The organism is Streptomyces sp. NPDC001985, from assembly GCF_040296845.1.
In the GTDB taxonomy this organism is placed as follows: Bacteria; Actinomycetota; Actinomycetes; order Streptomycetales; family Streptomycetaceae; genus Streptomyces.
This window is the reverse complement of the sequence record NZ_JBEOYB010000065.1, coordinates 1-47807: the sequence shown is the minus strand read 5'-3', so window position 1 is coordinate 47807 and position 47807 is coordinate 1. Positions and strand designations below refer to the sequence as shown.

The 47807-nt window shown below is 71.0% G+C and carries 34 protein-coding genes and 1 tRNA gene; 28 read left to right on the top strand and 7 right to left on the bottom strand.

The features are described 5' to 3' along the window. The first annotated feature begins 254 nt into the window (after positions 1–254). The 7 genes from ABT122_RS25730 (at position 255) to ABT122_RS25700 (ending at position 13053) form a co-directional block, all read left to right on the top strand. Positions 255–827, top strand: a complete 573-nt coding sequence (locus ABT122_RS25730; protein WP_351556815.1) for a small secreted protein — start codon at positions 255–257, stop codon at positions 825–827. Between the two features lie 70 nt (positions 828–897). Continuing rightward, a complete protein-coding gene (locus ABT122_RS25725) occupies positions 898–2421 on the top strand; it encodes a DUF7059 domain-containing protein (protein ID WP_351556812.1) in 1524 nt (507 codons plus the stop codon). 207 nt (positions 2422–2628) lie between these two features. Then, on the top strand, positions 2629–2826 hold the full coding sequence (locus tag ABT122_RS25720) for a hypothetical protein (RefSeq protein ID WP_351556809.1): 198 nt from the start codon (positions 2629–2631) through the stop codon (positions 2824–2826). 258 nt (positions 2827–3084) lie between these two features. After that, positions 3085–5916, top strand: coding sequence for a type I DNA topoisomerase (gene topA / locus ABT122_RS25715; protein ID WP_351556806.1), 2832 nt, complete (start codon positions 3085–3087; stop codon positions 5914–5916). A 657-nt stretch (positions 5917–6573) separates the two neighbouring features. After that, the gene (gene tmk / locus ABT122_RS25710) at positions 6574–9972 is read left to right on the top strand and encodes a dTMP kinase (protein WP_351556803.1); all 3399 of its coding nucleotides are present in this window, start codon (positions 6574–6576) and stop codon (positions 9970–9972) included. A gap of 216 nt (positions 9973–10188) precedes the next feature. Then, entirely contained in the window at positions 10189–11394 is a 1206-nt protein-coding gene (locus ABT122_RS25705) for a DNA polymerase III subunit delta' (RefSeq protein ID WP_351556800.1), read from the top strand. A 96-nt stretch (positions 11395–11490) separates the two neighbouring features. Next, complete coding sequence (locus ABT122_RS25700; RefSeq protein WP_351556797.1) at positions 11491–13053, top strand: alpha/beta hydrolase; 1563 nt, start codon at positions 11491–11493, stop codon at positions 13051–13053. Positions 13054–13056: 3 nt separating this feature from the next. On the opposite strand, the gene ABT122_RS25695 is transcribed toward ABT122_RS25700, so the two are convergent. Then, positions 13057–14505, bottom strand: coding sequence for an MFS transporter (locus ABT122_RS25695; protein WP_351556794.1), 1449 nt, complete (start codon positions 14503–14505; stop codon positions 13057–13059). Between the two features lie 277 nt (positions 14506–14782). Between ABT122_RS25695 and ABT122_RS25690 the strand changes: the two genes are divergently transcribed. Continuing rightward, positions 14783–14856 (top strand) — tRNA-Thr (locus ABT122_RS25690). 184 nt (positions 14857–15040) lie between these two features. On the opposite strand, the gene ABT122_RS25685 is transcribed toward ABT122_RS25690, so the two are convergent. The 6 genes from ABT122_RS25685 to ABT122_RS25660 form a co-directional block, all read right to left on the bottom strand. Continuing rightward, positions 15041–16141, bottom strand: a complete 1101-nt coding sequence (locus ABT122_RS25685) for a hypothetical protein (RefSeq protein WP_351556791.1) — start codon at positions 16139–16141, stop codon at positions 15041–15043. Between the two features lie 76 nt (positions 16142–16217). Continuing rightward, the gene (gene fxlM / locus ABT122_RS25680) at positions 16218–18299 is read right to left on the bottom strand and encodes a methyltransferase, FxLD system (RefSeq protein WP_351556789.1); all 2082 of its coding nucleotides are present in this window, start codon (positions 18297–18299) and stop codon (positions 16218–16220) included. 22 nt (positions 18300–18321) lie between these two features. Then, positions 18322–19554, bottom strand: coding sequence for a lanthionine synthetase C family protein (locus tag ABT122_RS25675; protein ID WP_351556787.1), 1233 nt, complete (start codon positions 19552–19554; stop codon positions 18322–18324). Further along, positions 19551–22484, bottom strand: coding sequence for a lantibiotic dehydratase (locus ABT122_RS25670; RefSeq protein ID WP_351556785.1), 2934 nt, complete (start codon positions 22482–22484; stop codon positions 19551–19553). Before ABT122_RS25670 ends, ABT122_RS25675 begins: the two co-directional genes overlap by 4 nt. 216 nt (positions 22485–22700) lie before the next feature. After that, positions 22701–22880, bottom strand: a complete 180-nt coding sequence (locus ABT122_RS25665) for an FxLD family lanthipeptide (RefSeq protein WP_351556782.1) — start codon at positions 22878–22880, stop codon at positions 22701–22703. Between the two features lie 54 nt (positions 22881–22934). Beyond that, positions 22935–23381 carry an ATP-binding protein gene (locus tag ABT122_RS25660; protein ID WP_351556780.1) on the bottom strand — a complete coding sequence of 149 codons (447 nt, stop codon included), beginning with the start codon at positions 23379–23381 and terminating at the stop codon, positions 22935–22937. 231 nt (positions 23382–23612) lie between these two features. On the opposite strand from ABT122_RS25660, the gene ABT122_RS25655 reads away from it, so the two are divergent. The 20 genes from ABT122_RS25655 (at position 23613) to ABT122_RS25560 (ending at position 47695) form a co-directional block, all read left to right on the top strand. Continuing rightward, positions 23613–24896 (top strand): NsdA family TPR-like regulatory protein, encoded by a 1284-nt coding sequence (locus ABT122_RS25655; protein WP_351556777.1) that lies wholly within the window; start codon positions 23613–23615, stop codon positions 24894–24896. Beyond that, positions 24893–25435, top strand: a complete 543-nt coding sequence (locus tag ABT122_RS25650; protein WP_351556774.1) for a GNAT family N-acetyltransferase — start codon at positions 24893–24895, stop codon at positions 25433–25435. Before ABT122_RS25655 ends, ABT122_RS25650 begins: the two co-directional genes overlap by 4 nt. 245 nt (positions 25436–25680) lie before the next feature. Beyond that, positions 25681–27273, top strand: a complete 1593-nt coding sequence (locus ABT122_RS25645; RefSeq protein WP_351556771.1) for a site-specific DNA-methyltransferase — start codon at positions 25681–25683, stop codon at positions 27271–27273. After that, positions 27270–29693 carry a DEAD/DEAH box helicase family protein gene (locus tag ABT122_RS25640; protein WP_351556768.1) on the top strand — a complete coding sequence of 808 codons (2424 nt, stop codon included), beginning with the start codon at positions 27270–27272 and terminating at the stop codon, positions 29691–29693. Before ABT122_RS25645 ends, ABT122_RS25640 begins: the two co-directional genes overlap by 4 nt. Before the next feature lie 225 nt (positions 29694–29918). After that, positions 29919–30479 (top strand): hypothetical protein, encoded by a 561-nt coding sequence (locus ABT122_RS25635; RefSeq protein WP_351556765.1) that lies wholly within the window; start codon positions 29919–29921, stop codon positions 30477–30479. After that, entirely contained in the window at positions 30476–31156 is a 681-nt protein-coding gene (locus ABT122_RS25630) for a hypothetical protein (protein ID WP_351556762.1), read from the top strand. The genes ABT122_RS25635 and ABT122_RS25630 overlap by 4 nt, the downstream gene beginning before the upstream one ends. Positions 31157–32216: 1060 nt before the next feature. After that, a complete protein-coding gene (locus ABT122_RS25625; protein ID WP_351556759.1) occupies positions 32217–32711 on the top strand; it encodes a hypothetical protein in 495 nt (164 codons plus the stop codon). Between the two features lie 79 nt (positions 32712–32790). Next, on the top strand, positions 32791–34128 hold the full coding sequence (locus ABT122_RS25620) for a hypothetical protein (RefSeq protein ID WP_351556756.1): 1338 nt from the start codon (positions 32791–32793) through the stop codon (positions 34126–34128). Beyond that, positions 34125–34718: a hypothetical protein gene (locus tag ABT122_RS25615; protein WP_351556753.1), complete on the top strand. Its 594-nt coding sequence runs from the start codon at positions 34125–34127 to the stop codon at positions 34716–34718. Before ABT122_RS25620 ends, ABT122_RS25615 begins: the two co-directional genes overlap by 4 nt. A gap of 2 nt (positions 34719–34720) precedes the next feature. Continuing rightward, a complete protein-coding gene (locus ABT122_RS25610; RefSeq protein WP_351556750.1) occupies positions 34721–35455 on the top strand; it encodes an ABC transporter ATP-binding protein in 735 nt (244 codons plus the stop codon). Between the two features lie 492 nt (positions 35456–35947). Next, positions 35948–38221, top strand: coding sequence for a bifunctional glycosyltransferase/CDP-glycerol:glycerophosphate glycerophosphotransferase (locus ABT122_RS25605; RefSeq protein WP_351556747.1), 2274 nt, complete (start codon positions 35948–35950; stop codon positions 38219–38221). Positions 38222–38979: 758 nt separating this feature from the next. Beyond that, positions 38980–41892 carry a Na+/H+ antiporter subunit A gene (locus tag ABT122_RS25600; protein WP_351556745.1) on the top strand — a complete coding sequence of 971 codons (2913 nt, stop codon included), beginning with the start codon at positions 38980–38982 and terminating at the stop codon, positions 41890–41892. Further along, positions 41889–42692: a Na(+)/H(+) antiporter subunit C gene (locus ABT122_RS25595; protein WP_351556742.1), complete on the top strand. Its 804-nt coding sequence runs from the start codon at positions 41889–41891 to the stop codon at positions 42690–42692. Before ABT122_RS25600 ends, ABT122_RS25595 begins: the two co-directional genes overlap by 4 nt. Beyond that, a complete protein-coding gene (locus tag ABT122_RS25590; protein ID WP_351556739.1) occupies positions 42689–44461 on the top strand; it encodes a Na+/H+ antiporter subunit D in 1773 nt (590 codons plus the stop codon). Before ABT122_RS25595 ends, ABT122_RS25590 begins: the two co-directional genes overlap by 4 nt. A 7-nt stretch (positions 44462–44468) precedes the next feature. Continuing rightward, complete coding sequence (locus ABT122_RS25585) at positions 44469–45080, top strand: Na+/H+ antiporter subunit E (protein WP_351556736.1); 612 nt, start codon at positions 44469–44471, stop codon at positions 45078–45080. Continuing rightward, on the top strand, positions 45077–45412 hold the full coding sequence (locus ABT122_RS25580) for an MrpF/PhaF family protein (protein WP_351556733.1): 336 nt from the start codon (positions 45077–45079) through the stop codon (positions 45410–45412). The genes ABT122_RS25585 and ABT122_RS25580 overlap by 4 nt, the downstream gene beginning before the upstream one ends. Then, positions 45409–45780, top strand: coding sequence for a monovalent cation/H(+) antiporter subunit G (mnhG, locus tag ABT122_RS25575; protein WP_351556730.1), 372 nt, complete (start codon positions 45409–45411; stop codon positions 45778–45780). The genes ABT122_RS25580 and mnhG overlap by 4 nt, the downstream gene beginning before the upstream one ends. Positions 45781–45847: 67 nt before the next feature. Next, positions 45848–46363: a DNA-binding protein gene (locus tag ABT122_RS25570; RefSeq protein WP_351556727.1), complete on the top strand. Its 516-nt coding sequence runs from the start codon at positions 45848–45850 to the stop codon at positions 46361–46363. Between the two features lie 514 nt (positions 46364–46877). Continuing rightward, positions 46878–47237 carry an RNHCP domain-containing protein gene (locus ABT122_RS25565; RefSeq protein ID WP_351556817.1) on the top strand — a complete coding sequence of 120 codons (360 nt, stop codon included), beginning with the start codon at positions 46878–46880 and terminating at the stop codon, positions 47235–47237. A gap of 35 nt (positions 47238–47272) precedes the next feature. Then, positions 47273–47695: an RNHCP domain-containing protein gene (locus ABT122_RS25560; RefSeq protein WP_351556724.1), complete on the top strand. Its 423-nt coding sequence runs from the start codon at positions 47273–47275 to the stop codon at positions 47693–47695. Positions 47696–47807: the final 112 nt, after the last annotated feature.

Here is a 47807-nt window from a genome sequence, read left to right as displayed (position 1 = left end):
CGCCGCGGCGTGGCGCGCCCCCCGCCCCCCCCCCCCGGGGCCCGCGGGGGGGGGGGGGGGGGGGGGGGGGCCCCCCCCCCCCCCGCCCGTGGTGTTCGCCCGTGGTGTCCACCCGCCCGCCGGACCGTTCCCGTGAGCCTTCTCTCCCTTGGTGCAAATGGCTTCAAATCCGATGAACCGGGTGGACGGCATGGGGCCGGTGCCCGGCTGACGTGTATGTTCCGGGCCGAGGAGCCTTGGAAGGGACCCATCCGGTGAAGAAGAAGCTTGCGGTCGCACTCTCCGGCGGTGCGGTACTGGTGCTCGCGCTGTCGGGATGCAGCGGCGACGAGGACACATTCACGGTCGACGACTGGGCCAAGAAGTACTGCGACGCCGCCAAGCCGCAGATCAAGAAGGAGGCGGACGCGGAGCAGCTCATCCGCGCGACCGCCTCGGACGGCAAGCCCGGGGACATCCAGACCGCCGACTCCAAGGCATTCCAGGACCTCTCGGACGTCTACAAGGGCTACGCGGCCGCCTTCAGATCGGCCGGCACCACTCCGGCCGAGGGCGGCGAGCAGCTCGTGAAGAACGCCGCCGCCGAGTACGACGCCAACGCCGCCTCGTACCTCGACCTGAAGAAGCAGGTCGACGAGTTGGACGTGGACGACCAGCAGAAGTTCGCGGACGGGCTCCAGCCCGTCGCCGACGGACTCGCGAAGATCGAGCAGAACAAGAACGCGCGGGAGAAGCTCCTGGCGAGCGAGACCGGCAAGGCGATGCTCAAGCAGCCGGGCTGCAAGCCCGTCGCCCAGGGCGCCGCAGCCGCCGACGCGCCCTCCTGAGCCGCCACCCGGTGCCACGGCGCGGCGGACGCCCGTGGCGGCGGACGGATTGTCAGTGGCGGCGGGGAGAATGGTCCGTGTGAGTACGACCAGCACGGCCCCCGGCCTCCCCTCGCCCACCCACGCCCCCCGGCTGCGTGAGGCGCTGCTCGCCGGCGCCTTCACCGCCGACGGGCTGCTCGACCTGCTCGGCGCCTCCGCGTACGCGGCGCTCGCCCGCAGCGAGACCGTCCCCGCCCTGCGCGCCACCCGGGGCGACACCGTCCTCGACACCCTCGTCCGGCTCTTCCTGCTCCAGCGCCCCGTGGCGGCCGAGCGGGCCCGCGCCGCCCTGCCGCTCCAGGAGTGCCTGGACGACGGCTGGATCGTGCGGGACGGCGCCGGGGTCCGCGCCACCGTGGACATACGGCCGTACGGAGGACCCGGGGGCGAGGACTGGTTCATCGTCTCCGACCTCGGCTGCGCGGTCGGCGGCGCGGGCGGGGCCGACGGCCAGGACGAGCGGGTCGTGCTCGGTGTCGGCGGCGCGTCCACCACGCTCGCCGGCATCACCGTGCGCACGCCGGTGGCCTCCGCGCTCGACCTCGGCACCGGCTCCGGTCTCCAGGCGCTCCACGCCTCCCGGCACGCCACCCGGGTCACCGCGACCGACCTCAACCCGCGCGCGCTCCACTTCACCCGTCTCACCCTCGCGCTCTCCGGCGCCCCCGAGGCCGAGCTGAGCGAGGGCTCGCTCTTCGAGCCGGTCGGATCGCGCCGCTTCGACCTGATCGTCTCCAACCCGCCGTTCGTGATCTCCCCGGGCCCCCGGCTGACCTACCGGGACGGCGGGATGGCCGGCGACGACCTCTGCCGCACACTCGTCTCCCAGGCCGGCGCCCGGCTGAACGACGGGGGCCACGCCCACTTCCTCGCCAACTGGCAGCACGTCGAGGGCGAGGAGTGGCAGGAGCGGCTGCGCTCCTGGGTGCCGCCCGGCTGCGACGCCTGGATCGTCCAGCGCGAGGTCCAGGACATCACGCAGTACGCGGAGCTGTGGCTGCGCGACAGCGGCGACCACCACGGCGACCCCGAGCGGTACCGGCGGCGGTACGAGGAGTGGCTCGACGCCTTCGAGGCGAGCGGCACCAGGGCCGTCGGCTTCGGCTGGATCACCCTGCGCAGAACGGCGGCGGAGCGTCCCTCGATCGTCGTCGAGGAGTGGCCGCACCCCGTGGAGCAGCCGCTCGGCGCCGCGGTGCTCGCCCACTTCGCCCGCCAGGACTATCTCCGCACCCACGACGACGCGGCGCTCCTCGCCGACCACTTCACCCTCGCCCCCGAGGTGGTGCAGGAGCAGGTCGGCCTGCCGGGCGAGGAGCACCCCGAGCATGTGGTGCTCCGGCAGAACCGGGGCATGCGCCGGGCCACGGAGGTCGACACCGTGGGCGCCGGCTTCGCCGGGGCGTGCGACGGCACGCTGAGCGCCGGGCGCATTCTCGACGCCATCGCCCAGTTGATCGAGGAGGACCCGGTGCTGCTGCGGGACCGCACCCCGCGGGCGCTCCGGCTGCTGGTGGAGGAGGGGTTCCTGGAACCGGTCCGCACTCCCTAGCCCCCGGCCTCCGGGGCGGGATTCCCGCCGCTTCACGGGGGCAGATCGGCCAATGTTCGGTTTGCGGCCGGTGCGCCCCGCCCCCGCCCGGGTGAACCCACGCGTCGTTCACCCCGATGTCGCGCCCCCGACGCCCAGAGGTGCCAGCCTCGGCCCCGGGGTCGGTCCCCAACCATCCGGGCGTGGGAATCAGGACGGGGTACGGGCATGGAGAGTGGTCCAGCGATCTTCGCGGGAGCGGCGTTCACGCTGTTCGGGGCCGGGCTGCTGCTGTGGACGGCGGTACGGGTCGCCCAGCGCGCGCCCGTGGCCCACGGGGTGGCGGCGGGCCGCGCCGCCGCCTTCACCGGCGGCGCCGGCGTGGTGGCTCTCGCCCTCGGGGTGTGGTGCTTCGGACGGCTCTGAGAAGCGCCGGAGGAAGCGCCCCGCACACTGTCGTGCCGGTCCGGGCGGCAGGAATGCCCGGAGTCGGGTTACCGTTCGAGTGGCCGTTGCGGGCTTTTGCCGTTTGACACAGGGGCGGGTTGTACCGTCACACTCCGCAGCGGCAGGAGCACCACGCACCAGCACCACGCAGCAGCACCGCAGCGCCACAGCAGCGCGCCACCCAGCGCAGACCGCTGTGTCCGCCCACCGAGCGCCGACCCGGAGAGAAGAGCGAAGTTGTCCCCGACCAGCGAGACCGCACAGGGCGGCCGACGCCTCGTGATCGTCGAGTCGCCCGCCAAGGCGAAGACGATCAAGGGTTACCTCGGCCCCGGCTATGTCGTCGAGGCGAGCGTCGGGCACATCCGCGACCTCCCGAACGGCGCGGCCGAAGTTCCCGAGAAGTACACCGGTGAGGTCCGCCGCCTCGGTGTCGACGTCGACCACGACTTCCAGCCGGTCTATGTCGTCAACGCCGACAAGAAGGCTCAGGTCCGGAAGCTCAAGGAGCAGCTCGCCGAATCCGACGAGCTCTACCTCGCCACCGATGAGGACCGCGAGGGCGAGGCCATCGCCTGGCACCTCCTCGAAGTCCTCAAGCCCAAGGTCCCCGTCCACCGGATGGTCTTCCACGAGATCACCAAGGACGCGATCCGCGATGCCGTCGCCAACCCGCGCGAGCTGAACCAGCGCATGGTCGACGCCCAGGAGACCCGCCGCATCCTCGACCGCCTCTACGGCTACGAGGTCTCGCCGGTCCTGTGGAAGAAGGTCATGCCCCGGCTCTCGGCCGGCCGGGTCCAGTCCGTCGCCACCCGTCTGGTCGTCGAGCGGGAGCGGGAGCGCCGGGCGTTCTCCTCCGCCGAGTACTGGGATCTGACCGGCACCTTCTCCACCGGCCGCGCCGGGGACGCCTCCGACCCCTCCTCGCTGCTCGCCCGGCTGAACACCGTCGACGGACAGCGTGTCGCCCAGGGCCGCGACTTCGGCTCCGACGGCCTGCTCAAGCCCGGCCAGACCCGGGTGCTCCACCTGGACGAGGCCGCCGCCCGCGCCCTGGCCGCCGCGCTGGAGAACGTCTCGTTCGCGGTGCGCTCGGTCGAGTCGAAGCCGTACCGCCGCTCCCCGTACGCCCCGTTCCGTACGACGACGCTCCAGCAGGAGGCCTCCCGCAAGCTGGGCTTCGGGGCCAAGGCGACCATGCAGGTGGCGCAGAAGCTGTACGAGAACGGCTTCATCACCTATATGCGTACGGACTCCACCACGCTCTCGGAGACCGCCGTCGCGGCGGCCCGTGCGCAGGTCACCCAGTTGTACGGGGCGAACTACCTGCCCGAGAAGCCGCGGGTGTACGCCGGGAAGGTCAAGAACGCGCAGGAGGCGCACGAGGCGATCCGGCCCTCGGGCGACCGTTTCCGCACCCCCGCCGAGACCGGTCTCAGCGGTGACCAGTTCAAGCTCTACGAGCTGATCTGGAAGCGGACCGTCGCCTCCCAGATGAAGGACGCCACCGGGAACTCGGTCACCGTCCGCATCGGCGGCACGGCCGCCGACGGCCGGGACGTGGAGTTCACCGCCTCCGGCAAGACCATCACCTTCCACGGCTTCATGAAGGCGTACGTCGAGGGCGCCGACGACCCCAACGCCGAGCTGGACGACCGCGAGCGCAGGCTCCCGCAGGTCGCCGAGGGGGACGCGCTCGCCGCCGAGGAGATCTCGGTCGACGGCCACGCCACCAAGCCGCCCGCCCGCTACACCGAGGCGTCCCTGGTCAAGGAGCTGGAGGAGCGCGAGATCGGCCGCCCCTCCACGTACGCCTCGATCATCGGCACCATCCTCGACCGCGGGTACGTCTTCAAGAAGGGGACGGCGCTCGTGCCGTCGTTCCTGAGCTTCGCCGTGGTCAATCTGCTGGAGAAGCACTTCGGCCGGCTGGTGGACTACGACTTCACCGCCAAGATGGAGGACGACCTCGACTGCATCGCCCGGGGCGAGGCCCAGGCGGTGCCGTGGCTGCGGCGCTTCTACTTCGGCGAGGGCGAGGACCGGGGGGCCGCCTCCGGCGCGGGCAATGGCGACGGCGACCACCTCGGCGGTCTGAAGGCGCTGGTCACCGACCTCGGGGCCATCGACGCCCGGGAGATCTCCAGCTTCCCCGTCGGCGACGGGATCGTGCTGCGCGTCGGCCGGTACGGCCCGTACATCGAGCGCGGCGAGAAGGACACCGAGGGCCACCAGCGCGCCGATGTGCCGGAGGACCTGGCGCCCGACGAGCTGACCGTGGCGTACGCGGAGGAGCTGCTGGCCAAGCCGAGCGGCGACTTCGCGCTGGGCACCGACCCGGTCTCCGGGAACGAGATCGTGGCGAAGGACGGCCGGTACGGCCCCTATGTCACCGAGATCCTCCCCGAGGGCACCCCGAAGACGGGGAAGAACGCGGTCAAGCCGCGGACGGCCTCCCTCTTCAAGTCGATGACCCTGGACACGGTCACCCTGGACGACGCGCTGAAGCTGATGTCCCTGCCGAGGGTCGTCGGCGCCGACGCCGAGGGTGTGGAGATCACCGCGCAGAACGGCCGGTACGGCCCGTATCTGAAGAAGGGCACGGACTCGCGCTCGCTGGAGAGCGAGGACCAGCTCTTCACCATCACGCTGGAGCAGGCGCTCGCGATCTACGCCCAGCCCAAGCAGCGCGGCCGGGCCGCCGCCAAGCCGCCGCTGAAGGAGCTGGGCACCGATCCGGTGAGCGACCGTCCCGTGGTCGTCAAGGACGGCCGCTTCGGTCCGTATGTCACCGACGGCGAGACCAACGCGACCCTGCGGACCGGCGACAGCGTGGAGGAGATCACTCCGGAGCGCGGCTATGAGCTGCTCGCGGAGAAGCGGGCGAAGGGCCCCGCCAAGAAGACGGCGAAGAAGGCTCCCGCGAAGAAGGCCCCGGCGAAGAAGGCGACGGCGGCGAAGAAGACCGCCGCGAAGAAGACGACCGCCTCGGCGGCGAAGAAGACGGCCGCGAAGAAGGCTCCGGCGAAGAAGACGGCGTCCTCGGCGAAGGCGTCCGAGGCGTAGGGCCCCGGGCCCCGGGGGCCCGAGGCCCTCGGGGGCTCCGCACCCCCGGGCCCCCGGAGCGTGCGCCCGGACCGGGCGCGCGCCGGGTCAGGGCCTGGGCCTGGGCCTGGGCCTCAAGGGTGGGTGTCCGGTCCGGGGGCTGTGGCCTGCGGGCTCGGCCGCTCGCGCGGGTGCGACGCGGGGCGCTGGGGTTCGCGTGTCGGGTGTCCCGGAGGTCCGGGCCCGGTGGTCTGCGGGGCCGGGGTGGGTGTTCTGTTCGGTGTGGACGGTGGTGGTCTCCCGGGTCCGGACCCGGCGTGCTCTGTGGGTCCCGGTCGTGGTGGTCGGTCCGCCGGGTCCGGTCCGTTCGTCCGGGTGCGACGCCGGGCGCTGCGGTTCGCGCGTCGGACAGCCCGGTCCGGGGCTCGGGGCCGCCGGGGCGGTACCGGCGTCCCGCTGCCCGCCCAGGCACGTCCTTCCGGGCAGAATGCCGGGAATCCGCCGAAAACCCGAAACTCCGCGAACCTCCCGACCCGCAGACCCCCCTCACCCGCCGTCCGGCACCCCGCACACCGCGTCGCGACCCCCGCCGGCGCCCCGCCCCGCCCCCCGATCTCGAACGTCCGTATGTTCGGGCGGGCCCCGCAGGCAGCGGTGTGCTCCGGATAGGCTGGGCGGATGACGCGATCCGAGCAGCCAGCCGAGCCGCAGGCGGCCGTGAGCCCCGTCTCCGAGACCGCACACGGCCCCGACGCCCCCGATGTCCCCGACGCACTCGCCGCGGACTCCCGTGAGCGGGCGCTGCGCGCGCTGCTGCGCCTCCCCTCGCTCAGAAGGCTCTGGAACGCCCAGGCCGTCGGCGGTGTCGGCGACGCCGTCGCCGTCCTCGTCCTGCTGCTGCTGACCCTTCAGGCCGCCGTCTCGGAGGGCACCTTCGGCGCCGGCTACCGCGGCGCCGCCTTCTCGGTGGCCGCCGTCCTCGGCGCACGCGTCCTCGCCACGGTCCTCTTCGGAGCCGTACTCCTCGGTCCGCTCACCACCCTCACCTCAGCCAAGGGCCCGTTCGACCGCCGCTGGACCATGATCGGCGCGGACGGTCTGCGGCTGGCGCTGCTCGTCGTCGCCCCCCTGTGGCTGGAGTGGACCCCCGGCGCGGCCCCCCTGATCCTGCTGGCGACCGTCTTCGCCACCGGCGCCGCCGAGCGGTTCTGGACGGTCGCCCGCGAGGGCGCCGCCCCCGCGCTGCTGCCCGCCCCGCCGCTGGAGGGCGCGGCGGTGCGCCCGCTGCCGGACCATCTGGACGCCCTGCGCCGGCTCTGGCTGCGCACCGCGTTCGCCGCCGTCCCCGCCGGTGCCGCCGCCCTGCTCGTCGCCACGCTCATCGGCAATCTCCTCGGCGCCGGCATCGAGTGGTTCTCCCTGCACCAGGCGGCCCTCGGCTCCTATGTCGCGGCCGGCCTCTTCGCGGCCTCCGTCTCGGTGCTCGCCTTCATCCAGCTGCCCGGCTCGCCGACCCCCCGGCCCCGCTCGCCGCTGGAGGGGCTGCGCCGCCCGTCCGCCCCGAGCGGCTCCGCCGACAAGGGCCGCACCGGCGCCCTGCCGCTGTTCCTGCTGGCCTGCGCGGCCGTCGCGGGCGCCGTCGCGGCGGCCGTCGCCGTCTCCGTACTGCACGCCGGGGACCTCGGCGGCGGACCCGTCACCTTCGCGCTGCTGGTCCTCGCCCTGACCGGCGGTACGGCGCTCGGCATCCGCGCCGCCGAATCCGTCCTGCCCACCCTGTCGCGCCGCCGGCTGCTGGCCCTCGCGGTCGCCGTCACCGGTGTCGCGCTGCTGGCCATGGGACTGGTCCCGGACACCGCGACCGTCCTCTTCATCGCCCTGCTCGCCGGAGTGTCGGCGGGTGTCGCCGCCGGCATCGGGCACGCCCTCGTCGACCAGGAGTCCGAGGCCCCCCGGCGGGCCCGGATGACCGATCACCTCCAGGCGGTCGTCCGCGTCGCCATCGCGCTCGGCGCGCTCGCCGCCCCGCTGCTGGCCGCGGCGATCGGCCCGCACCGCCTCACCGCCGGGGACCTCGTCTTCACCCATGGCGGCGCTGCCTTCGCGCTGATGCTGGCGGGCGCGCTGCTGCTGCCGGTCGCCGCGATCGTCCTCGCCAGGACCGACGACCGCGCGGGCGTCCCCCTGCGCCGCGATCTGGGCGACGCGCTGCGCCGGGGCGCGGACCCGTCCCAGACCACCGCCCCCACCGGGTTCTTCATCGCCCTGGAGGGCGGCGACGGAGCGGGGAAGTCCACCCAGGTCGACGCGCTCGCCGAGTGGATTCGCAACAAGGGCCACGAGGTCGTCGTCACCCGCGAGCCGGGCGCCACCCCGGTCGGGAAGCGGCTGCGGTCGATCCTGCTCGATGTGTCGTCGGCCGGGCTCTCCAACCGCGCCGAGGCGCTGCTGTACGCGGCGGACCGCGCCGAGCACGTCGGCTCGGTGGTCCGGCCCGCGCTGGAGCGCGGCGCCGTGGTGATCACCGACCGGTACATCGACTCCTCGGTCGCCTACCAGGGCGCCGGACGGGATCTGTCGCCGACGGAGATCGCCCGGATCTCGCGCTGGGCCACGGACGGCCTCGTACCGCATCTGACCGTCCTGCTCGATGTCTCCCCGGAGACCGCGCGGGAGCGCTTCACGGAGGCGCCCGACCGGCTGGAGTCGGAGCCCGCTGAGTTCCACCAGCGGGTGCGCTCGGGCTTTCTGACGCTGGCGGCGAGCGACCCGGCGCGCTATCTGGTGGTGGACGCCGGGCAGGAGCCGGAGGCCGTCACCACGGTGGTGCGCCACCGTCTCGACCGGATACTGCCGCTCTCGGCGGCCGAGGTGGAGGCGCGGGCGGAGGCCCGCCGCAAGGCGGAGGAGGAGATCCGGCGCAAGGCCGAGGAGGAGGCCGCGCGCAAGGCGGAGGAGGAGCGCCTGGAGCGCGAGCGCCAGGAGCAGCTGGCCAAGCTCCGCGCCGAGGAGGAGGCCCGCCGCAAGGCCGAGGAGGAGGCCGCGCGGCAGCGCGAGGCCGAACGGCTGGCGGAGGAGGCCCGGCAGCGCGCCGAGGAGGCCCGCAGGCTCGCCGACGAGGAGCGCCGCAAGCGCGAGGCGGAGGAGAAGGCGCGCCGCGACGAGCAGGAGCGGCTGCGCAGGCTGGCCGAGGAACAGGCCAGGCTCCGGGCGGAGGCGGAGGAGCGCCGTCTGGAGAAGCAGCGCAAGGCGGAGGAGGCCCTGCTGCGGGCCGAGGAGGCGCGCCGCGCGGCGGCCGAGGAGGAGGCCAGGCGCGCCGCCGAGCGGGCGGCGGCCGAGGCGGCCGAGGTCTCGTCCCATGAGGTGACCGTGCCGACCCCGGTGGTCCGCCCGGGGGACCACTCGCCCAACGAGGTGACGGTCCCCACGCCGGTGGTCCGCCCGGACGACGACACCCAGCAGGTGCCGAGGGTGGTTCCGGAGCGGGACCACCGGACCTCCTCGCCGTCGGAGGAGACGGCGGTTCTGCCGCCGGTGCGCGATCCGCGTGAGACGAGTGAGCGGCGTGAGTCGCATGAGTCGCGTGCGCCGCGTGAGCCCCGCGCTCCGCGTGACGGGCGTGATACCCGGGGCGGCCGGGACAACCGCGACGACAACCGCGGCGACCGCGACAACCGCGGCGACCGCGACGCGCGGGCTTCGGACGAGACGGCCGTACTGCCGCAGTTCCGCGACCCGCGCGCGGCCGACGAGACGGCCGTACTGCCCCCCGTACGGGACGACCGTCCGGCGGACCGGGTGCCTCCGGGCTTCTTCCGCGACGAGCGGGACACCGGCCAGGACGACCGCGGCGGCCACGGCGCCGGTCACGGAGGCCGCGGCGACCGTGCCGGGCGCGGCGGACCCGACGGATCGGACGCCCGTACGCGGGAGCTTCCGCAGATCGACCCGGACACGGGCCGCCCGAAGCGGCGCTCGGACTGGGCGGAGGAGACCCCGCTCGACGACCTCCCGACCCTCGCCGACGAGCTGCTGGGCCGCCGCGACGACGAGAAGGGCGGCCGGGGCCGGCGCTGACCCCGTGGACCGGGTGGACCGGGTGGACCGGGTGGACCGGGTGGACCGGGTGGACGGGCCAGGGCGCCCCGCGCGGCGGTCCCGCCGGCGCCCCGCGCGGCGGCGGACGCCCGTCGCTGGGGCGCCGGTGCTCCACTGTCAGACCCCTGCCCCACAATGGGAGACCACGGACAGGGGCGGTATGAGCGGCAGCACGCAAGGCAGGGGTGACGGCGGATGACCGTGTGGGACGACCTCGTGGGTCAGGAGCGGGTGCAGACGCAGCTCAGCGCCGCCGCGCGGGATGCCGATGCCCTCGTCACCGCCGTGGCGGACGGCGAGCAGTCGCCCGACGCCTCCAAGATGACGCACGCCTGGCTGTTCACCGGCCCCCCCGGCTCCGGCCGGGCCACCGCCGCCCGCGCGTTCGCCGCCGCCCTCCAGTGCGTCAGCCCCGACCGGGCGCTCGGCGGCATCCCCGGCTGCGGATTCTGCGACGGCTGCCACACCGCCCTCATCGGCACCCACGCCGATGTCCAGATCATCCGCACCGACCTGCTCTCCATCGGTGTCAAGGAGACCCGCGACCTGGTCCGCCGCGCCCAGCTCTCCCCGGCGGTCGGCCGCTGGCAGGTGATCATCATGGAGGACGCCGACCGGCTCACCGAGGGCGCGGGCAATGTCCTGCTGAAGGCGGTCGAGGAGCCCGCGCCGCGCACGGTCTGGCTGCTCTGCGCGCCCTCGCTGGAGGATGTGCTGCCGACGATCCGCTCCCGCTGCCGCCATCTGACCCTGCGCACGCCCCCGGTCGCTGCGGTCGCCGATGTGCTGATCCGGCGGGACGGCATCGAGCCCGAGGCCGCCGCCGCCGCCGCGCGGGCGACCCAGGGGCACATCGACCGGGCGCGCCGGCTCGCCACCGACGAGCGGGCCCGGGCCCGCCGGGCCACCGTGCTCAAGCTGCCGCTGCGGATCGACGACATCGGCGGCTGCCTCAAGGCCGCCCAGGAGCTGATCGACGCCGCCGCCGAGGACTCCCGGCAGGCCGCCGAGGAGACCGACGTCAAGGAGACCGAGGAGCTGAAGGCGGCGCTCGGCGCGTCGCAGGGCGGCCGGATGCCGCGCGGCACAGCCGGGGCGATGAAGGAGCTGGAGGACCGGCAGAAGCGCCGCAAGACCCGTACCCAGCGCGACAGTCTCGATCTCGCGCTCAGCGATCTGACCGGTTTCTACCGCGATGTCCTGGCGATCCAGCTCGGCTCCGGGATCGCCATCGCCAACGAGGACGTACGGGACGCCCTCGACCGGATCGCCCGCTCCTCGACGCCGGAGCTCACCCTGCGCCGGATAGAGGCCGTGGTGGCCTGCCGGGAGGTGCTGGAGGCGAATGTGGCTCCGCTCCTCGCGGTGGAGGCGATGACGGTCGCCCTGCGGGCGGGCTGACCCTCCGTCCTCCCGGGGCCGTCAGGGTCAACACTCCGGTTCACCCATCCGTGCAAGGAGGGGCATTCTCCGCGCATCGTCCCCTACTCTCCGGGAATGGACCCAAGGCGTACGTTCCGCAGTTCCGTCCTCGCGGTGGCCGCAGCAGCCCTGCTGGCCTCCGGCTGTACGGGAGGGAGCTCATCGTCCAGAGCCTCGGCGTCCACCTCCGGCGGCGCCGGGTCCGGCACCGCGCCCGCCGCCGAACCGAGCGCGGCCCTGCGGCCGTACTACCGGCAGAAGCTGGAGTGGCGCGAGTGCGGCGCCTCCGACTTCCAGTGCGCCTCGCTGAAGGTCCCGCTCGACTACGGGGACCCCGGTGGCGAATCGATCAAGCTGGCCGTCGCCCGCAAGAGGGCGACCGGCCCCGGGAAGCGGCTCGGTTCGCTCCAGGTCAACCCGGGCGGCCCGGGCGGCTCGGCCGTCGGCTACCTCCAGATGTACGCGGGCATCGGCTACCCCGCCCCGGTCCGCGCCCGCTACGACATGGTCGCCGTCGACCCGCGCGGGGTGGCCCGCAGCGAGCCGGTGGAGTGTCTCAGCGGGAAGGAGATGGACGCGTACACCCAGACCGACCAGACCCCCGACGACGCCGCCGAGACCGGCCGTCTCACCGCCTCGTTCAAGGGCTTCGCCCAGGGCTGCGAGAAGCGCTCCGGCACCGTCCTGCCGCATGTCTCCACGGTGGAGGCGGCCCGGGACATGGATGTGCTGCGCGAGGTGCTGGGGGACCGGAAGCTGGCCTATGTGGGGGCCTCGTACGGCACCTTCCTCGGCGCGACCTACGCCGAGCTGTTCCCCGGCCGCACCGGCCGGCTGGTCCTCGACGGCGCGCTGGACCCCTCCCTCCCCGCCCGCCAGGTCAACCGCGACCAGACGGCCGGCTTCGAGACCGCCTTCCAGTCCTTCGCGGCCGACTGCGTGGAGCAGCCCGAGTGCCCGCTCGGCACCGTCTCGGCGCGGGACGCCTCCACCCGGCTCAAGGACTTCTTCGCCGAACTGGACGCCCGGCCCGTCCCCACGGGGGAGAGCAGGGAGCTGGGCGAGGCGCTGGCGACGACGGGCGTTCTGACCGCGATGTACGACGAGGGCGCGTGGCCGCAGCTCCGCGAGGCCCTGACCAGCGCGATGAAGGGCGACGGCGCGCCCCTGCTGTCGCTGGCGGACAGCTACTACGAGCGGGACGGCGACGGCTCCTACTCCAATCTGATGTACGCGAACGCGGCCGTGAACTGCCTGGACCTGCCGCCCGCCTTCACCGGTCCGAAGGATGTGGAGGCCGCGGTCCGCACGTTCGAGAGGGCCTCCCCGGTCTTCGGCCGCGGCTTCGCGTGGGCGGCGCTGAACTGCGCGTACTGGCCGGTGCCCGCCACCGGGAAGCCGCACCGCATCGAGGCGGAGGGCGCGGCCCCGATCCTGGTCGTGGGCACGACCCGCGACCCCGCGACCCCGTACACCTGGGCGCGCGGGCTGGCCGGACAGCTCTCCTCGGGGACGCTGCTGACCTACGACGGCGACGGCCACACGGCGTACGGCAGGGGGAGCGACTGCGTCGACACGGCGATCAACGCCTACCTCCTGGAGGGCACGGTCCCGGCCGACGGGAAGCGCTGCCGCTGAGCCTCAGTGCCCCGCGGTGGCGTGCAGACCGCGCGGTACGAGCCACACCACCAGCAGGGTGACGGCGCCGACGATCCCGACCGACACGAAGGCGGTGGTGGTCAGCGCGCTGTCGAACGCCGCCCGCCCGGCGGCCAGCACCGCCTCGCCCGCTCCGCCGCCCTCACGGGTCGCCAGCTCGTACGCGCCCCCGATCGACTCGCGCGCCTGGGTCGGCTGCCCGGCCATATGACGCGCGTACACCGCGCCGTGGATCGACCCCAGCAGCGCCACTCCGAGACCGACGCCCAGCTCGTAGTTGGTCTCGGAGACGGCCCCGGCCTGTCCGGCGCGCTCGGCGGGGACGGTGGAGACCAGCACCGACGAGGCGGTGGTGATCGCCATCCCGTCGCCGAGGCCGAGCAGCACGAGAACGGCGGCGACATAGCCGTACGTCGTCGGCTCGGGCGACAGCGCGAGCACCAGGAACCCGGCGACCACCCCGCTCAGCCCCAGCGCCATGATCGATCTGACCCCGATCCGCTCCATCACCCAGGGCGCGAGCAGCGCTCCGACGAGCATGGCGAGCGCGGCGGGCAGGGTGCGCAGGCCGGCCTGGGAGGGGGAGTACCCGTGGACGTACTGGAGCCAGAGCGAGACCAGGAAGAGCGCGGCGCCGATCGCGAGCATCGCCATCAGGATGACGAGCGCGGCGGCGGTGAAGGTGCGGTTCCTGAAGAGCCGCACATCGAGGAGCGGATCGCGCAGGGTGAGCTGCCGTCGTGCGAAGAGCGCGAGCACCAGCACCCCGGCGGCCAGTACCGCCAGGTCCAGGGGGGCCGGGCTGCCCTTGGCGACGTGTTTGATGCCCCAGGCCAGTGCCACGATCCCGACGACGGAGAGCACCGAGCCGAGATAGTCGAGCGGCCCGTGCCCGGCGTCCTTGAACTCCGGCAGCAGCCAGACCCCCGCGATGATGGTCACCACGACCACGGGCACATTGATCCAGAACGCGGCGGCCCACCCGTACTCCTCCACGAGCACCCCGCCGACCAGCGGCCCCACGGCCGCCCCGGCCCCGGCCACCGCCGCCCAGATCCCGATCGCGAGGGCCCGCTCCCGCGCGTCGGTGAAGACATTCCGGATCAGCGAGAGCGTCGACGGCATGACCATCGCCCCTCCGATCCCGAGCAGCACCCGCCCGCCGATCAGCTGCCCCGTGCTCCCCGCCGTCGCGGCGACGACCGAGGCGATCCCGAAGATCACGATCCCGGTGATGAAGAGCAGCTTGCGCCCGTAGCGGTCGCCCACGGCGCCCGTGGTGACGAGCAGCCCGCCGAGGACGAGCCCGTAGATGTCGATGATCCACAGCTGGGCGATGGCGCTCGGCCGCAGATCGTCGATGAGGGACGGCAGCGCGACATTGAGGATGGTCGCGTCCATCGCCACCAGCAGCAGACTGGAACACAGCACCGCGAGCACCCCCCACCGCCCGGGTCCGGGGCGCTCTTCCGCGGCGCGGCCTGGGGGGTTCACGGCTCCGGCCACGGCCTTGCCCTCCGGGATGAAAGTGGCGATATGGGTGTATATGTTCTCCGAGGTCAGTATTGAGGGATGCCCCCCGCGCCGCGCAACTCGACAGCCTCCCCCGCTCCCCGCCGGTGGTTCGGGGCACCCTGATCAACCCTGTAGACTTGGCGCCGCTGCTGATGCGAACGTGTCCTCGAAAGGGGCCGGTGCATCCCAGCTTGCCGCCTTAGCTCAGTTGGCCAGAGCAACGCACTCGTAATGCGTAGGTCTCGGGTTCGAATCCCGAAGGCGGCTCTGAAGGACCCCAGGACTCACTCGCCGTGACCTGGGGTTTTTCGTTTTTCCGGGGAGGGGGCGGGCGGCGGATCGCGCTGTCGGGTGACGCGGGGCGGGCGGCGGGCGCGGTGGGGGCTTCGGTCCCGCTCCTCGGGATTCCTTCGTCGGACTTCCGCCGACCGTCCTGAGCCTCCGACGCCGGTCACCGGAGCAGGAGGCTGTCCCGGATCACCTTGCCGCTGGCGCGCAGGGCCGCCGACAGTCCGCCGTGCGGATGATCCGGGATGGCTCCGGCTCCCAGAGCGCAGGCCCTGACCAGGGCATGGCAGTCCTGAGCTTCCCGGACCGTGGCCAAGGTGAGGAAGAGTGGGTGGGCCAGCAGCTCGCGGGCCGCGTAGCCGTCCTCAGCTTCCACCGTTGCGCGGTGGAGTTTTCCCACGACGAGCTGTGCGGCGGGTGCTTCGATGGAGGCGAGAGTGTCGAGAACAGTGAGCCCGAGCCGGATGTCGAAGACGGTCATCCCGGGCTCGGCCGGCCGTTGAAGGTAGACCGCGACCAGTTCTGTCAGGTGATCGTCGATCGGCTGCCGGTCATCGCTGCGGCACAGGACGGTCAGGCACGCCGTGACGAGTTGTTCCCAGGGGTCGCCGGGTGTCGTGTCGTGGAGGAGCGCTGCTGCCGAGGTCGTGTCGCCGGAGACGAGGGCGGCCAGTACGGCGACCTGGCGGCCGTCGAGCATCCGCTGGCCGACGCCCCGGTGCGACTCGATGTGCGTCAACGCCTCGGCCCAGCGGCCGGCGCCGGTCAGGGTGCGGGTGCCGTCGGCGAGGAGTACGCGCCAGAGCCAAGCACGGACCTCTTGGCGGTCGGCTTCGGTCGCCGTGAGGTTCGCCGGTATCTCGACATCGTCGAAGCGGGCATGCGCGCCTGCCTTGACGGCTTCGTACAGGTCGAGCAGTCGTTGCCGTCCCTCGTCGGCGCGGCCGGCGCGGATCTGGAGGCGGGCAAGGTTGATCACGGGTTCCAGTGCGCGGATCGCGCTCATCTCGGGCAGCGGACAGGCGGGGAGGTACGCGGCGGCGTGCTGGTGGCACAGCTCGCGCGCCAGGTCGGGAAGGCCGAGGTCGGAGGCGATGAGCGCGGCCTGATTGTAGACGGCTGACGCCAGGCCCTGATCGGCCTTCCGCACGGCGGTGCCGGCCAGGTCGACGAGCGCGCGAATGCGTTGGGGCAGGGGTAAGCAGGCGGGACGGAATCGGGCGACGAGCGGGAAGCGCTGAGCGGTGGGTCCGTGCGGGTCCATGAGTCCCCCGGGGGCGTGGTTTGGGCCGGTGCCCGCCGCCGTAGGCCAACGGGCACCGCCTTCTATCTGGCGGTTGTCACTGCCAGTCGACGATGATCCGGTTCAGCAGGGTGTCGAGGGCGAAGAGCCCAGGGCGCTGTTCGATGGGCGGGGCGTCGAGGGGCTGGATTTCGAAGGTGGCCTCCCGGCCGCGGTACTCCCGGTCCCAGGTGCGGACGGCGTCGGCGACCTTCGCTGCCAGCTCGTCGCTGCCGGGGCCGTGGCACATGACGCCGAACTCCCAGAGCTTGCCGCCCTCCGGGGTCTTCTTCTCCAGCAGCCGCCGGGCCAGATAGGCGACGGCGCCCTTCTCGACGGCCGCGGTGGACGAGGGGTAGGGGTCCTCCGTAAGCAGGCCGCCCTTCGCGCTCTGGGGGAAGAGCATCCGGATCAGGCCGGAGGGCAGCGAGCAGGTGAGGAACAGCTCCATCCATTCCGGCGACTCCATGGCGCGAACCGTCATCCCGGTCCACTCCTCGGTGCGCGGCTGCTCCAGCACACGGGCGAGGGCGTCGGCATCGATGTCCTGGCCGGCGGGGGCTTGGAGCCGGACGGTGCCGTCGGCGCTGAGCGGGATGACACGGCGGTCGTCGTCGGCGATGCCTCGCCGGAGCGGCATGAAGGTGTTCATTTCGCTGCCGAGCGATACCCATCGGCCGTCGCGCTGTTCGTACGCGATGGAGCGGGCGACGCTGCCCTTGAGGCGCTGGGGGACGAGGAGCCGTCCGCCGGGGGCGAGCTGTTCCAGCCAGGCGTGCGGCACGCCGTGCGCGCCGACGGTGGCGATGATCCGGTCGTACGGTGCGCCTTCCGCGTATCCGAGGGCCCCGTCCCTGGTCACAGCCTCGGCGTTGGTGATCTCGGCTGCGGTGAGGTGGGCGCGGGCGCCCTCCACGAGGTCGTCGTCGACGTCGAGGGTGGTGACGTGGCCGGTCTCGCCGACCAGGTGCGCGAGAAGTGCGGCGTTGTAGCCGCTTCCGGCGCCGAGTTCGAGGACGCGGTCGCCGGGCCGGACGTTGAGCTGGTCCAGCATGAGGGCGACGACCCCCGGCTGGGAAGCGCAGGAGATGGACGTGCCGTCGGTGTCGTACTTGATGTGCACCGGCGCGTTGGCGTAGGCGTCTTCGAGTGAGGCGTCGGGCACGAACGCATGGCGGGGGACGGCCCGCAGAGACTGCTCGACGGCGGGGGTACGGGCGTGGCCGTTCGCCAGGATCTGGTCCACCAGGGCGTTTCGGAGGCGCTCGGCCTCCGCCGAGTCGGCGGTGATCATGTCGGTGTTCACCGCGCCGACGCTGTCGACGTCCGTTGCTGCTCCGCTGGGCGGCGCGGTGTTGTCACTGGTTCCCATGACTACCTCTCGTGCGATGGTGAACAGAGCGCTCTGGTCGTCCCGAAGGAGACCGGCGCGGTTGGCGTGGAAGATCACGTGGTGGGCGAGCACGGCTCGAAGGCCGCGGGTGAGACCACCGTGGTCCGTGAGATCGGCGAGAGTCGCCCCCGTCCGCTCGAAGGTGGTGACCCATTCGTCGTGCCCGTGGAACGGGCCGCCCGGGTTGCAGAGACTGCGGGCGTCGACGGTCATCAGCCTGCGCACTGCGGGGGCCAACGAAGCGGTGCGTTCGGCCGGCAGAGGATTGGTGGCCGGTCGAAGGGCAGCGACCTTCGACCAGACATCCCCCTGCTCGAACCAGTCGAGCCCGGCACCGCGCAGCATGGCGCTCACCAGCAGGACGACGGTCTCCCGCCGCCCAAGGCGCTTCGGTCCCGGCTGGTACGTCAGCAGGTGGCGGGAGTCGCTGTGGAACAGTTCGTGGGCTGTGTCCATGGCCGCTTGGCCGCCGAATGCATCGATCTCGGGCTCGTACGTACCTGGCAGCCATGACACGACCGAGCCTTCACCGACTAGGTCGTCCAGCAGCGACTCCACGGCTGGGGCCGGTTCGTCGGCGCGGTACCGCAACGGCCAGGGCTGCTTGTTCATGAACCACCAGCCGGAGAGCTGTCCGGTCGCCTCGGCGCTGATCAGCGCGGGGGCGAGGCGTTCGGTGATGACCAGCTGGGCGCGCGAGCGGTCGACGAAGGTGATGTTGTGCTGGTGCCAGCGGTCGGAGGGCATTGGGGTCCTTCGGTCAGGCGGATCAGGCGATGAGAAGGCAGGAGTCCCAGGAGGATCGGGCCGGGGTGCTGGTGCTGGGCGCGATGAGCGCCAGGGCGACACCGGCGGCACCGTCGAGCAGGCCAGGATCTCCGCTCCCGAGTACTGCGCCCGGTGGGCGGATTTTGTCCAGGAGCGCTGGGATCGCGGCGCGTATCCGGTCTGCGGTCGTGGCATGGGCGTCCTCGGCGACACGGGCCGCCAGGTGGGCGAGCCCCGCAAAGCCGTGGCAGAGGCCGTTGTCTGTGGTGTCCTTGAGCTGATCGGAGTCGGTGAGGGCGGCCACAAGAGCGCTCTCCGCCCGGATACGGCGGTCGGTGTCGCTGAGGGCGAGCGCTGCGAGCTGCTGAGCACGGGCGAGGCCGGCGGTTCCGTAGCACCAGGACGGTCGCCGGGGCATGGACGGGGCGAGGCGTCCGGTCCGTAGTTCGTCGCGGGTGATCCAGTACGGCCACGCCGGACCGGGCCCGGTCTCCCAGCGGTCCAGCCACGCCAGGATGGTACGCATCGCTGCGTGGTGCCCGCTCACGACGATGCCGTGTCGAGCCGCCAGGGCCAAGAAGGCGAGTACGCCGCTGATGCCGTGCGCCATACCGTGGTTGGCGTGACCGCCGGGAAAGCGGTCGTCCGGGTTGCCCGAGGGGCCTGTCTCCGCCCACCAACCGGGCAGGGGCTCGTCCTGGTCGGTCAGCGGTTCGGTGAGGCGTACGCAGTAGTCGAGCACGGCACGCGTCGTGGTGCCGTCGGGACTGCGGCGCAGAAGGTAGGCCCCGTATCCGGTGAGCCCTCGGATGGCATCGAACTCGGCGAGCTGCGGTAGCCGTCCGGCGTCGATACGGCGGTGGGCGGCGTCCAGGCGACGGTCGACGTCGATCGCGATCTGCCGGTCCAGCGAGTTCAGGGCGCGCTGGTACGAGCCGGGAAGGTGGTCCGCCGCGCAGGCCATGGCATGGGCGAGGGCGGGAGCCCCGTAGAAGGGGTGGCTGTCGGGACCGCTGGTGAGGGGTTGGCGGGTGGCGGCGGTGAGCCAGTCGTGAGCGCGTTGCCATGGCCCGAGGCCGCACGCGGCCCGTTCGATGTGCAGGAGTGCGATGCCGGGAGGGCCATAGGCCAGATGTTGCCCGTACGCGGGCACGGCCCAGGACCGGGGCACATCGGGATCGGCGAGTTGGGACGAGATGGCGTCGACCAGGTCGAGGGTCGGGTGTGTGGTCATGACGGCCTCCCCTTTGTACGCGCGGTCCAGGCGAGAGCGGCGGCGCGCGCCAGGTAGAGGCACACCTCTTCCTCGGGGAAGTTCACCGCGACATGCCGCACGAAGTGGACGTGCAAGAGGGACGTCAGAACGTCGTCGACGGCGATTCCCTGGGTGTCCGGGCCCGGCAGGTGGGGTCGGTATGCGGCGAGGGCCGTGTCCCGGTCCGCCCACCCGGACACGATGGCTTCCCCGTCCGGGACTCCGCGCAGCGCCGCCCAGTCGCGGCGGGGGTCGGCCAGCCGTACGGCCTCCGTGAACTGCGGGCGCGGTACGGGCACGGGAGCCGTCGGTGGAATGCGATCGAGCAGCCACCGCATCCCGGCTTCCGCGCTGCCGAGAAAGGCAGAGGCGATGGCGACGGTGTGCGCCGCCACCAGGGCACGTCGGCCGGGACGCTGCCGCTGCGCGAGCTGCGCCACCACGGCACGTGAGTCGGCCCGGAAGACATCCTCGGCGGCCTCCCACGCCGCGCCGGAACCCCAGCGGCCCATCTCGCGGTACGAGGTGGGGTAGCGCAGATCGGCAAGCAGGCCGGCCCGGCGCAGCTCGTCGGCCCACTCGCTCACCGCACGGGCGGTCTCGCCGAAGGTGTCCGGATGGGAGAGGGCGATACGGAGGCGGAGGTGCTGGGCCGGGTCGCGGAAACGGATGAACCACCAGGGTGGGTTGCCGAGCCGTTTCAGTAGGCCGGGCAGGTGCTGGGCGAGCACGGTGTCCTGGCGGCGGACGTCTCCGTACAGAGTGGCCAGAAGTACGGAGGAGGCGGCCGGGGTCTGCATCTGTGCTGGTGAGAGGGCACGGACCGGGGTGGGAGCGGGCAGGGGCGGCCACGCCGTCGGCCGTACCGCCTTGAGGGGCACCACGACCTCGTGGGCACGCCCACCGCACCAGCCGAACCCCTCCGGGGCTTCGACGAGTACGGCGGTGTGCGCACGGTCGAGGTGCTCGCGGAGCAGCGTTCGGTGACCGGCCTCTTCGAGGTCGAGGAAGAGGTGTTGGTCCCCCTCTACGAGATAGACCTGCCGCGGCAGCCGCCGTCGGACCCGCCAGCCGGCCAGGGCCGTGTCCCACCCGGTGCTGCGGGGCAACTCCGACAACTCCAGCCGCCAGCGCGCCGGAGCCAGCACCGTACGTCCGTAGCGGAGGCGAGGAAGGAACGGCATCGCCGCGGCGACGCCCCAATCGAACACGGTGACCTGCGCGCACTGGGCCCGGGACAGCTCGGTGAGAAACCTTGCCAGCGGCGGGGTGTGCGTGCGCAGGTTCAGCGCGTTCATCCCCACCGCTTCGACGCGGTGGCCCCGCTCGGGGGCGGCCAGGTACATCCGGCGTCCGTCGCACGCGACCGCGAGGTCGTCGAGGGTGAGAACGCCCGGGTCCGGGGCGCGGTGCTCCTGGAGGCTGATCACGGTGGGCAGGACCTGAGGTGTACGAGTGACGTGGGTGCTTTCGGGGAGGAGCGGCGGGAAGGAGAGCTGCGCGGGCACGGTGTCGCCGTCCGCGCTCGGGAGATCGGCCAGCTCCGTGCTCAGTGCCTCGCGGTCGCCGGGCTCCAGCACGCTGAGGAAGCGGCCCGTGGAGACGCCGGCGCCGCGTGACACGCTCACGACCTCCAGCCGGAACCGCCCGCGCCGCACATCGTCCAAGCCGGCTGAGTGCACCCGTACGCCTACCTCCAGGTGTGGCGGTACTCGTGGCTCCTCGGGCCCCACATCGAGAGCGGCGATCAGCTCGTCGGTGAGGACGGCCTCCTCCCGGCCTTCGAGCGCGGCCGTCTGCGCCAGACGTACGAGTACGTCGTCCCGAGCGGAGGCCCGAGGCCGGCGCGCACCGGCCGGAGTGCCCGGGTAGCCGTCGGGATAGCCGACGCCGCTGTCCGCCACGACCTCCTTGAGGGGCACCATCGTGCCGATGCCGTACCGCTCGTAGAACCGCTGGTGGTACTCACCCCATGCGACGGTTCCGTACGGGCGAGTGCTCAGCCGGGTCAGGGCGAGCGCGGCACGTTCGACTTCCCGGGCCACCGTCTCCGGCAGCACGAGCTCGGCGTTCAGCCGTAGGTCGAAGGCGATGGGGTGGCCGTTCCCATCCGGCACGAGCTTCCGCATCCGCGCGGCGGCTCTGTTCCGACCACGGCGCGTGGTGCACCTCTCCAAGGCCGCCCGGATCGCGCGCAGCTCGGCCACCATCCTCGAGACCGTTGCAATGCTCTCGGCTTCGACGGTGTCGAGCTGGTCGACGAGGTACCCGAGAGCATCGGTCTCGGTGCTCTGCGCCCACAGGCTGGTGATCAGCACCCGCCGTCGGATCAGTTCTGCCAGCAGCCGGCGAGTCTTCTCCGGCCCGGCCTCGGGGAACTCCGCCCGGAGCTTGCCCAAGAGGGCGCCAACCCGGATAGGCGCCTCGGCCGCAGTGAGGGCCGCCTGCACTGGTGCGGTAAGGGCCAGCGATGCCTCGACAGCGCGGGTCTCGTCACCTCGGTCATCAGTCTGAAACGGCACGATGAGCCGATCCCCACGGACCGACGCGGTGCTGTTGGCAACAACGGGCAGCCGTTCGAGCAGCTCCGCGCACGACTCCAGCCGCTGTACGACCGTGGCCAGCCACTCTGCCCCGGCTCGGCCGACGAGCACGTGTTCCTCGCCCCAGTCCGCACTCGCCCGCGATCCGAATGATGCGGCGGCCACACCGGCGAACAGCCCAAAGGGAGTCGCCCGGTGTTGGGCCCGCAACGAATACCGGACCACGGAAAGCACCGTACGCCGGAGGGCCCGGGGATCGGGCCGTTGACCTGTGCACAGGCCCTGCACTTGCGCGGCCAGCGCCGGACTGGAGTGCTGCAAGGTCTCGACGAGGTCCTCGTTCGCCCAGACCGCACGCAGCCACATTGCTTGCGCTGCTGCGGCACCGGGCAACCCGCCGCCCAGGTCGGGACACGGAGGGACCGCCAGCGGCGGCCGGGCGACGGCGCGTACGAGGGCAGTTGTTCCGGCGCGGAACGCCGCGGTCACGGTAACCACCGACTACCTCCGTAGGGTGCGGGAACGGGCGGCTGGTGCCGCCGCACCAAGGCGGCGGCACCAGCCGAACTGGTCACAGACAGGTCAGGCGACGTTGGTCGTGCAGGCACCACAGGTGGTGCCGCAGTTGTCGTCGGTCAGGTTGACCAGCCCAGCCGGGTCGGCGATCTCGACGAGGGAGACGTCCAGGTCGAAGCCGTCCGACGCCTGGGGCGTCTGGGGGCGGACCTGGGTGAGACTGGGGACCACGATGTTGCGCGTCATGGTGACTACCTCCTTGTTTCGTGGGTTCACTGCTTGATGCAGCCGACGGGTCGTTCATCCGTCGCTGGTGAGCTGAAGCTCGGCCCAGACCTCCTTGCCCCATGGGCACCTGTCCGAGCCGTACAGGTCATAGCCCCAGCAGTCCGACACCGCGTCAATGAGGAGCAGGCCGCGGCCCGACTCATCACCGTGGTCCGCGTGGCCGGCGGCGGGCAGACGCTCCGGTTCCCAGTCCACGACGCCGACCCGGATTCGCGACGCGCTCGGGCGTCCCACGGTCAGACGGATGTCGTGGCACGAGGTGTGCTTCGACGCGTTCGCGATCAGCTCCGTGACGATCAGCACGGCACCGTCGGCGAGTTCATCGAGGCACCACGCACCGAGTACACGCTGGACGAGCTTGCGGCAGGTCTCAGCGGTGGACGGCTGGCACGGGATGGTCTGGCTGTAGGCGGGGCGCCCGACACGGGCGGCATGAACAGGTGTGTTGAGACTCGTCATGGGGATGGAGCCTTCGGGTTGTCTCGGCGCCCGGTCCGCCCCTTGCGAGATGTGAGCGTGCGGACCGGGCCGTCAACAGCCGCCCGGGATGGTGGGCGGCCGACACCCAGACAACCCCGGCTTCCGTTCGGCTGGTTAGGACCATCAGGCATGCGCTCAACGGGTCGACCTAGGGCGATTTGACCCAGCGTTTACCTGACGACTGGGCGACGCGAGCGCTACCGTGCCGGGATGGATGCCACGCGCAACACCGTTCTTGAGGCGTGGATGGCAGAGCACGGCTACAGCTCCAACAGCCTCGCCGATGCTGTGAACAGGTCCTTGGAGCAGTTGACCGGAAGGCCCGGCGGGCTCGACGGATCATCGGTCCGGGGCTGGAAGGCCGGCCGCGTGAGGTGGCCCAAGTCGGCCACCCGCAAGGCGCTTGAGGACATCGCCGGTCTGCCCGTCACCGCTTTAGGGTTCGTTCCACGGGGCAGGACTCCGTCGGCCCTGGTTCCACCGCAGCAGGAGGACCCTGAGATGAAGCGCCGCACACTCGTCGGCGGGCTCGCGACGGCCGCCCTCGCCGCGGCCTCACCCGGCACCGCGTTGCCACGCAGGATCGGCATGAGTGACGTCGACCGTCTCCAGAAGCGCTTCGCCGAGATCATCGCCAGCGACCACCGGCACGGCGGCCGGCTCGGTATCGAACAGCGAGCCGCCGCCCTCGCCGACGAGGCACTGAACCTCCAGAACGCGGGAAGCGCCACCCAACGCGTACGCAGCAGCCTCTACGCCTCCGCAGCAGCGTTCCGTTCCTCTGCGATGTGGGCCGCCATCGACGGCCGGCGCTACGACGACGCCAAGACCCACATGCGGGAGGCTCAGACCCTCGCCGAGATGTCCGGTGACCAAGCGATCAAGTTCCGCATCTGGAGCCACACCGGAACCATGTACCGGCACCTCGGCCGCCCCGCTGACGCCCTCGCCGCGAACGACGTGGCCCGCAACCTCTTCCTCACCCGGCGCGACCCCCTGTTCGCGTCCCTCGGCCTGGCCCGGCAGGGAGCCATCCTGGGCACGGCCCAGGACCGCAGCGGCATGCGCCGAACATTCGACCAGGCGCAGGAGGCCATGCTGCGCTCCGACCCGACGGACTACCGCCCCGTGTGGATGCTCGCCTTCTACGACCAGGCCGAGCTGGACTCCCTGGCCCTGTCCGCGCACCTGGCACTGGGCGACTACCCGACCGCCGAGTACCACGCCCACCGCTGCCTGGCCGCGCTCCGTCCCCACATGATCAGATCCCGCGCCATCGCGACGACCCGCCTCGCGCACGCCCAGCTCGCACAGGGCGCCGCGGACGCTGCCACGTCCACCGCGATGAAGGTCCCTGCCGACGTCGCCACCCACCACGCCCGGGTAGCACGCATGCTCCAGGAGTTCGGCGCCGCCCTGCGCGCCACCGCCCCCGGCAGCACCACCGCGCAGACCTGGACCGAGCACGCCGCCACCTGGAGGACCACCGCATGACCACGGCCCCCACCATCGAACTGCGCACTTTCACCACCCTCGCCCCCGTCCGCGGCGACCTGCTCGACGTCTACGCCGACGTGCGCGCCCCGCTCCTCCACCTCCCGAACTACGCGGTCACCACCTTCGGCGAACGCCTGGACCGCCACGGCACCGAACCGGGCTTCGTCGTGGTCCTGGCGTATGCCGACGGCGAGCCGGTCGGCTACGCCTACGGCAACACCATCGAACGCGGCGACCGCTACTGGCAGCGCACCACCCCGGAGCCGGCCGAGAAGTACACCGAGCGCCCAGCCCTGGCCCTGAAGGAGATCGGCGTCCGACCGGCCTGGCGCAAGACGGGCACGGCCCGCCGCATCCACGACGCCCTCCTCGCCACAACCTGCGATGAGATGTATGTCACACTCATGGTCAATCCGGCTGCTGGCGACGGCAAGGTCCACGCGCTCTACAGGTCGTGGGGGTACAAGAACATTGCCCGGAGCCAACCGTCGCCAGCCTCGCCACTTCTGATCGTGATGGTCCGAGCGATCCGCTGACCAATAGCGGTGATCGCCGCCTTGAGGAACACGCCTGAGTAGGACCCGCAGTCGATACAGGGTCGGCTGCGGCCTATGAGGTGCGGCACATGGTGCCCGGGTCGGGTGGTGCCCCTCTATGGAACTGCAGCGCCGACGGTATCCAACCGCCCGCCACTGTCGGCAGCGGCCGGTACGGTTGCAGCGAGTGTTGTGGTCCGCGCCGGGCGCCGGGGTCGATCGAGTGCAAAAGGGAGTGGTCGCGGGTGACGAGTGGGCGTCTGACCCTGTCGTGGGTCGGCAGGGATGAGGCCCTGCGAAACACAGCGGACGGTGGATACGAGTGGGTCTCACGACAAGACCCGCGGGCTACAGAAGTCCGCCTACTGCAGGAAACAGGCAAGGCCGGCGGTGTCACCGGCACGGCAGCCGACAACCTTCTCATTCATGGCGACAGCTACGACGCCCTGCTGGCCCTGGTCCGTAACCCGGAGTACGGCGATCACTACCGCGGCAAGGTGAAGCTCGTCTACATTGATCCGCCGTTCAACACGGGCCAGGCTTTCCAGCACTACGACGATGCGCTTGAGCACTCTGTCTGGCTCACGATGATGCGTGACCGACTCCTGCTTATCCGTGACCTGCTTGCCCCTGGCGGATCAGTCTGGGTTCATCTGGACGATGCCGAGATGGCCTACTGTCGCGTTCTCATGGATGAGGTCTTCGGGCGTGGCAACTTCGTCGGGACTGTCGTCTGGCAGAAGATCCACGCGCGCAATAACTCGGCCCAGCATCTCTCCTCGGTCCATGACTACCTTCTCGTCTACGCCCGCTCCAAGAGCGATCTTGTCCTCAACAAGATCGATCGCACGGAGCTGAGCGACCAGGAGTTCTGGAACCCGGACAATGACCCTCGCGGCCCCTGGCGCAGGTCGGATCTCACGGCTTCCCATGCGTACGAGGACGGACGCTATGAGGTGGTCGGTCCGCACGGGGACGTGTTTTCCCCGAGAGGAAACCGTTGGTGGTCGTGCTCAAGGGAGACCTTCGACTCACTACGTGAGGACAACCGGCTCTGGTGGGGGAAGACGGGGCGCACCTTCCCGTTCAGAAAGCGATTCCAGTCGGAACTGGGTGGCCTCGTGCCTACCACCTTCTGGACGCACGACGAGGTCGGCGACAACCGCCAGGCGAAGGCCGAGGTGACCAAGCTCTTTGACCGGTCGCGGATCTTCTCGACCCCGAAGCCTGAGGCTCTCTTGAAGCGCGTGATCGCGATCGCTACTGACCCGGGCGACGTAGTCGTCGACGTGTTCGCCGGCTCGGGCACCACCGCTGCTGTAGCGCACAAGATGGAACGCCGCTGGGTGACTGCAGAGATCCTCGAAGAGACGGCTGAGACCTTCACCCGTCCCCGTTTGGAGAAGGTCGTCGCCGGCGACGACCCGGGGGGCATTACGAAGACCGTTGGATGGGAAGGCGGAGGCGGCTTCAGGAGCCTCAAGGCATCGCCGTCCGCGTTCGAGATCGCCGATGGCCGAGTCTTCCTCGCGGATTGGGTCAATGGCGAAGACTTTACTGCCGTCGTCGCAGCCCAGCTGGGCTTCATGTATGACAGCGCGGACGGAGGGCCGTTCTGCGGCACGAAGGGACGTGCCCGGCTGGCCGTTGTCGACGGCGTCGTGGACGAGGTCGTGGCCCGAGGCGTTATTGGGCATTTGGACGAGGGAGAACGAGCAGTGATCGTCGGCAGGGGCATCACGCCCGAAGCTGAGAGTCTCGTTGCGGAGCTGAGCCGAGGGTCCAAGGTGCTTAAGGCGCCTCGCGATCTGGTGCGTCGCGGGAAGGCTGTGCGATGACCTGGATCGACTACGACGCCTCGCTCGTGGAAGACATCGCCGCGAGGTTGGACCTTCGGGCACCCAACGCAGCGGCCGTCCGCGCGGTTGCCGAAGCGATCGCGGACGGGAACGGCCGCGAAGTGGTGTGCGACCTGGCGACGGGCGTCGGCAAGACGTACATCCTTGCCGGCCTGGTGGACTACCTGGCAGCCCAGGGAGTTCGGAACATCCTGGTCGTCACGCCAGGGACGACGATCCAGGATAAGACGGTCGCCAACTTCACTCCCGGGCATGCGAAGTTCGTGAACGGCAGCGATGCCGAGCCGTTGGTGATCACCTCGGAAAACTTCTCCCGGGGACAGGTGGGCGATGCCCTGCACGACGGCACGATCACGAAGCTGTTCGTCTTCAACGTGCAGCAGCTGATCCGGCCCAGCGACAAGACGTCCAGAAAAATCCGGGCCCGAGACGAATTCATCGGCACGGGTCTTTACCAGCACCTTCAGCAGGTAGAGGGCCTCGTCGTCATCGCGGACGAGCACCACGTCTACAGCTCAAGAGCCAAGTCATTCAACCAGGCCATCGAGGAACTGGGCGCGCGGGCGGTCGTCGGACTCACCGCGACACCTGCACCAGGTGTCAAGCCGATCTTCCAATACTCCCTTGCCGAGGCCATTGCCGACGGCTTCGTGAAGATCCCTGTGATCGTCTACCGCCCGGATGGCCGGAAGGACGAGAGCACGGTCCTTGCCGATGCTTGTCATCTGCTGCGGATAAAGGACGCCGCATGGACTGCCTGGGCAGAAGCACAGGGCAGGACCCCCGTGCACCCCGTGTTGTTCGTGGTATGCCGTGACATCCCTGACGCCGAGCGCGTCGCAAACAGGCTGACAGCCGATGACATGTTTCCCGGTGAGGGACAAGTGCTCACCGTCACCTCGCAGTCGAGCGACACCGCACTGCGGGCCCTGGCTGCGGTGGAAGAGGCCGACTCGCCGGTACGCGTCGTGGTCTCGGTGAACAAGCTGAAGGAAGGCTGGGACGTCAAGAACATCGGGGTGATCGTCGGCCTGCGAGCTCTTGCTTCGGAGACTCTGACGGAGCAGGTCCTCGGTCGAGGGCTGCGGCTGCCCTATGGGCGGAGGGTCGGCACTCCCATGGTGGACACAGTTGACCTTGTTGCCCACGAGTCCTACCGGCAGCTGCTGGCCAACAAGGACGCGCTGCTGCAACAGGTTCTGCCCGCTGACGGCGGTGACCTGGACAAGGGCCGTCCGCAGCCGGCCCCTGTTGCGAACCAGCCGAGCAGCGGTGATGAGCAGCAGATCCTGACCTTTACGTCACGCCCGCGTGTCATCGGCGACGACTTGGTGGACGGCTCTCCGCTGCTGCATGTGGAGTCGTTTGACGCTGTCATGGCCCAAGGCAAGCGGGACGCGAAGGCCGTTGCAACGCTCCGCACCAAGGTCCCCGGTGCACCGACGATCCGCTTCCCCAGGCGTGAGCGGGAGATTCTTCCTGTTCGTTTCTCCTTCAGCTACATCGACAATGCGGCCGCGCGGTCTGAGGGTGCCGCATACAAGAACGAGTTCAAGGTCCCGCTGGTGCGGCAGGCGGTCGACGCCCAGCGTGGCCTGGACAGCAAGGTGGGCACGTTCGTGACGGCAGCCGAATCGGTTGACGCCACCCAGAAGTTCATCTCGATCTCTGAGCTCCGCAACGATCTCTTTGGGCGGATCTGGAACATCGGATACGTGGAGGAGACGCTTGCTGAATCCCGAGCGGCCGAACGTGTTGTCCGCGAGTTCTTGGCGGGAGCCGGCGTCACCGCGGAGGACCAGGAACACGAGTGGAGTGAACTGCGTGCCGCCCAGGCAGCAACTGCCCTCGGAAAGCTGGTCAAGACCGCCTACGACACCCGTAAGCTCCAGCCCACTTACGCCTTCCGGCCGGTCGATGTCCCGACTGTTCCCCCGCCGCCCATGCCCTCGAACGTCGTCAGTAAGTGGGCGGATTTCCGTAAGGACCTTTGGTACGAGGGCTGGGAGCACTCAGTCGAACCGGTTGCCTCCTTCGACGCCGGCAGTACCGAGTACGCCCTGGCGCACCTGTTCGACGCGAGCCCCAGCGTCCAGTGGTGGCTGCGCAACTACGACCCGGGCCCCATTTGGATCGAGCGGGACAACGGGAAGAAGTACTACCCGGACTTCATCGTCCTCGACAACGAGGGAACGTACTGGGTCGTGGAGGGCAAGGCCAACGACCGAGCGAATGATCCCGAGGTGCTGGAGAAGCGGCGAGCTGCAGAGGATTGGGCGCGCTTCGTCCGGGACTATGGCGAGTTCGGCACATGGCGATACATCTTCGCGACTGAGAAGATCATCAAGGACGCCAAGGGGTCGTGGGAGTCCCTGATCGCGCTTGCCAAGCCGGAATGAACATCCTTACTGCGTGAGGGGACTGGGCGGTACCACGGTGGACCCGGCGCCTGGGTTTTCAAGGCCGGGCGCCTCTGGTCTGGGGAATCGGTTATCTGCCATTCCAGGCGGCGACATCACCGTCCAGTCGTCAGATACTCGGCATGGCGCGCCTGTCACGAGTGACAGGCGCGCCATAAGGCGATGAGCATCAACGGCCGTAGGTCTTCTAGGCAAGGGGGAAGCGTGAACCCGTTCGAACTGCGCCGTACGGAGCAGGCGCTCCGCGAAGCGCTACAAGGAACCGCATTGGCCTGGGTTCTCGATGATGTCGATGCCGCGATCGCAGCAGGCGTGCCAGAGGAGAAAATCCTGCGTCGGCGCCCCCAACGCCGCGGTGATGATTCCCATGCCGCAACGCCGGCATCGGCAGCGCTCCGCTACGAGGTGGTGGATCGGAACCTGCTCGGCGCCAGCGAGTATGAGGCGTCGCGTAAGCGAGGGACGCTGGTTATCGCTACGCGAGCCATAACGGACCAGGAACGTGTCCAGCTTTTGCTTGATGCGGTGAGGCGGGTGCTTGTCGAATTGCCTGAGATCGAACGGGAGACGCTGAAGACGCTTCAGGCGGAGCCCGGCGGTGACGACGGCCGCCGCACCATGGTTGACGGAGTCGTGTTCGAACCAGACGAAAGAACTCGGTCGCGTCGCAGCCGAACGGAGATCCTGGTGAACCGGGTGCCCACGGAACGGCGTGAACGAGTCAGTCAACTGGTGACTGAGGTGTCGCGGGAGGTGCGGAGGTGACTGCGGTCGATCAACTGATCGGGGAGATCAAGAGCTTTCTGGCGGCTGGGACGATTTCGTATGATGCCGCGTCGAAGCCGTCCGATGTCTACGAAGGATTCATCTTCTCGCTGATCGTGGCTACCGCGAGTCGTCATGGCGCCACCGTCAGGTACGAAGACGTCTACGGGGCGAAGGTCAATAACCTCGTATTCCGGACAGGGCCGGGTCATGTCTACGGGGACAGTCAGCCCTTCACCCATGCTGTGATCGAGTTCGACGGCGCCCCCGCCCTCGAAGTCCACCTTGGCGTCTTCGTGACCGGCTCGTCAGGTGTTCGCCACGAATGCGACGTGTTGGTGCTGCCTGCCGAGGAAGCGGCCTTGAGCCGTGAACAGGGCGTTGAGCCGCGCGGAAGTCAGAGCATCCTCATCGTCGAGTGCAAGTACTACGTGTCCAACCTCGGCATCGGGCTGGCGCGGAACTTTGAGGGCTTGCGCGCCGACATCCGTACTCAGAGCGAGCTCTTCGTCTCCAACATCGGTTCACCGAGCATCGTCAGGTACCTCGATGCTCGGAAGCGAGGCTTCGAGCGTGACGTGGTGCCCAACTCGCCGCAGGCGGGTTATCTCCAGGCAGAGATCAGGAAGACCTTCAAGAGTTACCTGAACAAGCACTCGCCCTCAACGGTGATCTGAAGCCGCCAATCAAGCCCGCGGCGGTTGCGATCTGCGTGAGCGCTGCGTGAGCGGACTGAGTGACACGGGGGCGGACCAGGCATCACGCCGATCAAGGCTACGAGCTTCTGATCAGCGGAAACGGGATTCTGCGGCACCGTCCAGCACCACCAGGGATGATCTTGCAGGCCCTCGTAATGCGTAGGTCTCGGGTTCGAATCCCGAAGGCGGCTCTGAAGGACCCCAGGACTCGCTCGCCGTGACCTGGGGTTTTTCGCATTTCCGGGGAGGGGAGGGGGTGGCGGGTCTCCGCCGCTGCTTCGGGGATCTCCCTCGGTGTCGCGCCGGGAGGGGCGGAGGTGCCCCTGCGGTGCCGGATCGGCCGCGCGTCTCTCTTCAGGCCCGTTCGGCCGCGGTGACAGCGGCCGTGCGCAGAGCTGTCCCGGGCTCCCGGGCTCCGGGGCCCGGGGGTCGGACCCGCGTCGGGCCGGGGGGGGCTATCGCGAGGTGATCGCCGCTCGACCGGGATCGGGTGCCCGACGTCGCGCCGGCTCGGCCGCCGGGGTTCCATCACTGAGCGCAGTGGAATGCGCACGGGTGAGAATTGGACTTTTCGCCCGGCTCCGAGATGCAGCCGGGGGCGTTCGGTGGCGAGAACAGCGGGGTCGCCAAGCGGGAATCTCCGGTCATATCCGTACACCGGGCTGCTTGAAGTGTTGTATATGAATCGGGCCATGGCCCGTTAGTTCTTTGCCCGTTCTGACCGCCCGTGCGTACGTTGGCCGCCGCGACCGCAGGTCCATGCAAAAGCTCGTGTTTCGCATCATGCGGCTGTATGGCCTGTGGAAGCGGCTGAGTTGACCAATGAGGGGGCATGTCGGGGGGATACGTGTCGATACGGCCCGCAGGTGATATTCCGGGCGCCCTCCGGCATGGCGACGTGCTCGCGCGGCACGGCCCTCGCAACCGTTGGTACGAAGTGCCGGAACAGGGCTTCGGCTCGGCTATTCCAATGAGCACTAGGGGAGGACGAGAGCGTATGCACAAGCGCAGGATTCGTAGCGGCGTCATTGCCGTGGGCATGGCTGCTTCGCTGATCGGGGGCGTGAACGCGGCGGTGGCCGTCGACGACGTCCCCGGGCCCGACTGGGTGGAGCCCACCGGGCCCCAGTACGAGATCGACATCCCCTCGGCGCCGCCGATCACCGCTCTCAACTTCGAGAGCGAACTGAAGTCGGTCCAGGCCGGGTTCGAGTCTCGCCGCTGGTCGGACGAGCAGTACTCCGAGATTCAGTTCAAGACCTGCAATGCCCAGTCCGGGTCACAGGACTACAACTCCACGGACGTCAAGTTGTGGCACCACAAGGCCGCGGCGCCCGACGAGTCCCAGGGGAGTAAGGTCTTCACGAACTGCTTCAAGGGCGTCGGCAAGGTCAGCCGAGGTGAGTGGCGCAACGTCCCGAAGGGGAGCACCTACTTCGAGATTGACAAGATCGGCGGTTACACGGAATCCCAGAGCCCCTACGCGATTCTCACCGTCAAGAAGGTCAATGTGGACACCACGGCCGCTGACTGAGATCACAGCCATGTGACATGCGGGCGGATTGCCCCGGGTCTCCCGGGGCAATCCGCTCCCCAACTCCGGAGAATCAGGCTTGAAGCCGCTCACCCGCCTGCGCAGCAGTGCCGCCGTGTGGATCGCACCGGTGTGCTTAGGCATCGTCATCTTCTACTTCTTCAGCGCGGTTCGGGCCGACGCCGCGTATGCCGACATGGTGGCGGGCCCGAAATGGGCGCCGACGGTGGTGGAGGAGTCGATATCCTACTTCTACATGTTCGCCTATCCCGTGGCCGCGGGCCTGGGCGCATGGGAAGCGGGCCGGTTGAAGCGGGATGGTGTGTGGGCTCTGGCGCCCGCGCGTTCCCGCCACGTCATCGCCGTCCACACCCTGCTTCCCGGTGTCATCACCGGCTGGCTCATGCTGCTGCTGCCGACGCTCCTGGGTCTGGTGGACATAGGGGTCGTACCGTCCCTCGCCGCCCTGAATCCGCTGCTCATGGCGATGGCACTCGTGGTGGCCCATACGGTGATCGGGTTCGCCGCCGGCTCATGGGTCAATCGAGTGATCTCCGCGCCCGCCCTCACGCTCGGCCTCTTCTACCTGGTCGGCTGGTCCGCCACCAACGAGCCCGCGTGGCAGCGCCACCTCTCGGGGAAGGTGGCCGGTGGCGTGATGGCCGGCGAATCCCTCCCGTGGTCCACGCTGGCACCGCCCGTCCTCTTCGCCGGGTCGGTGGCCGCGGCTCTGGCTCTGGCCTGGATTCCGGTACGGGTCCCCTGGCGGCGTGCCGTCCTGTGGACAACGGCCGCCCTCGGAGCGGTGGCGGTCATGGCCGGGAGTCTGAGCACGGTGCGCGGCTGGAATCCCTACTTCGCTCCGCGCGCGGCCGGGCAGGTGCCGGTGAGCTGTGCCGGTGAGGCCCCGCGCGTCTGCATTCCCACCGGCACCGGAACCGACCCGGCGGAGGTGCGGAAGGAGATCCGGGACGCCTTTCGGCGGCTGGAGCGAGCGGGGGTGGAGACCCGGATGCCGCACACCATCCACGACGCGTCGGGGGGCGGCCGGGTCAAGCGGGAGACGACCCGGCTCACCTGGCGGATGGCGGTCGTCGAGCAGTGGCGGCGCGGGGGCGGTCCGCTGCTTCGCATGTCGGTCGCCCTGCAAGAGGTGCGATTCCCCTGCCGCTCCACCGACCAGGTGAACTCGCGCTCCGCCAGACTGTGGGCCACCACGGTCGCCGGAGCCGGCGAGCCGTATCTCGACTGGCAGCGGCAGGAGCTGCGGCAGTTCGAGAACCCGGACGAGATCATGCGGGTCATGAAGGGCCGGGTGGAGGAGGCGCGGAAGCTTCCGGCCGACCGGCAGGCCGCCTGGTACGAACGGGAGCTGGCCAGGGCCTGCACGAACGCGGGCAAGGACATCCGGTCATGACGTGGTGGTTCAAGGCCCGCCGCATCGGCCCGGTACTCGTCCCCGGTCTGGCCGTCTGCCTTCTGCTGCTGGCCCTCGCTCACAACTGGGTCATCGAGCTTCCCGGGCTGCTCTCCGGATCGCACAACCAGATCTTTCTGTTGTATCTGCTGCCGGTCCTTCCCCTTTCGGCCCTTCACCTCGCTCTGACGTCACGCCTCACCGAAGCCGAATCCACCGCGCGGAGACCTCTCCACCTCTACGACACGGCACTCATCTGCTGCACGGTCGCGGTGATGACGCTCGGGGGCGTGTTCATCGGACTCACCTCGAACTCCCCGGAGGCGTGGGCCTTCGGCCGCAACGCGCTGTTCATGACCGGGCTGATGCTTCTCGCGCATCGCGTCAGAGCGGATGCCGCTGTGGTGGCCCCGGCCGGCTGGGTCTTCGTCGTGATGTTCCTCGGCTTCGACCGGTTCCGCCGCCCCTGCTTCTGGGCCGTCCTCCCCCACCCTCCCGGCCACCTCTTCTCACTGGCTCTGGCGACGCTCGTCTTCGCAGGCGGTCTGGCCGCGTTCTTCTCTCTTCGCCGCACCCAGCAAGGAACGTGATCATGTCCCTCGACCTCAACAGCTGCACGTACGGCTACGGGCGCCGCAAACCTCGTGTCCTGCGCGACCTCACCTACCGTGTGCCCCAGGGCTTCACCGTTCTGCTGGGCCCCAACGGGGCGGGGAAGTCCACCCTGCTCAAACTCGCCGCGGGTGTCGCGCGGCCCTCTCGCGGGCGGGTGACATTCCGGGGCCTGGCGTCGCATGAGAGCGCCTACCGTGCGCGCGTCGCCTGGATGCCTCAGCACATCACCGCGATGCACGGCCTCACCGCGCGGGAGCAGGTGGCCTACACCGGCTGGCTCAAGGGCATGAACCGCTCAGACGCCTGGGAGGCCGCCGCGGGGTCCCTGGACCGGGTCGATCTCGCCGCTCAGCGGGACACGAGGACCAAGCAGTTGTCCGGTGGCCAGCTGCGCCGGGTCGGCGTCGCGTCCGCGCTCGTGCACGACGCCGACATTCTTCTGCTGGACGAGCCGACCGCGGGCATGGACCCCACCCAGCGCCGGATCTTCCGCGATCTCATCCAGACCGTCGCCGGTGACGTCGCCGTGCTCATGTCCACCCATGATGTCGCCGACCTCGCCGAGGAGTCCGCCAACGTCACCGTGCTCATGAACGGCAGGATCGCGTTCACCGGTGCCACCGGGGATTTCCTCGGCCACGCGCCGCCCGGCACACCGCCCGCGCGCCTGGCCGAGGAGGCCTACGCCAGTCTGGCTCCCCACACCGGGTGATGCCAGGGAGATTCCGCGCCGGGACCGTCGAGGGCGGGCGCCACGCGCCTCCGTCCTCCCGTCCGTGTGCGCGGGGATCGCGGGGTGGCGCGGCTCACAGACGGCCGTGGGCGCGATCCGGTCCGGGGCGACCGGCGGGGGCGTGTCCACGCCGACCGCACTCCCGGTGTCGCCCCGTCCTCCGGCGCGGCCGAGCGGCCCCGGAGGCGCGGTGGGCCCTGATTCCGTGCGCGGAACGGGAGGGTGGAGCGAGTGGTCGCCGGAATGTAAGACAATCTTCATGGACCGGAGTGGGGTCGCAGGGCCTCCCGTTACGGGAGGGGCAAGCCCTTGCCCCTGTCCGGCTTGCTGCATATGTGATTAAGATACGCAAGTTTTTACGTGAATCCCGGCAACCTTCCGACCACCCCACAGGTCGAACCCCTGATGACCCCCGAGCGCGGGGAGCTCGCGCGTTTCTCGACGCGGTTCGCCACGAGGAGTAGTACTGCAATGCCCGAGACAGGCCACACCGCCGCCCCCCGCTTCAGCATCATCGTCCCGGTCTTCAAGGTGCAGGGCTATCTGCGTGAGTGCCTGGACTCCCTGCTCGATCAGGACTTCACCGACTTCGAGGTCATAGCCGTCGACGACTGCTCCCCGGACCGCAGTGGGGAGATCCTGGCCGAGTTCTCCGCCCGTGACAAGCGGGTGGTGACCGTGCGCCACGAGGAGAACGGGGGCATCGGGCAGGCCCGCAACACCGGCATCGCGCGGGCCCGGGGCGACTATCTGCTCTTCCTGGACAGCGACGACACCATCACACCGGGCTCGCTGCGCGCGATGGCCGACCGGCTGGACAAGACCGACGACCCGGACATCCTGCTGATCGACCACGTCCGCACCTACTGGTGGAACAAGGTCCAGCGGAGCGCCACCGCCGATCTTCTCGCGGAGGCCGGCACCGAGGTCTTCCGGCCGGCCGAGCGCACCGAGTTCCTGTCGATGTTCGCGGTCGTCTGGAACCGGCTCTACCGCCGTGACTTCTTCACCAGCAACGGCTTCACCTTCACCGACGGGCTCTACGAGGACGCCCTGATCGTCTACACGACCATGCTCACCGCCGAGCGCGCGGCCTGCCTCGACTACGTCTGTGTCGAGTACCGCCAGCGCCGCAAGGGCAACTCGATGCAGACCCCGGGCCGCAAGCACTTCACCATCTTCGAGCAGTACCAGCGCCTCTTCGACTTCCTGGACAACCGCCCCGACCTGGACGGTCTGCGGCCGATGCTCTTCGAGCGGATGGTGAGCCACTTCCTCTTCACCTTCGCCCGCGAGAGCCGGGTGGTCTCCGCCGACCGCGCCGAGTACTTCCGGCAGGCCTCGGCCATGTACCAGCGGCACCTGCCCCTCGGCTTCACCCCGCCCCCCGGCGTCCCCGGCGCCAAGTTCCAGGCGCTGGGCCGGGGCTCCTACCGCGGTTTCCAGGCGCTGAAGCTGGTCAACGGCACCCGTGTGAGCGGCCGCAACCAGCTCCTCAAGGTCAAGCGGTCGTTCGGCAAGCGCACCTACGAGAGCTTCTACAAGCTCCAGCTGCGCCGCCCCATCGACGAGAACCTCGCCGTCTTCTCCGCGTACTGGAACCGGACCCCGGCCTGCAACCCCCTCGCCGTGTACGAGAAGGCCAAGGAGCTGGCGCCGCACATCAAGGGCGTCTGGGTGGTGCGCAAGGGGCTGGAGGAGACCATTCCGCCGGGCATGGACCATGTCGTGGTCAACACCCCCCGCTACTGGGAGGTGATGGCGCGCGCCAAGTACTTCGTCAACAACGTCAACTTCGCCGACACGGTCGTCAAGCGCCCCGAGCAGATCCACATCCAGACCCACCACGGCACCCCGCTGAAGCGGATGGGCATCGACCAGCAGAAGTACCCGGCCGCCGCCAAGGGCATGAGCATGCGCAAGCTGCTCCAGCGCGCCGACCGCTGGGACTTCAGCGTCTCCGCCAACCGGCACTCCACCGAGCAGTGGGACCGGGTCTACCCCTGCTCCTTCGAGTCCGTCGACGCCGGCTATCCGCGCAACGACGTCTACTCGCGGGCCACCGCGCAGGACGTCCTGGACATCCGCGAGCGCCTGGGCATCGCCCCCGGCCGCACCGCCGTTCTGTACGCGCCGACCGTGCGCGACTACCAGGTCGGCTATGTCCCCCGGCTGGACCTGGAGAGAGTCACCCGCGAGCTGGGCCCGGACGTCCTCCTCATGGTCCGCACCCACTACTTCTACGGGCAGGACCGGCGGCTCACCGAGCTGGCGGAGCAGGGCACCCTGCTCGATGTCTCGCGGCACCCCAGCGTCGAGGAGCTGTGCCTGGCCTCCGACGCGCTGATCACCGACTATTCCTCGATCATGTTCGACTACGCCGTGCTCGACCGGCCGATCGTCACCTACGCCGACGACTGGGACGTCTATGTGCGCTCCCGCGGGGTCACTTTCGACCTGCTCTCCGGTGAGCCGGGCGAGACCCCGGGCGCCGTCGCCACCAACGAGAACGAGCTGATATCCGTCTTCCGCAGCGGCAGCTGGGACGGCGAGCGGGCCACCGCGCTGCGCACCGCCTTCCGGCAGCGGTTCTGCGAGTGGGACGACGGGAACGCGGCCGAGCGCGTGGTGCGCCGCACCTTCCTCGACGAGGAGGCCGGCCCGGCGCCGCTGCCCCTGGAGGCCCGCTACCTCGCGCCGAGCCCGCGGAAGGCCGCTGCCGAGGCGGGGCTCTCGAAGGTGTGAGGTGTGAGATGTGAGATGTGAGGTTACGGGTGGAGGGGGGACCGCCGGGGTGTGACACCCCGGCGGGCGCCGCCCACCCGAGCCCGCACCCGAAGCTTGCACCTGGGCCCGCACCTGGGGCCGTACCCGCCGAGCTCCGGGACGGCCGGCCTGGTCGGCCCTGTGCCCGTACCCGTACCCGAGCCGGCACCTGGGCCCGTCCCCCGCAGAGCCCCGGGCCCTCGTGCCCGGTGGCCCCGCGCTCTCCGGACGCGGCGCACGCCCCGCACCCGAGCCCGCGTCCCAGAGCCCCGGGCCTCCGGCCTCCGAGCCCGCGTCCCAGAGCCCCGCTCCCGCCCGCCTTCGGCCTCCGGGCCCGCAGGCCCCTACCCGAGCCGGGTGCCCGGGTGGGCCCCGCACGCCCCGCACCCGCTCCCGCGCCCGCAGAGCCCGGGCCGGCCACCCCGGGGGCCCTGCGCGCCCGCCGGCCCCCCGCCCTCCGGGGCCCCGCACGCCCCGGGCCCGTACCCGGGGCCCCGCACGCCCCGGGCCCGTACCCCCCCCCGGCGGACGCCGGAGCCGGCGGTGGAGCGGGTGCCGCCATTCGGGGCTCGTCCGTCGTGGCACGAGTCGGCGGCCCACCGGCGCGCCGGAGCCGCCGGCGGCACCGAGGGCCTATAGCTGTATTCCGTGCCCTCCGCGCCCTCTGTGCCTTCCGCTCTCCGTGATCCCTCGCCGGTGACCGCCGTCGACGGCGGCGGTGCGGCTCCCGGAGCCGTATGGCAGCGCTGATCCTCTGCCACTTCCTCCTCGCCGCCTGCGCGGGCCCGCTGGTCGCCCGGCTGGGCACCCGGGCGTTCCTGGTGCTCGCGCTGCCCCCGGCCGCCGCCGTCGCGTGGGCGGCGGCCCACTGGGGCGAGGCCGTGGCCGGCGGGTCGGTGAGCTGGTCGCCGGCCTGGCTACCCGTGTACGACGTATGGCTGGCGCTGCGGCTGGACGCGCTGGCGCTCCTCATGGTGCTGCTCGCCGCCGGGGTCGGCGCGCTGGTGCTGCTCTACTGCGTGCGCTACTTCTCCGACGACACCCCGCTCCTCGGCCGGTTCGCGGGGAATCTGCTGGCCTTCGCCGGGGCCATGCTCGGTCTGGTCCTCGCCGACGACCTGGTGCTGCTCTATGTGTTCTGGGAGCTGACCACGGTCTTCTCCTATCTGCTCATCGGCCACGGCAGCGAGCGCCGGCAGAGCCGCCGCTCCGCCCTCCAGGCGCTGACCGTGACCACCTTCGGCGGACTGGCCATGCTCGTCGGCTTTCTGCTGCTGGGACACGCCGCCGGCACCTACCGGATCTCCGCCCTCCTCGCCGATCCGCCCGCGCCCTCCACCACCGTGTCGGTCGCCGTGGCGCTCGTCCTCCTCGGCGCCCTGTCCAAGTCGGCGATCTGGCCGTTCAGCCTCTGGCTCCCCAACGCCATGGCCGCGCCCACCCCCGTCAGCGCGTATCTGCACGCCGCCGCGATGGTGAAGGCCGGTATCTATCTGATCGCCCGGCTGGCCCCCGCCTTCGCCGGCGCGCCGCCCTGGCGGCCGATGCTGCTGGTCCTCGGCGCGGCCACCATGCTGCTCGGCGGCTGGCGGGCGCTGCGCCTCAACGACCTCAAACTGGTGCTCGCCTACGGCACGGTCAGCCAACTGGGCTTCCTCACCGTGCTGGCCGGCGCCGGCTACCGCGACGCCGCCCTCGCCGCCGTCGCGATGATCCTCGCGCACGCCCTCTTCAAGGCCCCGCTGTTCCTGGTCACCGGAATCGTCGACCACGCGGCCGGCACCCGCGATCTGCGGCAGCTGTCGGGGGTGGGGCGGGCGCTGCCCCGGGTCGCGGTGACCGCCGCCATCGCCGGGGCGTCGATGGCGGGGCTGCCGCCGCTGCTCGGATTCGCCGCCAAGGAGGCCGCTTTCACGGCCCTGGAGCACGGCAGCGCGGTGGACCGGTGGGCGCTGTCGGCGGTCCTGGCGGCCGTCGTCTGCGGCTCGGCGCTCACCACCGCGTACACCCTCCGCTTTCTGTGGGGGGCCTTCGCCCGCAAACCGGGCCTCCCGGACACCCCCGTACACCCGGTCAGCTCCTCCTTCCTCGCCCCGCCCGCGCTGCTCGCGGCGGGGTGTCTGGTCCTCGGGCCCGGTGTCTTCCTCCTGGACGGGCTGCTCGGCGCGTACGCCGCCGCCTTCCCCGCCCCCGCGCACCCCTACCACCTGGCCATCTGGCACGGACTCGGTACGGCGCTGCTGCTCTCCGGGGCCGCCTGGGCGGCCGGTCTGGCGCTGTTCCTCGCGCGCGGGCCGGTGGTGCGGCTGTCGCGGCGGGTGGCCTGGCCCACCGCCGACCGGGTCTTCGGGATGGGGCTGCTGGGGCTCGAACGGCTGGCGTTGCAGGTCACCGGCTTCTTCCAGCGCGGTTCGCTGCCCGTCTACCTCGCCACCGTGCTGCTGGTGATGCTCGCCGGACAGCTCGCCGTGCTCCTCGTCGACCGGCCCTGGCACGGCGCCTCCCCGCCCCGGCTGTGGGACTCGCCGGTGCAGGGCGTTCTCGCCGTGCTGACCTGCGCCGCCGCGCTGCTCTGCGTCCAGGTGCACCGCCGGATGAAGGCCGTGGTGCTGGCCGGGATGACCGGCTACGGCACCGGGCTGCTCTTCGTGGTGCAGGGCGCCCCCGATCTGGCGCTCACCCAGTTCTGTGTGGAGACCGTCTCGCTGCTGGTCTTCGTCCTGGTGCTGCGCCGGATGCCGGTGTACTTCCAGGAGACCATCAGCCGGTGGCGGCTGATGGTGCGGGTGCCGGTGGCGCTCGCCGTCGCGGCGACCGTCGCCGTCGCGCTCTGGGTGACGGCCGCCGCCCGGCGCGCGGACCCGGCGGGCCAGGCGCTGGTGACGGAGACGGCCCACCACGGGGTCAAGGACGTGGTGGCCACGATCCTCGTGGAGTACCGGGCCTGGGACACGCTCGGCGAGTCGGCCGTGCTCGCCACCGCCGCCGTGGGCGTCACCAGCCTGATCTATCTCCACCGCCGCACCCGCTCCGCCTACGAGCCGGTGGCGGAGCCGCTGCCGCCGCCGGGGGAGCCGGCCGGGCGCACGGCCTGGTCCTACGGCTCACGGACCGTCACCCCCGTGCCCGCGCCGGAGGACAACGCGCCCGAGCGCACCTGGCTCGCCGGCGGTGCCACCCTCGCGCCCGAGTACCGCTCGGTCGTCCTGGAGGTGGTGGCCAGACTGGTCTTCCACCCCATTCTCGTGCTCTCCGTCTATCTGCTGTTCTGCGCGGAGAACCTGCCGGGCGGCGGTTTCGTCGCCGGGCTCGTCGCCGGGGTGGCGCTGATGGTGCGCTATCTCGCGGGCGGACGGTTCGAACTGGGCGAGGCGGCCCCCGGCCACGCCGGCCTCTTCACCGGGCTCGGCCTCTTCCTCTCCGCCGGGGTCGCCCTGCTCGGGCTCGCCGAGGGCACCGCGCTGCACGCCTTCTCCCACGAGGGGCGTCTGCCGGTGATCGGTGACTTCCACGCCGGTACGCCGGTGCTCTTCGACACCGGTGTCTATCTGCTGGTCCTGGGCGTGGTCCTGGACATCGTGCGGGCGCTCGGCGCCAAGGTGGACCGCCAGATCGAGCGGGAGGCCGCCGGGCGGGAGGCGGCGGGATGACGGTCAGTCTCAGTCTGCTGGTGACCGCCGGGGTGCTGTGCGCGGTGGGCGGTGTACTGCTGCTGATGCGGGCGCTCAGCCGCATCCTGCTCGGCGCGGTGATCCTCGGCAACGGGATCAATCTGCTGATGCTGTGCGCCGGGGGAGCGGCGGGGCAGGCGCCGCTGCTCTACCCGGGCGTCGACCTCGCCCGGGTGACCGATCCGCTGCCCCAGGCGATCGCGCTCACCGCCATTGTCATCACCCTCGCCACCACGGCGTTCCTGCTGTCGATGGCGTACCGGAGCCAGCGTGTCAGCGGTACGGACGAGGTGCAGGACGACATCGAGGACCGGCGGGTCGCGCTCCGCGCCGAGGTGCAGGAGCAGCGCGCCGCCCTGCGGGAGCTGCACGGGCCCCGGGGGCGGGGGCCGGAGGGGGACCGGGCCGAGTACCGCACCCAGCGCAAACGGCTGCGCGCCATGCTGCGGGAGGACCGGGCGCTTCAGGCGCGGGCGCGGGACGCCTCGGGCGATCTGTGGAACGACATCGTGGGGGAGGACCCGGAGGACCCGGAGGTTCCGGAGGACCCCGGGAGCGGGGAGGGCTCGGCGACCGCGATCCGGGAGGGCTCCGGGAGCCGGGAGGGGGCCCCGGAGCGGGGTCCCGCCGAGGGCCCCCCGCGCCCCGAGGGCCCCCCGCGCCCCGAGGGCCCCCCGCGCCCCGGCGGCTCCGAACACCCGGACCGCCCCGACGGCCCCCCGCCGGCCGAAGACCCCGGGGCACCCGACGACCCCCACCCCCAGGGACCGCCCCGATGAACGCCGCCGCCAGCGCCCTCGTCCCCCTCCCCGTGCTGCTCCCCCTCCTCGCGGCCGGCTTCGAACTCGCCCTCGGCACCCGCTTCCCGCGCGGTCAGCGGGTGGTCAGCGTGGTGGTCCTCACCGCCGTCCTCGGGCTCTCCGTCGCCCTGCTGATCGCCGCCGACCGGCACGGCCCGATCACCGTCCACCTCGGGGACTTCGCCCCGCCGCTCGGCATCACCCTGGTCGCGGACCGGCTCTCCGGGCTGATGCTGACCGTCTCCTCCGCCGTCACTCTCTGCGTGCTGGTCTACTCCCTCGGCCAGGGCATGGCCGACCGCGACGACCGCACCCCGCTCGCCGTCTTCCATCCGTCGTATCTGCTCCTCGTGGCGGGTGTCTCCGACACCTTTCTCGCCGGTGACCTGGTCAATCTCTATGTCGGCTTCGAGATGATGCTGGTGGCGAGCTTTGTGCTGCTGACCCTCGGCGGCACGGCGTCCCGGGTGCGGGCCGGCTCCACCTATGTCGTGGTCTCGCTCACCTCCTCCATGGTGTTCTTCACCGCCGTCGCCCTGACCTACGCGGCGGCCGGCACCGTCAATCTCGCCCAGCTCGCGGTGCGTTTCGAGGAGCTGCCGCTGGGGGTGCGGACGCTGCTGGAGGCCACCCTGCTGACGGTGTTCGCGGTGAAGGCCGCCGTCTTCCCGCTCGCCGCCTGGCTCCCCGACTCGTACCCCACCGCCCCCGCACCGGTCACCGCCGTCTTCGCCGGCCTGCTCACCAAGGTCGGTGTGTACTGCATGCTCCGTACGGAGACGCTGCTGTTCCCCGGCAACCGGCTGGGGCATCTGCTGCTGGCCGCCGCGCTCGCCTCGCTGGTGATCGGGGTGCTCGGCGCGGTGGCGCAGACCGATCTCAAGCGGCTGCTGTCCTTCGTCCTGATCAGCCATATCGGCTACATGGTCTTCGGGATCGGCCTCGGCTCCCGGGCCGGGCTCGGCGGCGCGATCGTCTACGTCGTGCACCACATCACCGTGCAGACGGCGCTGTTCCTGGTGGCCGGGCTGATCGAGCGGCGCGGCGGGACCACCGAGCTGACCCGGATCGGCGGTCTGGCGCGGGCGGCGCCGCTGCTCGCCGCGCTCTTTCTGCTGCCCGCGCTGAACCTCGCCGGCATTCCCCCGATGTCGGGGTTCATCGGGAAGCTGGAGCTGTTGCGGGCCGGTGTCGCGGAGGCCGGCGGCTGGGCGTACACCCTGGTCGCCGCCGCCTCCCTGACCAGTCTGCTCACGCTGTACGTGATGGCCAAGGTGTGGAACCTCGCCTTCTGGCGGGCCGCGCCCCCCGGCCGGCCCGAGCGGGGCACGGTCCTGGAGGAACAGGACACGGAGGAGGACAGCGAGGAGGAGACGGACGAGACGGAGGCCGCCCGGGACGGCGGTGACGGCGGTGACTTCGGCGACAGACAGGGCGAGCGGGACGGGCAGGACGGACGGGACGGACGGGACGGACGGGACAGTCGTGAGGACCGGGGCACCCGGGCCCGGGACGGGGCATCGGCGCCCGGCCCCGCCGGGCAGGCCGTCACCGCCACCCTCTCCGGCCGGGCCATCACCACGACCACCGACCGCCCCCCGCCCACCATGATCTGGGCGACGGCGGCCCTGGTGCTGCTGTCGCTCGCGTACACCGTGCTGGGCGACCCCTTCACCTCGCTCGCCGACCGCGCGGCGGGCGAACTCCTGGAACGCTCCCCCTACATCGAGGCGGTGCTCGGCCGGTGACGCCCCCATGATCTCCCTGAGATTCCACGATCCCGATCTCCCCCCGTACAGCTGTGCGGTGGTGGGCCGCCGGCGGCGGGTTCTCGACCTGCCGCTGATCGCCTGGCTCACCGTCATCTGGGTGCTGCTGTGGGGGACTCTGAGCTGGGCCAATGTACTGACCGGTCTGCTGGTGGCCGTGGTCGTCTGTCTGGTCTTCCCGCTTCCGGTGGTCAATCTGGGGCTGCGGCTCCATCCGCTGGGCATCGCCCGGCTGGTGGTCCATCTGCTCTGGGACATGTACGCCTCCGGGCTGCGGGTCGCCCGCCCGATGTTCGACAGCCGGCCCTACCAGGCGGCCGTGCTCGCGGTCCCGTTGCGCTGCCGCAGCGATCTGATGCTCACCGCCACGGCGGTGGCCGTCTCCAATGTCCCCGACGGCTCGGTGGTGGAGGTGCGCCGGGCCAACGCCACGCTCTTCGTCCACATCCTGGAGGCGGACGACCCGGAGGCGGCGGCCCGGGCCCGGAGTTCGGTGTGGCGGATGGAGGAGCTGATCGTACGGGCCTTCGGCGACCGGGACGAGATCGCCCGGGTGCGCCGGACCCCGCCCCTGCCGCTCGGGGAGGACGGGCGGTGAGCGCGGCCAGGACGGTCGACCAGGTGCTGCTCACCGCGGCGGCGGTGATGATCATCGCCGCCGGGGTGCTGGTGCTCTACCGGCTCTGGCGCGGCCCCTCCATGCTGGACCGGGCGATGGCGCTCGATGTCTGCGCCGCGCTGATGATCGCGGGCATCGGGGTGCGGTCCGCGATCAGCAGGGAGGCGTACTACTTCCCGGTCATGCTGGTGCTGGCCTTTCTGGGGTTCACCGGGTCGGTGGGGATCGCCCGCTTCATCGCGGTACGGGACCGTGCGCCCGACCGGCCCGACCGGCCCGCGTCCGCCGATCCGGGGGAGGAGCGGCCGTGAGCGGCTGGGCGCAGACCGCCGACACCGCCGGGGCCGTGCTGCTCTTCCTCGGAGCGGCGGTCGGTCTGCTGGGCGCCATCGGGATGCTGCGGCTGCCCGATGTCCTCTCCCGCAGCCACGCCGCGACCAATCCCCAGTCGCTGGGGATGCTGCTGGTGCTGGTGGGGGTCGCGCTGCGGCTGCGCAGCGGTATCGATCTCGGCACCCTGGGCCTGATCGGGTTCTTCCAGCTGCTGACCGGTCCGGTCTCCTCCCATCTGGTGGCCCGGGTGGCGTACCGCACCGGGCATGTCGGGCGGGAGGGGCTGCTCTACGACGAGTTGGACGAGCAGCTCAGCGGGCGTCCGCCGATCCGGGACAGTGAATGACGAGAATGAACAGAGTGTTCACCGTGATTGGTTGACAGCATGTCGTGTGTTCTCCGATGCTGGGGACATGCCGGAGCAGCCGAACGACCCCACAGCCCTTCCGACCGCCCATCCCGCTTCCGACCACGCGCCCGACCCCGCCATCGAACCTGCTGCCGAACCTGCCACCGACCTCGATCCCTTCACGCCTCCGGACGCGGACGAGGCGCGGGCGCGCCGGGTGCCCGCCTCCCTCTTCCGTATCGCCGAACGGCACGCGGCCACCGACGAACAGCGCCGCCGCCAGACACACCCCGCGGTCCTCGCCCCGCACGAGGCCATCAGGCTGGTGGCGTTCCTGCTCAGCGGCGCCGCGCTGCGCGATGGAGACGAACCGGACGTGGACCACGCGGACCTCACCGCCGCGCTGAGCCTCATCCCCACGGCACGGGGAGAGATGGACGAACTGGAGGCCGGGTTGCTGCGGATGGCCCGGGGGCGCGGGATGACCTGGCCCGAGATCGCCTTCGGTCTCGGTCTCGGCACCCCGCAGGCCGCCCGCCAGCGGTACGAACGGCTGGCGGACCGGACCGCCGCCGACTAGGGAGTTTCTTTCGGACCGGACCGGACCGGACCGGATTGGGCCGGGCCGGGCCGGACCGGATGGGGCCGGGCCGGTGAGCGGGGCGCGGTGCCAGGGCTCGCGAGCCGGCGAGATCCGGGAGGGACGGCCCAGCGGTCCGTCCGGGGCGAAAATCGTTGGTGCGCCGGTACGGGCCGTTGCTACCGTTCCTGTCGCCCGGCCGGCCGGCCGGGCGATGGACCGCCACCGGGCTTCCCCAGCCCTGGAAAGCAGTGATGTATGCTCCGGCCCGAGCCGAGCCAGCCTCGACGAACCGTGCGTCCGTCCGGTCTCTGACGTCCGGCGTCCGCCGGTGCGCTGCTCCGCCGCGCTCCACCATGTTTCGCCGAGGACCGCTCGGCCTCCTCCTGCTGCCAACGCGTCAAGCCTTCAGCAAGGAGCCATCCGGGTGTCCATCAACAGAAGCACCAACAGAACCAGTACCAGTAGCAGCACCAGTACCAGCACCAGCACCGGCCATGTCCAGCGGGACGATGTGCCCGAGCCGAGTCCGGTCCTGCGGACGAGCACGTTCGGATGTGTGCGCTGCGGTCTGACCGTGGCCGCGCTCGGTCCGGACGGCACCCGCCGCAACCACTGCCCGAGCTGTCTGCACTCCCGGCACGTCCACGACCGGGTCGACGGCGGCCCGTCCGACTGCCGGTCGCGGATGACCCCGATCTCCATCGCCGTGCTCAGAAGCGGCGACTGGATGCTCATCCACCGCTGCACCCGCTGCGACGAGCTGACCTCCAGCCCCATCAGCGGGGACGACAACCAGCTCATCCTGATGCGCATGGCCGTACGGCCGCTCGCCCAACCGCCCTTCCCGCTCGAAGTCTTCGCCGATATGTGACGACGAGCGGTGCCGAGGACGGAGGAGAGACGGCCATGCCGAGAAAGAGAAACCGGAACCGGAACGGCGCCCGCCCCCAGCGCCGCAAGGACGTACTGCACAGCCGGGGCACCACGGGCGGAGGGGACGCGTTCCGGTGTGTGGGCTGCCGGCTCGATGTGCCGCTGGCCGCGCCCGGCACCGCCCATCGCAACCACTGCCCGCACTGCCTCAGCAGTCTCCATGTCGACCGGCGGCTGCCGGGCGACCGGGACTCGGGCTGCCGGGGGCGGATGGCTGCGCTGAGCGTCTCCGTACGGCCCGATGGGGAGTGGATGATCATCCACTCCTGTCTGAGCTGCGGTGAGCTGAGCGCCAACCGGATAGCCGGGGACGACAACGCCCTGGCGCTGGTACGGATCGCGGTACGGCCCCTCGCCGACCGGAGCGTTCCCGTGCGGGCGCTGCTGTCGCTCTAGGGGTACGGATACGGGAGGGCCGCCTGGGTCACCGACAGTCCGAACACCCAGCTCAACGGCCGGCGCAGCTCGCTCCGCTTCCGCTTCGTCAGTGCCATGGCCGGGGTGCTGG

Bases quoted from the DNA above. Each gene is read 5' to 3' on its own strand.
- ABT122_RS25725 (WP_351556812.1), top strand. From the start codon at position 898: ATGGTCCGTGTGAGTACGACCAGCACGGCCCCCGGCCTCCCCTCGCCC.
- ABT122_RS25720 (WP_351556809.1), top strand. From the start codon at position 2,629: ATGGAGAGTGGTCCAGCGATCTTCGCGGGAGCGGCGTTCACGCTGTTC.
- tmk (WP_351556803.1), top strand. From the start codon at position 6,574: ATGACGCGATCCGAGCAGCCAGCCGAGCCGCAGGCGGCCGTGAGCCCC.
- ABT122_RS25705 (WP_351556800.1), top strand. From the start codon at position 10,189: ATGACCGTGTGGGACGACCTCGTGGGTCAGGAGCGGGTGCAGACGCAG.
- ABT122_RS25700 (WP_351556797.1), top strand. From the start codon at position 11,491: ATGGACCCAAGGCGTACGTTCCGCAGTTCCGTCCTCGCGGTGGCCGCA.
- ABT122_RS25685 (WP_351556791.1), bottom strand. From the start codon at position 16,141: ATGGACCCGCACGGACCCACCGCTCAGCGCTTCCCGCTCGTCGCCCGA.
- fxlM (WP_351556789.1), bottom strand. From the start codon at position 18,299: ATGCCCTCCGACCGCTGGCACCAGCACAACATCACCTTCGTCGACCGC.
- ABT122_RS25675 (WP_351556787.1), bottom strand. From the start codon at position 19,554: ATGACCACACACCCGACCCTCGACCTGGTCGACGCCATCTCGTCCCAA.
- ABT122_RS25670 (WP_351556785.1), bottom strand. From the start codon at position 22,484: ATGTGGCTGCGTGCGGTCTGGGCGAACGAGGACCTCGTCGAGACCTTG.
- ABT122_RS25665 (WP_351556782.1), bottom strand. From the start codon at position 22,880: ATGACGCGCAACATCGTGGTCCCCAGTCTCACCCAGGTCCGCCCCCAG.
- ABT122_RS25660 (WP_351556780.1), bottom strand. From the start codon at position 23,381: ATGACGAGTCTCAACACACCTGTTCATGCCGCCCGTGTCGGGCGCCCC.
- ABT122_RS25655 (WP_351556777.1), top strand. From the start codon at position 23,613: ATGGATGCCACGCGCAACACCGTTCTTGAGGCGTGGATGGCAGAGCAC.
- ABT122_RS25650 (WP_351556774.1), top strand. From the start codon at position 24,893: ATGACCACGGCCCCCACCATCGAACTGCGCACTTTCACCACCCTCGCC.
- ABT122_RS25640 (WP_351556768.1), top strand. From the start codon at position 27,270: ATGACCTGGATCGACTACGACGCCTCGCTCGTGGAAGACATCGCCGCG.
- ABT122_RS25625 (WP_351556759.1), top strand. From the start codon at position 32,217: ATGGCTGCTTCGCTGATCGGGGGCGTGAACGCGGCGGTGGCCGTCGAC.
- ABT122_RS25615 (WP_351556753.1), top strand. From the start codon at position 34,125: ATGACGTGGTGGTTCAAGGCCCGCCGCATCGGCCCGGTACTCGTCCCC.
- ABT122_RS25610 (WP_351556750.1), top strand. From the start codon at position 34,721: ATGTCCCTCGACCTCAACAGCTGCACGTACGGCTACGGGCGCCGCAAA.
- ABT122_RS25605 (WP_351556747.1), top strand. From the start codon at position 35,948: ATGCCCGAGACAGGCCACACCGCCGCCCCCCGCTTCAGCATCATCGTC.
- ABT122_RS25600 (WP_351556745.1), top strand. From the start codon at position 38,980: ATGGCAGCGCTGATCCTCTGCCACTTCCTCCTCGCCGCCTGCGCGGGC.
- ABT122_RS25595 (WP_351556742.1), top strand. From the start codon at position 41,889: ATGACGGTCAGTCTCAGTCTGCTGGTGACCGCCGGGGTGCTGTGCGCG.
- ABT122_RS25590 (WP_351556739.1), top strand. From the start codon at position 42,689: ATGAACGCCGCCGCCAGCGCCCTCGTCCCCCTCCCCGTGCTGCTCCCC.
- ABT122_RS25585 (WP_351556736.1), top strand. From the start codon at position 44,469: ATGATCTCCCTGAGATTCCACGATCCCGATCTCCCCCCGTACAGCTGT.
- ABT122_RS25570 (WP_351556727.1), top strand. From the start codon at position 45,848: ATGCCGGAGCAGCCGAACGACCCCACAGCCCTTCCGACCGCCCATCCC.
- ABT122_RS25560 (WP_351556724.1), top strand. From the start codon at position 47,273: ATGCCGAGAAAGAGAAACCGGAACCGGAACGGCGCCCGCCCCCAGCGC.